Below are 56,898 nucleotides of genomic sequence, written 5' to 3'. Positions count from 1 at the left end.
GCGTCGAGCGCGTCGGGGGTGAACTCGACGTCCTCACGAGCGGCCGGGGCGATGAGCGCCAGATCGGCGGCGTCCCGGTCCAGCCGGTCGATGCGCGCGTACCGGAACAGCCGCTCGGAGTAGCTCTTGCTCGCCGACAGCACGCTCGGCAGGTGGGGCAGGCCGGCGCCGACGACGATCAGCGGGCCGCCGTTCTGCGACAGCTCGTGGCAGGCCGCGCACAGGGCCGAGACGTCCGGCGCCTGCACGTCCTGCATCTCGTCGATGAACAACGCGATGCCGACGCCGAGGTCCGTCGCCACGCCCGCGGCGTCGACGAACAGCTCGGTCAGGTCGATCTCCAGGTCGCCGGAGTCGGCCCGGCCGCGCGCGGCGGGCACGTCGATGCCGGGCGACCAGTGCGAGGTGCCCTTCGCCGCGGCGGGATCGCGCATCGCGAACGCCTTGAGCACGCCGAGGAACTCCTCGATGCGCTCGGGGGCGCGGTGCCGGGGGGCGAGCTCCCTGATGGCCATGTGCAGCGCGGCGGCCACCGGGCGGCGGATCGACTGGTCGGGCCTGGCCTCGATCTTGCCGGTGCCCCACAGCCGCTGCATGGCCATGGACTTGAACGTGTTGAGCAGGACGGTCTTGCCCACGCCACGCAGGCCGGTGAGGACCATGCTCCGCTCCGGGCGGCCCCGGGCCACCCGCTCCAGCACGATCTCGAACTGCTGCAGTTCGCGGTCGCGTCCGGCGAGTTCCGGGGGGCGCTGGCCGGCGCCGGGGGCGTAGGGATTGCGCACGGGGTCCACGCTCTCGGACTTTATGACGGGATATAGCGGCCGTCGTAGATTTCCGTAGAGAGCGCTACGGCGTGTCGCCCGGCGCGGCCGCGGCACGCACCGCCCGGCGGTGGGCGGAGCCTGAACCGGGACGACCGGGACGACAGCGGGCGGAGCCGGGGAGGGCACGACCGGATCGAAGGCCACGGGAACGGCGAGGACTGAGACGGGGGCGGCGGACACCGTGGGCACAGCCATCACACACCCCTTACCTGCCAGGACTCGACCGAACCCGTGTTCGATCCGATGGCCATGACTGTAGCGCGTCATCGAACACCTGCGCGAGCTTTCCACGAAAGCACCGTCAAACGCCGTCGTTCGCCGGCTCCCCCAGACCGCGCACCGACCCCGCGGGGCTAAGACTCAAGGGCGGCGAAGTCCTCCGGCGTCAGCCGGATCCGTCCCGCCCCCATGTTCTCCTCCAGATGGTCGAGGGACCCCGTACCGGGGATCGCGAGCACCGCGGGCGAGGTCGCCAGCAGCCACGCGAGCGCGATCTGTGCGGCGGCGGCCCCGTGGCGCCGCATCACCGCCGTCAGGCGTTTCTGGTCGATGGGTCGCAACCCGCCGCCGAGCGGGAAGAAGGGCACGAACGCGATGCCGTCCTTCTCGCACCGGGCCAGGAGCTCGGTGTCGCCCCGGTCCTGCACGTGGAAACTGTTCTGCACGGCGGCCACCGGGGCGATCGCCAGTGCCTCGTCCAACTGGGCGGCGTCGACGTTGCTGACGCCCAGATGCCGGATCAGCCCCTCCTCGCGAAGCTCGGCGAGGACCGCGAACCTCTCGGAGATCGATTCGCCGCCCGGGGGGTGCAGGCCGCCGACCCGCAGGTAGACGAGGTCGAGCCGCTCCACGCCGAGGGTGCGCAGGTTGTCCTCCACCAGCCCGCGCAGCTCGGCCGGGCCGGCCTCGCCGCCCGGCACGCCGGTCTCGTCGAGCAGGGGGCCGACCTTGGTCGCGATCACCAGGTCGTCCCCGTACGGTGCGAGCGCCCGGCGGATCAGGTCGTTGGCCGCCACGCCCCCTCTCCGGTAGAACCAGGCCGTGTCGATGTGGTCCACGCCGAGCTCGACGGCGCGGCGCAGCACGGCGACGCCCGTCTCCGGATCGCGGACGGCGCCCTGGAAGGTGCCGGTCGGCAGCCGCATGGCCCCGAAGCCCAGCCGGTGAACGGGAAGGTCGCCGCCGAGGAGGAACGTGCCGCCGAGCGCGGCGTTCGTGTTCGTCGTCATACCCGTCAGCCTCGTGCGGCCGAGGACGACGGCCAACGCGGTGGCAGCAAGCTGCCACGTCCGGCGGGGTCATAATGAGTGGGTGACAGCCGATAAGGTCATCACGGTCCGCGGCGATGCGGAGCTCGTGGCCCGCGCCGGTCATCTGTTCACCGGTGCCCGGCACGAGTTCGTGTGCGCGGCCCGCGATCTCGACACGTGGTCGCGGCCCGAGGCACGGCAGTCCGTGGCCCGGCGGATGCCCGGCCCCGGCGCCTCCGGCTTGGCCGTCAAGAAGCTGTTCACCCCCGTCGCCCTCGCCGACGAGGCCGCGCGGGCGCACCTGCGCGAGGTCATGACCACCGGCGTCGAGGTGCGCATCAGCTCCACACCGCTGCCGCACGAGACGATCGTCATCGACCGTCGCGTGATGATCCTCGCGGGACGCGACGCGCCCGGCCCCCGCGAGTACACCGTGACCACCTCACCCACCCTGGTCAACGGCGTGTACTCCCTGTTCGCGGCCGCCTGGGACGCCGCCACCGAGCTGACCGCCTACCTGCGCGGCGACGCGCCGAACCTCGACGACGACAGCCGGGCCGTCCTGCGCGCGCTCGGCGCGGGTTACACCGACGAGACCGCGGCGCGGCATCTCGGCCTGTCGTTGCGTACCTACCGCAGGCGTGTCGCGGAGCTCATGGACGCGCTGGAGGCCGGCTCACGCTTCCAGGCCGGACTGCGCGCGGGCGAACTCGGGCTCACGGGATAGCGTCGACCCCGACCCTCGACCCCGCCGACAGTGCGACGATCAGTGCCAGGGGGCCGATGTGGAGAGAGGGGCACCGATGGCATATCCGGAGCGGCGGCGCCTGGCACGTGTCGCCGCCTATGCCAAGGTGTCCACCGCGCTCGCCCTGATGAGCGACCACCGGCTCGCCGCGCTCTTACTGGAGGCCACCCCGCTGGGCACCGGCATCGGCGGAACGTCGGCCGTCCTGGACGTCGAGAGCGCACGGATCTTCGTCAAGCGGATCCCTCTGACCGACCTCGAACTTCACCCCGGCAACCGCATGTCCACCCGGAACGTGTTCGGGCTGCCGGGCTTCTACCAGTACGGCGTGGGGTCGGCGGGGTTCGGGGCCTGGCGTGAACTGGCCGTCCATCAGATGGCGACCAACTGGGTCCTGGCCGGCGAGTTCGCCGGCTTCCCGTTGGCGTACCACTGGCGGGTGCTGCCCGTCCCTGCCCCTCCTACCGGACTGTTCTCGGAGTTCGGCGGCCTGGAGGGCGCCGTGGCGCACTGGGACGGCGCACCAGCCGTCCGAAGGCGTTTGGAGGCGCTTGAACGCTCCACCATGAGCATCGCCGTCTTCCTGGAGCACATCCCGCACACCTTGGGCTCCTGGCTCGCCGGCAAGGAGGTCTCGGCGTTCCCCGACGTGGAGAGGGAACTGGCCGAGGGTGTCGCCTTCATGAGAAGCCGGCGCCTGATCCACTTCGACGCGCACTTCCGCAACGTCCTGACGGACGGAGACCACCTGTACTTCTCCGACTTCGGTCTCGCGCTCAGCTCCCGTTTCGAGCTCTCCGCCTCGGAGTCGGACTTCCACCGCACGCATCGGGACTACGACCACGACTACGTCATGGCCCACTTGGTGAACCAGCACCTCGCCGAGCGGGTTCGCGGTGGCGCGGACCGGCGGCGCTTCGTCCGGGGCTGGGCCGACGGCGACAGGCGTTCCGGCGTCGCCGCCTCCGCCGCCGTGATCCTCGACAGGCATGCGGGAACGGCAGCGGTGATGGACGATTTCCATCGACGCCTCTGTGAGAGCAAACAGGCGCGCTATCCGGCGGACGAGTTCGGCCACATTCGGTGCGGGGCCGGTCCCGACGCCTGATGACGCCCTTGCTCCGCATCCTGGTGTTACCAGCGCCCGTGGTCGGGACGCCTAACGCAGCGTGTGCGGGAGCACGAGGGCCGCGGCGGCGACCACAGTGATCAGTCCCAGGTAGGCGAGGACGAGCCGGGTGTCCCTGAGATAACACTTGCTCCGGGTGAGCCCCGCGCGACGGGCCCGCCAGTATCCGGCGAACCCGAGGGCCGCGAACCCGAGCACGGCCCACGCCCCGAACAGCCAGGCGAGCAGCGCCACCGTCGCGTAGACGCACAGCTTCAGCGGATCGTACGGCTTGGCCTGCCCGCCGTCGGACGCCTGGGCCGCGAGGGCCTGCTCGTACGCGACGCCGGTCGGCCGGTCGCCGGGCGCCGGTCCCTCTCCGGTGGTCACCGCCGCATCACTTTCATGTGATCTCCAACAGCGGGAGCCGTACGCCGGCGTCGGCCGCGGCGACGGCGGACAGCCGCTGACGCGCGAGCGCGGGCCAGGCCTGCACCGCGCAGAACGGCGCGCACTGGTCCTGGTCGGAGCGGGTGCCGACGTGGACGCAGCATTGCACCAGGCGCTCCTCCAGCATCGTGGACATGTCCATGAAGGGCTTGATCGTGATGCGTACGACCCTCTCGCCCAGCAGCCGCCGCAGCCGCCGCCTGCGCCCGGGCAGGGCGGAGGACGCGAGCGTCAGCAGGGTCGTCAGCCCGAGGTCGCAGTTCTCGCAGATGTCGCGCCAGACCTTGCCGATCTCGGGGTGGGACAGCGACGACTGCTCCGACAGCAGGCCGAGCAGCGACTCCTGCACGGCCATGCGGAGCTGGTGGGGGATCTCGGAGTCGGCGATGCGGTTGGAGACGAGTCCGAGGTTCTCCTTGAGGCGGTCGTGCCCGATCAACGCGGTCAGCGAGCGCCACTGGCCGGAGTCGTCCTTGATCATGTAGCCGACCGAGCAGCAGTGCGGATGCGAGCACGGCAGGGCGGTCAGGTCGCGCCAGGTGACCAGGCCGTCCGTCTGGGGGCCGAGGCGCTTGAGCACCCCGGTGTGGGTGAGCCGGTCCATCGGGTCGATCGCATCGGACCGCCCCGAGCCGAACTGCGGCTGGATCGAGACCCCTCCGACGTACGGCGTGTCGAGGGCCAGGCGCACCACGTCGCCGATCTCGCCGTCGTTCACTCCGAGGGAGGCCGTCATGACCAGCGTCGTGAAGATCTCCCGCTCGGAGAGCCGCCGCAGCGCCTCCGCCTTGAGCCGCCGCAGGTCGCCACCCCGGTGGTGCCGGGACGCCTCGGCCGACAGGCCGTCGTACTGCAGGTAGACCTCGACGCGCTCGCGGTGCTCGGTGAGCAGGTCGAGCAGGGCGTCGTCCCGGGCCACCAGGAGCCCGTTCGTGTTGATCAGGATGCGGGTGACGGGCCGGGCCGTCAGCTCGGCGAGCAACTCGGGCAGATCGGGGTGGAGGGTCGGCTCGCCGCCGCTGAGCATGAGCACGTCGAGACGGCCGTTCTCGCGGGCCAGGCGCTGGTCCACGTTGGCGAGCACCTCCCGGACCGGCACAATCCCCCGCAGATCGGGCGAGGAGTCGGTGAAGCAGGTCGGGCAGCGCAGGTTGCACGCCTCCGCCACGTCCTCAAGGAGGATGCACGTGTGCTGGGTCTGCATCTCCGGCAGCCCTCGCAGGTACGCCTCCGGGACCGGATCGAAGTTCCCCGCGACGTCGGGCAGATGCGCCTTGGTGGGGGCGGTCCACTCCTCCAGGTAGGCGAGGATCTCCGGGTCCTCGTCGTAGAGGGTCCTGACCATGCCGTGGGTGCGGCAACCGCGCTCCAGGTAGACCCGGCCGTCGCGGACCGCGAGCCAGCCGGACAGGCGCGGCACCTCCGCCAGCGGACGGTCCGGCCGCTCGTCGTGACAGCGTGGGCAGAACGCGTTGACGTAGCGGAGGATGCGATCTCCACGCAGGGGCATTCCCGTGGTCACAGGGCACCGTCCGTGTAGAGCGAGGGGTTGACGCCGGTGCAGAAGCCGGCGGTGAAAATCGTCATGAGCGCCCAGCCGATCATCAGACCCATCCCCAGCCCCCGCGACCAGGGCTTGCGGAGAAGGAGCAGCAGCGTTCCGCCGCCGAACGCGATCAGAGCCAGGATCACGGATCCACCGATGAGCGCGACGTTCTTGTGATCGCTCGCGACTCCGTCCGCCGCCGCGAGGGTCGCGAGGAAGAGCACGAAGTTGACGACCACGTAGGCCACGATCCCCACGATCGTCATCGCGATGACCACGCCGGTCGTGTTCGGGGGCGGGGGCGGCGGCCACGCGCGCGGGCCACCCGGGCCGTACGGCCCGCCGGGACCGGGCCCATACGGCCCGCCCGGGCTCTGAGTGGGTGGCCCACCCGGGCCCTGAGACGGCGGCGGGCCGGCCGGGCCGTACGGCGCGCCGGGAGGCGGCGGCACGGGCGGATGGCCGGGAGGATCGCCCGGCCGCGGGTCGTTCGGCCGCTCGGGCGGCTCGGGGGGTGTGCTCATCTCTCCTCCTCGCCGGCAGGCGACAGCCGGGCGGCCGGTAACAGCGGTCGCCGCTCGCCCCGCCGGGGGAGCAGCCGATCGTAGAAACCCTTGCGATATCCGAGCCCGAGGCGGACGGCGAGGAGCGTGAGCCCCGGGACGAGGAACCACTGCGGGCGGGTCAGGTCGAGCCAGACCGTCTCGTTCGCCCTGGTGAACTCGACGAGGAACCGGAAGACGGCGTACGCGCCCAGATACAGGGTGAACAGCTCGCCCGGCCTGTCGACCCGGCTCCGCGCCCACAGCAACGCGCCGAAGGCGGCGAGCTGGAAGACGGTCTCGTACAGGTACGACGGGTGCATGGCCTGCCCGGACACGCAGCCGGGGCACTCCGGAACGGTGGCGGGCGCGTGGACGCCCCAGGGAAGGCTCGTGGGACGGCCGGGGGCCTCCGTGAGGAAGCAGCCGATGCGGCCGACGGCCATGCCGAGCGCGACGGCGGGCGCGAACAGGTCGCCGGTCCGCTCCCGGTAGCCGATCAGCCGTTTCGCCACCAGCACCCCGACGTATGCGCCGGTCAGGCCACCGAGGATGCTCCGGGCGCCGAACATCCACGCCTCGAGAAGGCCGGGGTTGAGCGCGGGGTCGAGATGCTCGGCCCAGCCGGACAGCCGCATGCCTATCGCCCCGCCGACCAGCGCGCCGGTGACGGCGACGAGCGACTCCTCCCGCAAAGCCCCCCGGCGCCGCGCCTCAAGGACGAACACCACGCTCGCGAGGATCACGCCGAGACCCACGAAGAACGCGTGGGTCGGCACGGTCACCCCGCCGAAACGCAGTTGCTCAAGCACGACGCCACCCTAGCGGCGGACCACGACGATTCCGATCGTCAATTTGTACGGCTTGTGCCCCTTTCCTACGGCGATTCCGGCCAACCGTCCGGGGCTTTGTCCACAGGAGTCCCGTTGTCCACAGGAGCGTGCGCGGACCGCCTGCACATGCCTCGGCCGCGGGTAATCTGCGCCTATGACCACCTTGTGGAATCGCAGGTCAGCGGTAGTGATGGCGGCGCTCGTCGGGGTGACCGGCTGCGCCGGGGTCGGCGACGCCGGCGCGTCCGCCACCGCCCGGACCCGGGTGTCCGTGCCCGCACCGGCGTCACCGGCACCGGGCTCGTCCACGCCTGCCGCTCCCTCCGCCGGGCCGGCCTCCTCCGCGTCCGCCACCCCGTCGTCCGTCACGCCCTCGTCCGTGCCGGTCTCGCCCGGGAACGGGCCCACGCCGAGCCCGAGCGGGCCGCCTCCTTTCTCCGCGAAGATCGACAAGGTGTCCCGTGACGACGTCCGGCACTCCTGGCGTCCGGGCTGCCCGGTTCCGCTGAGCGGGCTGCGTAAGATCACCATGACCTACTGGGGCTTCGACGACCAGGCGCACACCGGCACACTCGTGGTCAACAAGAAGGTGGCCGAGGACGTGGCCTCCGTCTTCGGGAAGCTCTACGACATGCGCTACCCCATCCACCGGATGGAGCCCGTCGACGTCTACAAGGGCAGCGACTACGACTCCATCGACGCCGACAACACCTCGGCCTTCAACTGCCGCAACGCCACCGGCTCGGGCAGCTGGTCCAACCACGCGTACGGCCTGGCGGTGGACCTCAATCCCCGGGAGAACCCCTACGTCTACGCGAACGGCTCCAACGCCCACCGCAACGCGGACGCGTTCGTGGACCGGCCGCTCAAGAAGCCCGGCGTGATCAACAGCGGAGACCGCGTGGTGCGGGCCTTCGAGCAGATCGGCTGGGGCTGGGGCGGCTCCTGGTCGGGCGCCAAGGACTACCAGCACTTCTCCGTCAACGGCCGCTGAGACCGGAGCCGATCACTCGGTCGGCTGTCTGTGAGGCGCCCGTGGAGAGGCTGCGGAGGTTCGCATCCACCTACGGCGCGGTCGGTGGACGGCCCTCAGCGCCCGGCAGGCACCCGCCCACCGTGTACGGCACGGTGGGCGGGTCGCCCCGGCGCTGACCCTGGGAGAGGTCAGTCCGCCGGGGAGGCATGCCGGGTGACGAGACGACCGGTTACGGCGTGACCGGCTTGCCGCCGAAGGTCACGACGAGGCGGCCGTCCGAGGCGTAGGACCAGCCCAGGGCGCCGGTGTAGGAGGAGCACCGGGACCCGTTGGAGCCCGACCAGAACTGGTTGGAGCTGTCGGCGTTACCGACGATCTTGTCGTTGCTCCCGCTGCCGCTGCGGCAGGAGGTGTTGTTGCGGAACACCGAGGTGCCGGCGTCGAAGGAGAAGTTGCGCTCGGTGTTGTCGATGCCGACGTTGTTCGATATCGACATCGTGCCGGGGTTGCTGTTGTAGGTGAACCCGTGGTGGCCGTTGTGGTAGGCGATGTTGCGCCGGACGACGTGGTTGACGGCGATCTTGTCGCCGCCGAGCTTGTAGCCGTTACGGTCGCCGGCGCCGGCCTGGCTGCCGTCGGTGAGGGTGCCGTTGTTGTACGACAGGGAGTCCTCGATGGTGACCGGCCCGATGGCTCCCGTGTCCGTCTTGGTGTAGAGGTCCCAGCCGTCGTCGATGTTGTTGTGGGACACGTCGTAGCGGAAGACGTTGCCTGTGCCGGTGGTGAGCTTCGCGGCGAAGCCGTCGGCGTCCTCACCGTCGGAGTCGGCGTTGTCGTGCGACTCCGCGCTGAGGATGAGGTTGTTGGACGGCCACTGGTCGCGGGGGGTGTCGGAGGCGATCCGCCCGAGCTGCAGCCCGGTGTCGCGGTTGAACCGGGTTACCGTGCGTTCGATGATGTTGTTGCTGCCGCCGACGTAGATTCCGTTGTCGCCGGCACGCTCGACGACGACGCCGTACACGTGCCAGTACGAGCCGTTCACGGTGAGCCCGCGGTTCGACGAGGACTCGCTCTGGGCCGAGAAGTTCAGCACCGGAGTCTCACCGGGGTAGGCGGACAGCGTCTTGCGGGCGCTCGATGTGCCGTTGTTGCCCGGCGCGATGGTGACCGTCTGCGCGAAGTCGTACCGCCCGCCGCGCAGGTAGATCGTCCCGCCGGGGGCGACGCGGGTGAGCGCCGAAGTGAGGGTCGTCGGGTCCGACTGCGTCCCCGACGCGCCGTCTCTGCCACTCGGCGAGACGTACAACGCGCCACTCGACGGTGTCGTCGAAGGCGAAGGCGAAGGCGAGGGTGAGCGCGTGGGCGAGGGCGAAGCCGAGGGCGAGCGCGTTGGTGAGGGCGAGGCCGAGGGCGAGAGTGTGGGGGTGGGTGACGGTGTGGGTGAGGAGGTGGTGGTGGAGCCGGTGCAGGTGACGCCGTTCAGGGTGAACGAGGCGGGCGTGGGGTTGGACCCCGACCAGCTGCCGTTGAAGCCGATGGACAGCGACGCGCCGGTGGCGATGGCGGCGTTGTAGTCCACGTTGGTGGCCGTGACGTTCTGCCCGCTCTGGTTGAAGGTGGCCGACCATCCGGTGTCCACCTTCTGGCCGCTGTCGGGGAAGGTGAACCCGAGGGTCCAGCCGTTGATCGCGTTGCCGAGGTTCTGGATCGTGATGGCGGCGGTGAAGCCGCCCGGCCAGTCGTTGGTGGTGTAGGTCACGGCGCATCCGGTCGCGGCCTGTGCCGTTGCGGTGGTGGTGACGCCGGCCAGGGCGGCGGCTCCGGCGAGGACGCCGATCAGCCCGGCGCCTGTTCTGGTTCTGCTGTTCAAACCCGAGCTCCTTGCAGGTCGTGCAGGGCCCCTGACCGAGGATTGATTCCTGGCCCCACAAGGGTTTCATGCACCTGAACTACGTTCATCTACAGGAACATCGGGCATCAAGCTACGAGCCCATCGATCGCCGGTCAACGACGCGCCTCGTCGGCTTTCCGCGTACGACGGCTCTCACTTGCACAGGGACCGCCAGAAACGACGGACGGGATGCGGGATCGAGTGAAACGTTCAGGCGAGCACTCGAGAACAGGGCGGCAGCCGCAGTCGGACCCGGCGTTCATCGAGCCACTGCTGTCGAAGACCCCGCCCGGCCGGACCGCCGGCGCCGCCCCTCATGCCCATGACGGCGGCGACCCCCTGCCGGTACCGATGTACCGGCAGGGGGAGAGAGCCGAGCCGCGGAAGACGGCGATCGGCGACAGCCACCACCCGCACCGGCGACGGCGCGAGAAGGTGGAGAGAAAGGGGAGGACAACGCCCGCTCCTCCGGCCGCAGGAAGCGGGCGTCTCTCCAGATATGACATCTCCTGATTCTCCGGACAAAGGGGGAATCACGAGTGAGGGCTCAAACGCTAACGGGCTCCGGACTCCGGGTCGGAAAGGATCGCTTACCGGTTAATAACGATCGGCCTACGACCCCATCACGCACTGGCGATCAACCAGGTCTCACCGGTCAACTGCTGTGAAGACGGCATGACGGGAGAGACATGTCCGGTTGGCAGCACTCCGCTCCCCTTCCCCCCGCATGGCCGCCGGACCGGTTCGAGGTTCGCTCGACCCGGCCCATCCCGGACGGCGCCGCGGCCGATCGCTACCACTTTCCGCAAACCGCCCACGAAGCCGCCACGCGCCTTCGGGACGTACGCTTCGCGACACAGATCCAGGTCGTCCGCATCGAGGACCGAGCGACCCTCTTCGACCTGGTCGCCGGGGTGGAGGTCCCCCTCGAACACTGGTGACCATCAGAGCGCGCCGGCGGGCTGCGGCAAGATGGGTGCATGACGGCGAAGGACGGCGACGGCTGGGCCCTGTGCGCGCTGGGGCACCAGCACTGGGGACTGTACGGCGCCGCCGGTCTGCTCACCGTGCACCACACGCTCGACGGCATGCCGTACGTGCTGATGCAGAAGCGTGCCTGGTGGAGCCATCACGGCGGGACGTGGGGGCTGCCGGGCGGCGCGCGCGACAGCCACGAGGACGCCATCACCGGCGCGCTGCGCGAGGCCCGGGAGGAGGCGGCGCTGGACGCCGATCTCGTCCGGGTGCGCGGGCTCTACGTCGACGACCACGGCGGCTGGTCGTTCCAGACGGTGATCGCGGAGGCCGAAGGGCTGCTCGACGCCGCGCCCGCCAACGGCGAGAGCGCGGACATGCGCTGGGTGGAGGCCGACGAGGTGGTGTCGAAGGAACTGCATCCCGGCTTCGCCGACTCGTGGCCGAGGATCCGGCCCGCGCTGAGCCCCGTGGTCGTCGTCCTCGACATGGCCAACATCATCGGCGCGCGGGCGGAGCACGGCTGGTGGAAGGACCGTGCGGGCGCCGCGAACCGCCTGCTCAACGAGCTGATCCCGCTCTGCGGGCAGGGCCTCGGCGAGATGCCGGAAGGGGTGCCCGCCCTGACCCGATGGTTCCCGCGCATGGTCGCGGTTCTCGAAGGTGCGGCGGCCGGCGCCGCCGACCCGGGGCCGGTGACCGGGGACCTGACGGTCGTGGTGGCCGGAGGCAGCGGAGACGACGCGATCGTGGAGGCCGTGCGCGACGTGCGGCCCTGGGAGACCACCCTCGTCGTCACCGCCGACCGAGGGCTGCGCGAGCGGGTGACGGCCCTCGGCGCCCTGGTCGCCGGCCCTCGCTGGCTGCTCCGGCAGCTCTGAATCGAGACTTTTATACCGTTCGTCCTATTTGGGCAGGATGAAGCATGTGATCCTGCTCTTCCGCCGACTGGCCACCACCTGGTCCGTGCCCGTTCCGATCCTCGCCGTGGCAGTGCTCGCGCTGGCGTGGGGGCGGTCCCTTCCTCCCGTCGTCGTGGTCGTCGCGGCGGTCTTCCTCGCGGCTTCCGTGCTCGCGGCCGTGCACCACGCCGAGGTCATCGCCCATCGCGTGGGCGAGCCGTTCGGGTCGCTCGTGCTCGCCGTGGCGGTCACGGTGATCGAAGTGGCGCTGATCATCAGCCTCACCGCGTCCGGAGGGCCGGCCGCGTCGTCACTCGCCCGCGACACGGTGTTCGCCGCCGTGATGATCACCTGCAACGGGATCGTCGGCCTGTCGCTGCTGGTCGCGGCGCTGCGGAGGCGGGTGGCGGTGTTCAACGCGGAGGGGACCGGAGGCGCGCTGGCCACCGTCGCCACGCTGTCGACGCTGAGTCTCGTTCTGCCGACGTTCACCACGAGCAGGCCGGGGCCCGCCTTCACCCCGGCCCAGCTCGCGTTCGCCGCGCTCGCCTCGATCGCGTTGTACGGCCTGTTCGTGCTCACCCAGACGTTGCGGCACCGCGACTACTTCCTGCCGGTGGAGCCCGGCGGCCAGGGCGAGGACGCCGCCGAGCACGCCGAGCCGCCGACCACACGCGCCGCCGCGGCCAGCCTTGCGCTGCTGCTGAGCGCACTGGTCGCGGTGGTCGGCCTGGCGAAGATCGAATCTCCCGCCATCGAGTCGGCCGTACGCGCGGCGAGCCTCCCGCAGTCCGCGGTGGGCGTCGTGATCGCGCTGCTGGTGCTGCTGCCGGAGACCCTCGCCGCCGTACGCGCGGCCCGGCGGGCCCGGGTGCAGGTCAGCCTGAACCTCGCCTTCGGCTCGGCCATGGCCAGCATCGGGCTCACCATTCCGACGATCGCCGCGGCGTCGCTGTGGCTGAAGGGGCCGCTGCTGCTCGGGCTCGGCCCGACGCACATCGTGCTGCTCGGCCTGACGGTCGTCGTGGCGACGCTGACCGTGGTGCCCGGACGGGCCACCCTCCTGCAGGCGGGCGTCCATCTCACGCTGTTCGCCGCCTTCCTGCTCCTGGCGGCGAGCCCATGAGCGAGGGCGATGCGGCACGCGGTCAGCCGCGGGTCCACTTCTGGTTGGCTCCGCCGGTGCAGTCCCACAGCTGGAGGGGCGCGCCGTTGGCGGGGTTCACGTCCACGATGTCCACACATCGGTTGGCGACGGTGTTGACGAGGTCGCCGGCCGGGGTGAGCGTGAAGCGCTGGGCTCCCGTGCCGTTGCACGTGTAGAGCTGGATCGGCGTGCCGTTGGCGGTGCCGGCCGCCGCCGCGTCCATGCACTTGCCCATCGCGCGGACCGTGCCGTCGCCGTTGATCGTCCACTGCTGAGCGGCGGTGCCGTTGCAGTCGTACATCTGCAGCCGGGCGCCGTCGACGGGGTTCGCACCCGGGATGTCGATGCAGCGGCCGTTCAGGTTGGACTTCAGCGCGCTGCCGCCTCCCCCGTCACTGGTCCAGGCGGAGACGCGGACCCAGTCGATCAGCATCGTCTGCGGGAACGACGTGGTGGAGTCGGGGTCGCCCGGCCAGTAGCCGCCGACCGCCACGTTGAGGATCAGGAAGAACGGGTGGTCGAAGACCCACTGGTTGCCGCGGATGTCGGCCGGCGTGACGCGGAAGTACTCCGAGCCGTCCAGGTACCAGACGATGAGGTTGGGCGACCAGTCGACGCGGTAGGTGTGGAAGGCGTCGCCGAGCGGCGCGCCGATCGTCCTGTTGCCGCCGACGCCGCTGCCGCCGGAGTAGCCGGGGCCGTGCACGGTGCCGTAGACGGTGTTGGGCGTCTTGCCGACGTTCTCCATGATGTCGATCTCGCCGGTGTTCGGCCAGTTGCCGCCGCCGAGCATCCAGAACGCCGGCCAGATGCCCTGGCCCTTGGGAATCTTGATGCTCGCCTCGAAGCGGCCGTACGCCTGACTGAACTTGTCGGCGGTCAGGATGCGGCCGGAGGTGTACTGGCAGGTGCCGTAGTGGCACTGGTAGTTGGACGGGTTCTCCCGCCGGGCGGTGATGGCGAGGTGTCCCTGCCCGTCGTGGTACACGTTGCGGGTCGAGTCGGTGTAGTACTCCAGCTCGTTGTTGCCCCAGCCGCCGCCGCCGATGTCGAACTTCCACTTGGCGCCGTCGACGGGCGTTCCCGCCGCGGCGTTGAACTCGTCCGACCAGGTGACGGGGCCGATGGCGGCTTCGGCCCGGTCGGCGCCCGTGCCGGCGACCAGGCCGCCGCCGAGGGTGACGACCATGGCCGCGGCCATGATGAGGAGCCGGGGTTTGCGCATGGAGATCTCCGGTTGGTGGGGGGATGCCAGCAGGATCTCCGGCCCGCGCCGCCGCGCTCTGCGGGGGCGCGCGCCGGCGTGTCCAGCGCTTCAAGCAAGGAGCTTTAGAGCTTGAATTAAGATGCAACACCTTACCGCGCGGGCTGTCAATAGGTCTTGACTTGGACCTGTCAGCCGGGCCCGATGACCGGGCGGTGCGGGCGTACGCCGGCCTGCCGTACGGGAAGGCGGTAGGTCTCGCCGCGCATGAGGTAGTGGACCAGGTGCGACAGCCCCGAGCGCCGGACGTGCTGCTGGAAGTCCTTGAGTGGGGAGGCGAACGCCTCGTAGTCGTCGTAGTGGACGGGCAGGGCCGACTCCGGCTGCATCAGCCCGAGCCACTCCACCCCCTGGGCGCCGTCCATGGTCACCGTGACGCCGAGGATCCGCGTGCCACCGAGGTGCACGATGCCGACGTCGATGTCGGGGAAGCGGCGCGGGATCTCCGACAGGCACTCGTCCATGATCGTGTCGCCGCTGATGTGCAGGCGCAGGTCCACCTCGCCGGCGTGGGCGAAGTCGAGCACGCTCCCCATCACCGGCGGCATCAGCGCGTTCGCCGGGCCCGGCGCGTGCCGGGCGGGCGTGGCGGTCACCGTCAGCGTGCCGTCGCCGTGGCGCTCGTGGTGGTACTCCCAGGGTTCCAGGCCGATGGCGTGGCCGAACCCCTGCCGTCGCAGCCGGGCCGCCGCGTGGCGGGTGGTGACGATCGGCACGTCCTTGTCGAGGCCCTTCCTGGCGATCCTGTCCCAGTGGTCGCCGTGCAGGTGCGACAGCACGACCAGATCCAGGGGCGGGAGCTCCGAGATCTCCATCGCCGGCTCGGTGCGGCGGCGGGTGCTCAGCCCCCAGCCGAGATGGGCCCGCTGCCCCTTGTGCAGGAAGTTCGGATCCGTCAGCACAGTGAACCCGTGAGAACGGATGATCATGGTGGCGTTTCCCACGAAGAACACGGTCGCGTCCGCTGGATCGGGCATGACGCCTCCCCTCTCCCAGGCTTTCAGGCTACGTAAACCACCACAAATAACCCGAAAGCGGGGTGCGGTTAGCTAGCCGGGGACGAGTGAGAACCCGAGCTGGGAATACAGCTCCAGCAGGTCGAAATAGTCCCGGTGGGCGACCACGAGGCCGTTCTTCGCGTGACACGCCCCGCAGCCGCGTACGGTGATCCGCCGACCGCTCGCGCCCGCGACACCGCCGTCCGGCAGCGCGAAGGACCCGGTGTGCGTGCCCGTCATCGTCCACTCGCTGAAGCCGGGATCGGCGCACTCCACCCTGTTCCAGACCGTCATGGCCATGTCGGAGAAGCCCTTGAACATGCTCTCCCAGTATCGGACGATCTGCTCGCGCCCCTCGCACACACCCAAGGGTGTGGCCAGGACGGCGTGCCGGTCGTAGCACGTCGACAGCCGGTCCAGGTCATGAGCGTTCACCGCGTCCAGCACGCGGTCCGCGAGCTGTCGGCCGTCAGGCATGGCGGATCACTCCCCAGGGCGTACACCCACGGTAACGCCGCCATGGCAAAGGCCGTCCGCAGGAGACGCAACACCGCCGGATGCAACGTGTGAAGGGCCTGCGGCGTCCCTGGAGTCGTGGACGACACGCCATGTGTACCCCGGTGAGCCCGGGGTCCACATGGCCTGGCGCGTCAGGGGTCACACCGGCCGGGGCCGCGCGGCGCGGGCCAGGGCGACCGCGCTCGCCGTGCCGGCCGCCGCGGCCAGCGCCAGCCACCAGGCGGTCGTGCCCATCGCCTCCGGCCGCGGCGGGTCGGCCAGGGCGAGGAACACCGCGCCGAAGACCGCCACACCGCTGAGCTGGCCGAACTGCATGGTCGTCGTGAGCAGGCCGCTCGCGTCGGCGGCGCGGGCGGGCGGCACGTGGACCAGGGCGTGCGTGAGCAGGCTGGTCGAGACGCCCAGCCCCGCGCCGTACACCACCAGCGCGGCCCACATCACCGGGCCGCCGGTCGCCGAGACGGCCAGGCCCGCCGTGCCGAGGACGCTGAGCGCCAGCCCGGCCGGTGGCAGCAGGTGGTGGATCCGCCCGGGGAGCCCGCGCCAGTAGAAGCTGCCCAGCCCGAACGCCCCCGCCATGGGCAGGAACGTGAGCCCGGCACGCAGCGGGCTCTCCCCGAGGACGCCCTGCAGGTGCACGGCGAACGTGAACAGAAACCCGCCGTAGGCCACCATCAGCGCCATCAGCGTCGTCAGGCCCGACGGCATGCCGGTCGCGCGCAGCACGTCCAGGTTCAGCAGCGGGTCGCCGCCGCGTGCCGCCGTACGGCGCTGCGCCACGACGAACACGGCGGCGAGCGCGACCCCCGCGGCGATCGAGGCGTACGTCCAGACGGGCCAGCCGGCCTCCCGGCCCAGCACGAGCGGGAGCACGACCAGCAGCGTGGCGGGCAGCGCGAGCGCGAGGCCCCGCAGGTCGAGCCGGCGAGAGCCGCGCGGCCGGTCCGACGGCGCGTCCGACGGCACCAGCCGGGGCACCGCGAGCGTCAGCAGGACGCCCACGGGGACGTTCACGAGGAACACCGGCCGCCAGCCGGTGCCGGCCACGTCGGCGCCGACCAGCACCCCGCCCAGCGCCAGCCCGACGACCGAGCCGGCCGAGAGCACCGCGGTGTACGCACTCAGTGCGGTGGCCCTCGCCCTGCCGGTGAACCTGGTCTGGATCACGCTCATGATCTGCGGGACCATGACCGCCGCCGCGGCCCCCTGGACGAACCTGAAGGCGATCAGCGTCCCGGCGTCGGGCGCGAGCCCGCACAGCAGTGAGCCCGCGGTGAAGCCGGAGACCCCGATCACGTACATGCGGCGTCTGCCGTACAGCTCGCCGAGCCGGGCGCCGGTGATCAGCAGGGTCGCGTACGCGATGATGTAGCCGCCGACGACCAGTTGCAGGGCGGCCCCGGACGCCCCCAGGTCGGCGCCGATCCTGGGAATCGCCACGTTGACGATGTAGAGGTCCAGCAGCCCCATGAACTGGCCGGCGAGCAGCACCGCCAGCATCGGCCAGGGCCGTACGGCACGGGCCGGGGCGGGGCGGACGGTATGGCTGATTGTCACTCTTTGTCCTTCCGCAGTGGGTCCGCCGGTACATACCGGCGCTGGGCGGAGAACTCATCGATGAGTTCCGCCGGGCGCGGCGGTAGATACGGGTGACGGCGACGCGACGCGGGAGAGCACATGTGGAGTGACGAGGAGTTCGAGCGGATCACCGAGCCCTACCGGCGTGAGCTGATGACGCACTGCTACCGGATGCTCGGCTCGGTGCACGACGCGGAGGACCTGCTGCAGGAGGTCATGCTGCGCGCGTGGCGGGCGTCCGGCGACTACGACGAGCGGCGGGCCTCCCCACGCACCTGGCTCTACCGCATCGCGACGAACGCCTGCCTCACGGCACTCGAACAGCGCGGGCGCAGGGCCCTGCCGTCCGACCTCACCGGCCCCGGCGACGACCCGGACGCGGGACCGCGACGGCGGCTGCCGGAGGTGACCTGGCTGGAGCCCGTCCCCGACGCGCTGGTGGACCCCGCCGCGGTCGTCGCGTCGCGGGGCGGGATCCGGCTGGCGTTCGTCGCGGCCCTGCAGCACCTGCCGCCGCGGCAGCGGGCGGTGCTCATCCTGCGCGAGGTGCTGGCCTGGCGGGCGAGCGAGGTCGCCGGCCTGCTGGAGACCTCGGTCGCCGCGGTCAACAGCGCCCTGCAGCGCGCCCGTGCCCAGCTCGCCCGGGTGGCTCCCGCCGAGGACGACCTGGCCGAGCCGGACGACCCGGCCTGCCGCGACCTGCTCGACCGGTACGTCGCGGCGTTCGAGAAGGCCGACGTCGAGGCCCTGGAGCGGCTGCTGCGTGAGGACGCCGTCCTGGAGATGCCGCCGTACCTGTCGTGGTTCTCGGGGCGGGAGGCGTTCGGCCGCTTCATCCGCTGGGTCTGCGCCACCCGGGGCCCCTGGCGGATGGTCCCCACGCGCGCCAACGGACAGCCGGCGCTCGCGGCCTACCTGGACGGCGGCGACGGCGTCCTCCGGGCGCACTCGCTCCAGGTGCTCACGATCGCCGAGGACGGCATCGCGCGGAACGTCGTGTTCGGCGACCCCGCCCTGTTCGCCGTCTTCGCCCTGCCGCCCGAGCTCTAGCGGAGGAAGGCCGCGACCTCGCGGACGAAGGCGTCGGGGGCGTTCTCGTGCACCAGGTGCCCGGCCGGGATCGTGACGTGCGCGGCGCCGGGGATGCGGCGGGCCATCTCGGCGACCCGGTCCTGGGGGATGTGGCTGTCCGGCCCGCCGCCGATCACGAGCGTGCGCGCGGTGATCCGGCCCAGCCGCCCCAGCCAGGCCGGGTCGGGGTGGTCGATCTGCGGCCTGACCGCCTCCACCATGGCCCAGTCGAACGACAGCGGTCCCTCCGGCCGTACGAGCGGGGGCGGGTCGCGCGGCACCGGGAGCGGCACGTCCTCCAGGACCAGCGTCCGCACCCGGCCCGGCCGCTCGGCGGCGAGCAGGTAGGCCACGACGCCGCCCATCGAATGCCCGATCACGTCCACCGCGTCGAGCGACAGCGCGTCGAGGAAGGCGAGGACGTCGTCGCGCATGAGTTCCAGGCCGTAGTCCCCCGGCCAGTCGCTGGCACCGTGGCCGCGCAGGTCCAGGGCGTACGCGTGCCGGTCGGCGGCCAGCGCCGCGGCCACGCCGTCCCAGCCGGCCATGCCCTCGCCCAGGCCGTGCAGCAGGATCAGCGGCGCGGCGTCGTCCGGGCCGTACGTCCGGTACGCGATCCCGACGCCGTTGGCCTGAACCACCACATGAGCCGTCACATTGCGACGATATAACCCCGATAAACCCCTATGGGAGCAACAGGCACACCAAGTACCATGACGCCGGAAAACGGGATCACCGTTGATCACGGATACGGCCGATCCCGCATGCCGGGTGGCCGGAGGCTGCTCGTACCGCGGGAGGTCAGGTGTCCGCACTGCGGCGTGGACTGTGGGCGCCGGTCGCCCTCTCCTACGTCACCTTCATCCTCGTCGGCCTGAGCGCCGGCGTGGGCGGGGTGCTGCTGCCCGCGCAGATCGACGACTACGGCCTCGACAAGGCCACGATCGGCACGCAGTTCTTCACCTTCTCCGCCGGATTCATGCTGGCCGGATCGACCGCCGGCCTGCTGATCCACCGCTTCGGGATCCGGGCCTCGCTCATCGTCGGCGGCGGCACGTTCGTGCTGGCCGGCCTCTACTCGTCCATGCGCCCGCCGTTCCTGGCCTTCGTGGCGGTCCAGATCCTGGCCGGGTATGGCACGGGCATCCTCGAATCGGTGCTGAACGCCTACCTCACCGACCTGCCCGGGGCGACGACGCTGCTCAACCGCCTGCACGCGTTCTTCGGCGTCGGCGCACTGCTCGGGCCGCTGCTGGCCACCTGGATCCTGACCGCTCTGCCGTGGACGGCCGTGTGGCTGGTCCTGGCCCTGGTGTGCCTGCCGCTGCTGGTCGGCTTCCACCTGACCCTGCCCGCCCGCGAGGCCCCGCCGCCCGCCTCGGCCGAGGAGCAGGCGGAGCGTCCGGGCCTGCTGGCCACCGCGTCGCGGCAGCCCGCCGTCCTGCTGGGCGCGGTGTTCCTGGCCGTGTACGTCGGCCTGGAGATCAGCGTGGGCAACTGGGGGTTCACCTTCCTGGTGGACGAGCACGGGCAGGGGAGCCTGCTGGCCGGATACACCGTCTCCGGCTACTGGCTCGGGCTCGCCCTCGGGCGCTTCCTGATCAGCCCGGCGGCCACCAGGCTCGGCATGACCGCGACCGGGATGACCTTCGTCTGCCTGGCCGGCATCACCGTCAGCTCGGTTCTGACGTGGATCGCGCCGGGTGCCGTGATGGCCAGCGTGAGCTTCGTGCTGCTCGGCTTCTGGCTCGGGCCGATCTTCCCCACGACGATGGCCGTCGCGCCGCGGCTCACCGTGACCCGGCTGGTGCCCACGGCGATCGGGCTGCTGAACGGGGTGTCGGTGGTCGGCGGGGCGGTGTTCCCGTGGCTGGCCGGGGCGATCGCGCAGGGCGTCGGGGTCTGGACGCTGCCGCCCTTCGCCGTGGCGCTCGCCCTGCTGCAACTGCTCTTCTGGTGGCTCGTGGTGGGCCGCATGAACCCGGCCCCCCGCACCGCTACCTAGCGGCGGCGGGACCTGGTCAGCTCGAACGCGGCGACCGTGGCGAGGCCGTACCCGAGGTGTGGGACCAGGTCGGACATCCAGCCGCCGACGCCCCACTCACGCGGGTCGGTCAGCCCGAGCGCGGTCATCGGCGCGTTGCCCGCGACCGCCGCGGCCACCCCGACCCCGGTCGCCGCGGCCGGGAGGCTGACCCTCCGCCGTACGGCATGGCGGAACAGGCCGTAGGCCAGGCCCACACCGATGCCGGTGAGGATGCCGAGCATCGGCCCGAGCCCCTGCTCCCGGTTGCTGCGGGCGTCCTCCTCCTCCCCGAGACCGACGTGGAGCCGCTCGCTGACCGCGCCGGCCGCCTGCTCCGGCAGCGAGCTCGCCGGTCGGCCGCGCACCGCCATGTCCAGATAGGTGATCGTGTTGAGCACGGTCGTCCCGGCCGCTCCCGCGACCGCCCCCGCCGCCATGTCGCGATAAATCCCCATAGCGGTCGCTTAACCGGGCGGGGCCGGCTCAAACGACGCGCGCCCGCACGAGAATCAAGGGGAGATATAGGGTCGTCCAGGTGACGGTAAACGACACTCCGGGGGACGGAATGGACCGAGAGCTCACCCTGATGGCCGTGCACGCGCACCCCGACGACGAGGTGATCGGCACCGGCGGGATCCTGGCGAAGTACACGGCCGAAGGGATCCGTACGGTCCTGGTGACGTGCACCAACGGCGAGCAGGGGGACGGCCCCGGCGGGGTGAAGCCGGGCGAGCCCGGCCACGACGACGCCGCGGTCGCCGAGCGGCGGCTGGCCGAGTTGCGCGAGTCGGTCGCCCACCTCGGCATCGATCACCTGGAACTGCTGGGCTACCGCGACTCCGGCATGGACGGCTGGGACGGCAACGGCCACGCCGACGCGTTCGCGAACGTGCCGGTCGAGACGGCCGCCGCCAGGCTCGCCGAGCTGATGGAGCGCTACCGCCCGCAGGTGATCGTCACCTACGACGAGAACGGCAACTACGGGCACCCCGACCACATCCAGGCCCACCGCATCGCGGTCGCGGCGGCCGAGAAGACCGGCATTCCGGACAAGTTCTACTACACCGCCGTGCCGCGTGAGGGCATCCGGCAGATGTTCGAGTTCATGCGGGCGAACGGCATGGCCCCCGACTTCGAGCTGCCCGACGACTTCGGCACGCCCGACGAGCTCATCAGCAGCGTCGTGGACGTCTCGCCGTACGTGGAGAACAAGCTGAAGGCCCTGCAGGCCCACGCGAGCCAGGGCGAGAACATCCCCTTCCTGAGGATGCCGCCGGAGGCCCAGCACCAGGCCTTCTCGCGCGAGTACTTCATCCGGACGACGTCCCGGGTGGCCGCCCCCGACCAGGAAGACGACCTGTTCGCCGGCCTGCGCTGACGCCCGCCCCGGGCGACAACCGGTGAAACGCCGCGCCCCGGCCGTCAGGTGCCGGGGCGCGGCCTGGCGTTGGCCTCGGCGATGGACGCGCGGAGCTCGGTCGGCAGGCGGGCAAGCGCACGCGCGGACGGCCGCCGGCCCACGTCACAGGTTCGTCGGGTGCACCGGATTCGCCGGGGCCGACAGCGTGCGCGCGAGCCAGCCGGTGACGAGTTCCTCGACCCGCGCGTCGATCGGCTCGCGCGCCTCACGCCGGTAGGCGCGCAGCGACGGCGGCCCGGGCTGCCTGCGCAGGATGTGGCTGAGATCGGGGATCACGTGGGTCTCGATCGGTCCCGGCACCAGCTCCGCCATGCGGGCCAGATCCTCCGGGTTCACCTGGAGATCCTTGTCTCCCGTGACGGCCAGCACCGGCGCGTGGATCCGGGCGAGATCGGCCGCGGGATCGTAGTCGAGGAACTCGCGGGTCCACCGGGCGTTCACCCGGACCCCGCCGATGCGGGCGACGTCCGTCGTCGTACGGCGGATGCGCTCGTGGTTCTTCGTCACCTTGGCGACCAGGTCGGTGCGGGTGAGGCGCAGCACGGCGCGGACGAACGCCGGCAGGGTCGGCGCGAGACGCGCGGCCTGCCAGCGCAGCGTCTCCGCCCCGCTCCCGGCGGTGCCGGCCAGCAGCACGACCGCCGCCACCGCGGGGTCGTGGGCGGCGAGGTTCGCCGCGATCAGCGCGCCCTCGCTGTGCCCGGCCAGCGCCACGTGGCCGGGGTCGAGTTCCGGACGTTCGCGCAGCGCGGCCAGCGCGGCTCCGGCGTCGTCCATGTTGTCGCGGAACCCGGCCGCCAGGAAGCGACCGGTGCTGGCCCCCACTCCCCGCTTGTCGTATCGGAGGGACGCGATCCCGGCGGCCGCGAACGCCGCGGCCAGCTGACGGGTCACCCCGAGGGGGAGGCGCCGGTGGTCGGAGTCACGGTCGACCGGTCCCGAGCCGGGGACCAGCAGCACCGCCGGGAAGGGCCCGTCGCCGTCGGGCAGGGTCAGCGTGCCGGCGAGCCGCTCGCCGCCCGAGGCGAAGGCGAGGTCGATGTCGCGCATCGTGCCGGTCCTTCTCAGGCGCCGGAGAGGGTGGCGACCACGGCGCGCGGGTCGTCCACGCCCAGCAGCAGGGAGGAGTAGCCGTGTCCGTCGAGGTGGATCCGCACCGCCGGCTGGCCGTGGCGCACGTCGACGAACTCCCTGCCCGACCGGCTGTGCCACGTGCCGAGCTTGCGAAGCCCGGGCACGCCGAGGCCGGTGCGCACGCCCCGGGCCGCGCCGAGCGCGTCGTCCACGATCTCGGCCGAACGGACCGCCGAGCGCGGGACGCGCAGGTCGGCACGCAGGGCGGCGGCCTTCTCCGCGGCGGTGAGGCGGACTTCGACGGCGTCGGCGGTGACGGTCACGGTGCTCATGGCATCCCTCGCAGGTTGTCGCTTCGGTGAGGCTGATTGTTCTCGATTATGAGAATGATGTCAAATGTGAGAACGTAGTGGCCATGACGACGGCCGAGTTGCTGCTGCACCCGATCCGGCTGCGCATCGTCCAGGCGCTCCTGGGCGAGCGGATGCTGACGACGGCCGACCTTCGCGCGGAGCTTCCCGACGTGCCGCCCGCGACCCTCTACAGGCAGGTCGCGGCGCTGGTCGAAGGCGAGGTTCTCGAGGTCGCGGCGGAGCGCAAGGTGCGGGGCACCTTCGAACGGACCTACCGGCTGCGTACGGCCAACGCGCACGTCAGCGCCGAGGAGGCGGCCGGGCTGAGCGCGGAGGAGCACCGTCAGGCGTTCATGACGTTCATCGCGTCGCTGCTGGCCGACTTCGACCGCTACCTCACCCGCGACGACATCGATCTCGGGCGCGACGGAGTGGGATTCCGGCAGGCGGCCATGTACCTCAGCGACGAGGAGTTCCAGGACTTCCTGCGGGACCTGCGAGAAGTGCTCGGCCCGAGGCTCGCCAACCAGCCCGCGCCGGGCCGCACCCGGCGCCTCCTGTCCACCATCGTCATGCCCGCCTGAAGCGGTCAGGCACCGGCCTGGAGGAGGCGCCGTCCGAGGGCTTCGGCGGCCTCCCGCAGTTCGCGTGACCCGACGATGCGGAAGGGCGCCCGGATCGCCGTGAGCTGCCGGACGTACCAGTCCGGTTCGTCGGTGCTGCCCACCAGGCGCGTGGTGGTCGCGTCGATCGCCTCGCGGCGGCCCAGGCTGCGCGGGATCCACTCGGCCACGGCCTCGGCGGGCGCGTCGACGACGACCTCCACCTCGTGCCGCCACCCTGCCGACAGATGGTCCTCCAGCATCTCCGCCGGATCGAGATCGGCCGGAGGGACGGCCGGCATGTCGAGCACCTCGACGCCCGCCACCTTGTCCACCCGCAGCACCCGGCGGGCGTTCTTCGTGTGCGACCAGCACAGCAGGTACCAGCGACCGCGGCGTACGACGACGGCCCACGGGTCGACCTCCATGACCCGCTCTTCCCCGGGGCGGATGCGATATCCGAGCCGCAGCCGGCGGTGCGCGGCGCAGGCCTGGACGAGGACGGCGGTGGTCTCGGGGCTGGGAGTCCTGGCCCCGGGCTCGGGGTGTCTCGTGCTCAGGCTCCGCACCGCCGCGGCCGGCTCGGCGACCGCCTCGGGAAGCACCCGCAAGATCTTGCCGAGCGCGCCGCCCACGGGATCGGCCGGGTCCGCCGAGTCGTGGTGGCCGTCCAGCACGGCCATCACCAGCCCGAGCGCCTCGGCCTGCGTGAACATCAGGGGAGGCAGCCGGAGCCCCCGGCCGACGCGGTAACCCCCGTAGGGGCCGCGAACGGACTCGATCGGGATGCCGGCCTCGCGCAGGATGCCGACGTAACGCCGGGCGGCCCGCTCGGAGACGCCGAGCCGGCCGGCCAGCCGTTCCGCCGTGATGCCGGGGCTGCTCTGGATCAGTTCGAGGAGCAGGAGCGCCCGCGCGGTCGGGCTCTCGTCGTGCGTCATTCGGCAAACCGTCACATTCCGGAAGTGGATCGTCCGGAATGCACCGTAGCCTGTCCCCCATGACCGAAAACGTCCTTTATGAGCCGCCGGTCGCGGGCGACGAGATCGACACCTTGCTGGGCTCGCTGGACCGCCAGCGCCGGATCTTCGCGTGGAAGTGCGGCGGGCTCGACGCGGCCGGCCTGCGGGCGACCACCGCCGCGTCGTCCATGACCCTGGGAGGGCTGCTCAAGCACCTGGCCCTGGTGGAGGACGACATGTTCTCCCAGAAGCTGTTCGGGCGACCGCCGGCGCCGCCGTGGGACACGGTGGACTTCGACGCCGACCCCGACTGGGAGTGGCGCACGGCCGCCGACGACACTCCCGAGCAGTTGACGACGTTGTGGCAGGACGCGGTGGCCCGCTCCCGGGCCGGCGTACGGCAGGCGCTGGCCGAGGGCGGCCTCGGACGGCTCGCGGTGTACACCGGCTCCCGCGGCGAGTCGCCCAGCCTCCGCCGCCTGCTGATCGACATGATCGAGGAGTACGCCCGCCACGTCGGGCACGCCGACCTCATCCGCGAGTCCGTCGACGGCCTGGTTGGAGAGGACCAGCCGGCGGAATGAGGCAGGACATCACCGAGCCGATTCCCCCCGATCGGCTTGTCATCGTCCCCGCCAACCGGGCGTCGTGGGACGACCTGCAGGCGATCTTCGGCACGACCGACTGCCATTGCCAGCGCTACAAGATCTTCACGTACCAGTGGGGCTCGGTCTCCGACGCCGAGCGTGCCGCGCGCCTGCGCGAACAGACGGGCTGCGGAACCCCCGGAGCCCGGTCGACCAGCGGTCTCGTGGCCTATCTGGACGGTGAGCCGGTCGGGTGGTGCGCGGTCGAGCCCCGGACGGCCTACCCCCAGCTGACCCGCACCCGCGTCCCCTGGAGGGGGCGGCAGGAGGACGAGACCGACGACAGCGTCTGGGCCGTGACCTGCTTCGTCACTCGGAAGGGCTTCCGCCGGCGTGGGGTGACGTACGCGCTCGCACGTGCCACGATCGACTTCGCGCGAGAACGGGGAGCCCGGGCCCTGGAGGCATACCCGATGATCACCAGACCGGGCGCCGAGATCACCTGGGGCGAGCTCCACGTCGGCAGCCGCGACGTCTTCCTCGACGCGGGGTTCACCGAGGTGAGCAGGCCGACCCTCAGGCGAGCCGTCGTACGGATCGACTTCTGACCGTCCCGCCGGGGTTCGGCGCGGTCAGTCCGAGATCGCGATGCGGAGGCGGCGGAAGCCGCGGCCCTTGCTCTCGATCTTGGCGACCTTGATCCTGCCGATCTGCTTGGTCGAGGCGACGTGCGTGCCCCCGTCGGCCTGGGTGTCCAGGCCCACGATGTCGACGATCCGCACCTCGGGGATGCCCTCCGGCACGAGGTTCGTCGCGGTGCGGATGATGTCGGGGATCGCGAAGGCCTCCGCACGAGGCAGCACCCGTACGTCGATCCTGCGGTCGGCGGTGATCTCGGCGTTGCACGCGTCCTCGATCGCCTCCTTGAAGCCGGGAGGCACCTCGGGGAGGTTGAAGTCCATCCGCGCGGTCATCGGCTCCATGTTCCCGCCGGTGACCAGGGCCCCGTAGTCGCGGAACACGACGCCGCACAGCACGTGCAGGCCCGAGTGGGTGCGCATGAGCGCGGAGCGGCGCTCGTCGGCGACCGCCGCCCGCACGACCGTGCCGGCGGGCGGGATCGGATCGTCCGCCGCCGGGACGAGATAGAGGTCGTCTCCCTTGCGCACGCCCTCGATGCGGGTCTCGACGCCCTGCCACAGCAGCACGCCGTGATCCGGCGGCTGGCCTCCGCCGCCCGGGTAGAAGGCCGATCGGTCCAGGACGATCCCGTCCGGTGTGGCCTCCAGCACGACGGCCTCGAAAGACCGCAGGCCCTGGTCGGTCAGCTCCAGCCGCCTCGTCCGCCCGTGAAGATCGAACGTCACCTCACCGAGTCTAGTCACGGCCGCCGGGCCGAGGCCCATCCCGGGCGCGGGCCGTACGGTCCGCGCCCGGGTGGTGTCATCGGTCAGGACCGGAATCGCCAGCCGGGCAGGCCGGGGACGGGTCCGGACGGCACGGGCCACGGGGCCCGGCGCAGCGTGGCCTCAGCGGGCGGCACCGCCGGGCAGCGGGTGCCCCGGGCCGGGAGCGCGCGCGAGACCAGGTAGCGGTCGAACGCTCCCGTCGTGCAGTCCCCGCGACCGTACATGCGGTGTCCCCAGCCCTCGTAGGTGAGCAACACGCCGGCGCGGCCGATCTGCCTGGCGGTGCTCGCCGCCCAGACGTAGGGGGTGGCCGGATCGTGGATCGCGTTGCCCAGCAGCACCTGCGCGTTCGGGGCGACCCGGAGCTGATGCTGCGGGTCGGGAATCGGCGTGGGCTGACCGAGGCAGGCGGCGACCATCGCGATCGCCAGCGGGCTGATCCGCATGTCCGGCGCGATCCTCGCCGCCCGGTTCACGTGCGCGGCGTACTCACGGAAGTCGCGCACGGGCAGGAAGTAGTCCTCGCAGAACACCTGCGCCGGATTCTCGACGACCTCGTCCTCCTGCCGGCGCGGCTCGGCCGGCGGCGCGGGGGGCTGGACGCCGGTGTCCAGCGCGACGAGCACGTCCGCGAGTTGCGACCAGGCCGGTCCGTAGAAGGCACCGAAGACCAGGGAAAGCAGGGAGGTCCGGTTCAGGGAGACCGACGGGTCCCCGGGGAACGGCAGTTCGCCCCGGTCGGCGCGGGCGATCAGGCCGGCCCACAGTGCCCGCACGTCCTTCCCGTGCAGCGCGCAGGTCTCGGTGCGGTCGCACCAGGAGACGAACTCGTCGAACGAGTCCTGCACCGTCGCGGTCTCGGTGTCGAGGAACGCCTGGGTGCCCAGGCTGTGGTCCATGTTGCTGTCGAGCGCCAGGGCCCGTACGCGGCCGGGGAAGCGCTCCGCGTAGAGCTGCCCGATCAGCGTGCCGTACGAGACCCCGTAGTAGGTCAGCTTCTCGTCGCCGAGGGCGGCGCGGATGGCGTCGAGGTCGCGCACCACGCTGAGCGTGTCGACGTGGTCGAACAACGGCCCGGTGCGCGCCCGGCAGTCCTCGCGCAACCGCTGGTTGTAGGCGACGAGGGCGGTGAAGTCGGCCTGGCTTCGCAGCGCGAGCGGGTCGGGCGCCTGGTAGGCGAGGGCGGCCGAGCAGACGACGGGGTGACTGCGCGCGACGCCGCGCGGGTCGAAGCCGACGACGTCGAAACGGCGGGTGATTTCCCCGCTGAAAGCAAGCCTTTGTTCGAGGACGGCGTCCACGCCCGATCCGCCGGGACCGCCCGGATTGATGACGAGCGAACCCACCCTGGCCGCCGGGTCGGTCGCCTTGCGCCGGACGAGCGCGAGGTCGATGGTCGCGCCGCGGGGCCGGGCCCAGTCGATCGGCACGGCCAGCGTGCCGCAGTCGGCGGTGGGGTCGTCGGCACAGGGCGTCCAGGTGACGGATGCGGTGGGCCCGCCTCCGCCCTGCTCGGCGGTGCCCGCGGCGACCGGCGAGAGGGGAAGCAGGGCGGCGATGAGGGATGAGACGACGACGGCTAATCGCGCTCGCACACGGCCTCCATTGTCGAGTGACAACATGGAGCACCAATTGTGGGCAATTCATGTCAATACGGGAATCCGACTGAAGACGGAAAAGCGCCTCATCCGTTGGGCGTATTCATGTCTGATTCGCCCGTTGTGTTGCGACCGGAATTCCCGGTCGGGCGACAGGACGGAAACCCACGCGTCCCGCCGGTTGTCCCACAGGCCGGCGAGCGCGGCGACGTCGGGCTCGGCCTCCATCGGGCATCTACTGCGCTTCTAGTCACCGTTGCCAGCGTCGCACCTGTCCGCCTGGTTCGACACGAAGGAGCGCTATGTCGGGAACCGATCGCGGGGTCAGCCGGGAACGGCTGCTGGCGATGATGACGGCGTTCAAGTCCACCTACCTGCTGCGTGCCGCCATTGAGCTGCGGATTTTCGACGCGCTCGCCGACGGGCCCGCCGATCCTGACGATGTCGCGGCCATCTTGCGCACCAACCCCCGAGCCACCCGGGTTCTGCTGCGCGCTCTGGCCGCCGCCGGATTGCTCGACATGGACGGCGAGCAGTTCCAGCTCGTCAGCGGGGCGCGAGAGCTGCTGGTGACCTCGAGCCCGCAGTACGGCGGCGGGGTGGTGCGGGTGGCGGCCAGCGACTGGGAATGGGACGCGATGAAGAACCTCGCGGACGTCGTACGGCATGGCGGCACCCTGCTCGACGTCAACGCCGAGACGCCGGGATTCCCCTACTGGGTGGACTTCGCCACACACTTGACCTTCGCCACGAAACCGGGCGCCGAGTTCGTCGCCGACCTGCTCGTGCCGTGGGCCGGGGATCGGCCGTCGCTGGACGTGCTCGACGTCGGGTGCGGACACGGTCTCTTCGGTTTCTCCGTGGCCGCCCGGGACACCCGCGCCACGGTGACGTGCCTGGACTGGCCGGAGGTGCTGGACGTCGCCAGGACGTACGCCGAACGGCTTCACGTCGGCGACCGGGTGAGTTACCTTCCGGGAGACGCGTTCGAGGTGCCGCTGGACGGGCGGTATGACGCGATCACCCTGGGCAACTTCCTCTTCCAGTTCCCGCCCAGCCGCGGCATCGACCTGCTGCGCCGCCTGGCATCCGCGCTCAAGCCGGGGGGCCAGGTGCTCATCGTCGGGTTCACCACCGGCGACCGGCCACCCGCCCAGGACTACCACGCGCACATGCTGAGTCTGCTGATGCTGGCGTGGACCAGCCAGGGCGAGCTCCACTCGCCGCTGATGTACCAGAAGATGCTCGCCTCCGCCGGGCTGGTCGACCTCGACACGCACGAGAAGCCCGGCCTGCCGCTCCGCGTGGTCAGCGGCCGGCGTGCCTGACCTCGCTCGACCTCTTCCGGCCGGCCGGCGGCGGACTCAGGTCCGGGTGCCCCCGGCCGGGCGGCCACCCACTCAGGAGTCTGCCGGACGGCCTGCTCCCAGAACCGACAAGGAACCAGTGTGAACGTGGCAATTGCCGGCGGCGGCCCGGTGGGGCTCATGCTCGCCTGCGAACTCGGCCTGGCCGGTGTGCCGGCGACCGTGTTCGAGCGCACCGCACAGCGATCACCGCATGCCAGGGCGTGGGGACTGCACGCGCGAACCGTGGAGACACTCGATCGCCGCGGACTGGTCGAGGCGTTGTGGCACGAGAAGGCGGCCTGGCCGAAGATGCCGTTCGCCGGCATGTGGCCGCTGCTCGACCTCAGCGCGTTGACCTCCGACCATCCGTACATCCTCAACGTGCCGCAGACGCGGGTCGAGGAGGTCCTCGAGGCGCGGGCGCGGGAACTGGGCGTCACGATTGCGCGCGAGCACGACGTCACCGGGTTCGACCAGGACGCTGACGGCGTCGTGGTCGAGGTCAGGGACTCCCTCGGAGGGACCCGGCGGTTCGAAGCCTCCTACCTCGTGGGGTGCGACGGCGGTCGCAGTGTCGTACGCAAGCTCGCGGGCATCGAGTTCGCCGGAACGAATCCGACCGTCGGCGGGATGCTCTGCGACTGCACGCTGCCGACCATGGCACAGGAACGCCGCGGCATCACCAGGACTCCCCACGGAACGGTGAACATCAACCCGCGTCCGAACGGCGTGGTCCGGATCGTCACCACCGAGTTCGGCCGGCCGCATTCCGACCGGGACGCGCCCGTGACGATCGAGGAGTTCCGCGGGGCCGTCCGCCGGATCCTCGGCCGCGACCTGGACATCGTGGAGCCGACCTTCATGACCCGGTTCGGCGACTCCACCCGGCTCGCCGACGCCTATCGGGCGGGCCGGGTCCTGCTGGCCGGCGACGCGGCCCACGTGCACTTCCCCTATGGCGGCCTGGGGTTGAACCTCGGCCTCCAGGACGCGGTGAACCTCGGCTGGAAACTCGTCGCGCAGATCCAGGGGCGAGCCCCCGAAGGGCTGCTGGACTCCTACGAGGCCGAGCGGCGGCCCGCCGCCGCCGCGGTGCTGGACTACAGCAGGACACAGCTGGCACTGCTGGATCCGCACCGCAACGTCACCGCGTTACGCACACTGTTCGGCTCGCTGCTGGAGATCCCGGAGGTCAACCGTCTCCTGGCCGAACAGGCGACGGGCACCGGCCTGCGCTACGAGCCGGGCGAAGGCGCGCACCCCCTGGTCGGTTCCTTCGCCGGGGACATACGGCTGAAGACCGGCAACGGCGAACAGAGCCTGGTGGCGTTGCTCCGCTCGGGCCGTGGCGTGCTGCTCGACCTGGCCGGGGACGGCGACGTCGCCGACGCGGGCAAGGCGTGGTCGTCCCGGGTGGACACCGTGACCGCCACCTGCGACGAGCCGCCCGCCGCCGCGATTCTGCTGCGGCCGGACGGCTACGTCGCGTGGGCCGGCGACGGCGACACGGCAACCCTGCCGGACGCCTTGCGCACCTGGTTCGGCATGCCGTGACAGCACGCGGAAAACCCGGGGTGACCGGGCGAGCTCCGGCTCGCCCGGTCACTCTGACGTCAGCCGTCCTTGTCGACCCCGGCGGCACGGCGATGCGCGGGGTGCCGGGATCCGGCCACCCGGCCGGGCTGGAAGATCTCCTCGAGCAGGCGGATGTGCCGTTCGGTCAGCCGGATCTCGGCGGCCGCGACGTTGCTGTGCAGGTGTCCGAGACTCCGGCTGCCCGGGATCGGCACGACGTCGTCACCGCGCGAGAGCAACCACGCCAGCGCGAGCCGGCTGAGAGGCACGCCCAGCTCCTGAGCGATCGGCCGGGCCTGCGTGACCATCCGCTGGTTGCGCCGGAAGTTGTCGCCCTGCAGGCGCGGATGGTTGCGCCGCTGGTCCCCGTCGCCGAAGTGCTCAGGCGACGGCAGGGTCCCGGTCAGGAAGCCCTTGCCGAGCGGGCTGTGCGCGACCAGGCCGACACCGAGGTCGCGGGCGGCGGGCAGGATCTCCGCCTCGATGTGCCGCTCCCACAACGAGTACTCGCTCTCCAGCACGCTGATCGGCTGCACGGCGTGCGCCCGGCGAAGCACCTCGGCGGACACTTCCGAAAGTCCGATGTGCCGGATCTTGCCCGCCGTCCGCAGCTGCGCGAGGGCGCCGACGCTGTCCTCGATCGGCACCCGCGGATCGGCCCGGCCCAGGTAGTAGACGTCGACGTGGTCGACTCCCAGCCGGGCCAGTGAGGCGTCACACGCCTGCCGGAGATAGGTGGGACTGCCGTCCACGATGCGCGGCGGCCCACCGGGGACCTCCGACCGCACTCCTCCCCTGGTCGCGATCACCACATCGGCACGGCGACCGCGTACGGCCTCGCCGACCAGCCGTTCGTTCTCCCCGCCCCCATAGAAGTCCGCCGTGTCGAGCAGGGTCACACCGAGATCCACGGCACGCCGGATGGTGGTGACGCAGTCGGCGCGATCGACCGCGCCATAGCCACCGGACATGCCCATGCATCCGAGCCCGACGGCTGACACGGTCAGCCCGTCCGCTCCCAGCTTTCTGCGCTCCACGTGATCTCTCCGTCCGACGGCACCGGCTCTCCGCCACCATCGCCGCGGCGGCTAGACCGGGATTAGAACCGCGATCCAGCTGACGCGATCGATCGGGCATGTAGCGGGGTTCGAGCGCCCCTGGGGAGATTCGAATCGTCATTCTTCCAGCGCGAACGGTAACTCCAAGGAAGGAGCGGAGCCGTGCCGACCAGCACCAGGGACTCCGTCCAGGCCATCAGTGTGAACGCGCCCGCGGCCGTCGTCTTCGACCTGATCGCCGACGTGGACCAGCTCAAGCGCATCTTCACCCCAGTGATCCACACCGCCTATCTGGAGCGCGGCGAGTCGGCCGACCGGGTGGAACGGTGGTCGTGGGAGCGGCAGCTCGACGCGGTCCGGAGCTGGCGGGCCCGCCGGGAGCTCGACCGGGAGGCCGGTCGGATCCGGTTCCGGCACGAGAACCCCAACCCGCCGATGCTTGAGGTCGCCGGCGAATGGTCGTTCACGCCGTCCGGCGACACGACCCAGATCGAGCTGCGGCACGAGTTCACCGTGGACCCGGCGCACCCGGACGCCGAACAGGCCGCCGCGATGCTCGACCGCGGCGCCGGCATGCAGCTGGGACGGCTCAAGCACGTCGCCGAGAGCCTGTCGTCCATCGCCGGGCTTGAGGTCTCCTACGAGGTGCAGCTGGTGATCGACGAACCGATCGAGGACGTCTACAACTACTTCTACGAGGCCGACAGGTGGCCGGAACGCATACCGCACTGCCTGAGCGCCAGCCGCAAGGAGGACGTTCCGCTACAGCAGGTCGTCGTGATGGACGTGCAGGTGCCGAGCGGCGCCATCCACACCACCAAGCAAGCCCGGGTGTGCTTCCCCAACGAGAAGATCATGTGGCGCCAGCTGGAGGGCCTGCCCCCGCTGGACGACATGCTGTACGGCTACATGAAGTTCACGCAGACTCCCGAGGGCGTGCTCGTCAGGACCGGCCAGACGGAGCTGCTGAAGCCCACGGGGGTGGCCAAGCGGGGCTGGACGATGGACGAGGCCAAGGGGCACGTGGCCGAGGTGCGCGGCGGTCGCAATCTCGACGCGCTCAAGAGCGCCGCCGACTTCCTGCGGCGCCGGCGCGGATGAGCGGCGCCGCGATGAGCGCGACAAGGGTAGGGCTGTTCGGGCACGGCTGGTGGGCGCGCCGCTACCTCGCGCCCGCCCTGTCCGGCGCGGGTGCCGAGCTGGTGGCCCTCTGCGGCCGCGACGGCGCCCGCGCAGCCAAGGCGGCCGTCGAGTTCGGTGTGCCGCGGTCGTTCGACCGGATCGAGGCCATGCTCGAGTCGGTCGAGCTGGACGCCCTGGTGATCACTTCCCCGCCGTCATCGCACGCGGAGGCGGTACGAGCCGCGGCCGCCGCCCGCCTGCCGATCTTCTGTGAGAAGCCCCTGGGCCGCACCGCTCAGGAGACGGCGGGCATGGTGACGGCCTGCGCGGGTCTGCCCACGGTCGCCGGGTTCACGCAACGGTGGAACCCGGCGATCAGGACGGCCCGCAGGTTGCTCGCCGAGGGCGCGGTCGGGCGCCTCAGGCACGTGCGCTACAGCACGGCCAGCGCGTTGTCCTCGGACGCCACCGCCCCCTGGGACTGGCGCTACGACGCCGACGAGTACGCCTACGGCGTGCTCAGCGACCTCGGACCGCACGCGGTCGACGTGGTGCGGTGGCTGGGCGGCGAGATCACGGAGGTGACCGCCGCCGCGCACACGGTCTTCGCGGAGAGGTCCACGCCGGACGGGCAGGCCAAGAAGGTGGAGAACTGGGACGAGTGCTCGTTGACCGTCCGGCTCGCCGACGGAGTCCGGGCCTCGATGTTCGTGAGCAGGATGCTTCCGGTCAGCCCGTACCGCCGTTTCCACCACCAGCTGGAGATCGTGGGCAGTGCCGGAACGCTGGCCTACGACTCGGATCGGCCGGTCGAGGTCACCCTGTCGAACCCCGGCGGCCGGCCTTCGGTGGTCCGCGCGGACGGCCTCGACACCGGCGACGCCGAACCCGGGTCGTTCGAGGAGCTGATGGCGGTCATGGACGCGGGCGCCGCCGCGCAGGCACGCGACATGCTCGCGGTGTTCGGCGGGCAGGCATCCGGCGACGTACCGACCTTGGCCGACGGGCACACCGGTCAGCTCGTTCTCGACGCGGCCGCGCGTTCGGCGACCGCCCAGACCGGGATCCGCTGTTAGAAACACGTGGGTGTTCCCGCGAGCCCTCTCGCGGGAACACCCACACAACCCACTCAGCCGACCGCCCAGTCGACGGCTCAATCCACAGCTCAGTCCACCGCTCAATCCACCAGGGCGACCGCACGGGCCCAGCCGGCGCCCGCGTCGGCCAGCTTCACCGGGAAGCACATGACCTGGAAACCGAACGGCCGCGGCAGCGCGTCGAGGTTGCCCAGGCGCTCGATCTGGCAGTACTCCCGCTCCCGTCCCACCATGTGCGCGGGCCACAGGACACCCGCGTCGCCGGTGGCGTTGTACCGTTCGATGATGTTGCCGAACGGCGCGTCCAGACTGAACGCGTCGGTCCCGATCACGCGGACGCCGAGGTCCAGCAGCAGGTGGACGGCGGAGGCGTCGAGGCCGACGAAGTCGGAGAAGTACTTCGGGGTTCCGAGGTGCCGCGCGGCGCCGGTGTTCAGCAGCACGATGTCCAGCGGCTCGGGCCTGTGGTCGATCTCGGCCAGCGCTCGCTCGATCACGTCCGCGCCCACGGCGCCGGTCTCCGCGTCCCGCAGGTCGAGCAGCACGCCCGGACGGTAGAACCAGTCGAGCGGCATCTGGTCGATGGTCCGAGGCGTGCCGTACGCCGCCTTGGACCCGTAGTGCGACGGCGCGTCGACGTGTGTGCCGGTGTGCGTCGTCAAGGTGAAGGTGTCGTTGTTCAGGAACTCGCCGTCGGGCAGCACCGCGGGGTCGAACTCCAGCCCCAGGTGCTCGCGCATCTCGGCGCTCATGTGTCGTGCGCCCTCCGCGGGCGTCATGGCCTGATGCACGACCGGGTCGGGCTCCCAGAAGGTCGCGTCGACGGGTGACGACAAGTCGATCAGCGGCATGTGTGCTCCAGATGCTGAGGGGCCAGCGCTGAGGGGCCAGTGCTGAGGGGTCGGTGCTGAGGGGTCGGTGCTGAGGGGTCAGTCGGTCACGAACAGGTCCGCCGCGATCCGGATGTCCTTGTTGCCGTAGGCGAGCCGGTGCAGCACTTTGCGGAACACCGGGGTGCGGGACAGCGCCTTCGCCGCCCTCGGCCGGAGTGCGGCGGCCACCGGGCTCTGCGAGAGCATCGCCTTGCTCTGCATCACCTGCAGCCTCATGATCGCGGCGACGTCGCGCCGGCGCACTGCGACGTACCGCCCGAGCAGGTCCGCGCCCGGGTCCCCGGCGCGCAACGAGGCCATGAGCGGGGGATGCAGGGCCACCGCGTCCTGCACCGCGAGATTGATGCCCTGGGCGCCGATGGGACTGTGCGTGTGGGCGGCGTCGCCGATCAGGACCAGGCCGTCCGCCGCCCACCGGCGCGCGGTGCCGGAGAAGACGTCCAGCAACGTGAGGTCGCTCAGGCTGGTCAACGTGCTGTCGATCAGGCCGGCGTACGGCGGGAGCGCGTCGGCGATCCGTGCCTTCACGTGGTCGATGCCCTGCTCGGCCATGGCCCGGTAACCCTTGTGCGGCAACGTCCAGCCGACCTGCAGGCTGTCGGGAAACGAGCGGTAGACCAGCACCGGGTTGCCCGCCGCCCGGAAGATCCGGACGTCCGGCGGATCACCGGCCGGGCACGGGATCTTGAACCACAGCACGTCGTGGTCGAAGACGTCGCGCCGATCGAATTCGATCCCGGCGAGTTGGCGGGTCTTGGAGTATCGGCCGTCCGCGGCCACCACGCAGTGGGCCCGCACCACCTGCCGCCTGTCCGGCCCTCCGGCGACGACGCCGCCGATCCTGCTGTCCTCGGTGATGAGCTCGCTCACCCTGTGGCCGGCCAGATAGGTCACGCCGAGCCGCTGGATCGCGGCGAGCAGTTCCTCGATCAGATGCCGTTGCGGAATGCTCAGAAGGTAGTTGAACGGCCCGGGCAGCCGGCGGTAGTCGATGTCCACCAGTGCCCTGGCCCGGTCGACGAAACGGAACCGGGAGTGCTCGTGGCACCCGCGCTCGCGGGCGCCGTCGAGCACTCCCAGCTCGGCGAGGAGTCGCAGACCACCCGGCTGGAGGATCTCGCCGCGGTATTCCCGCTCCATCGAGTTGCTGCGCTCGACCACGACGACGGCGGCGCCCGACCGGGCGAGCAACAACGCGAGGGTCAGTCCGGCGGGACCGCCGCCCACGACACAGAAGTCGGCCTTGAGGTCCACTGTCACTCCGTTCACGCGCGGATGCTCAGGCCGCCGTCTGCGGTGATCACCTGCCCGTGGATCCAGGCCGCCTCGTCGGTGCACAGCAGCGCCACCACGTCGGCCACGTCCGCCGGCCTGGTCAACCGGCCGGCCGGGGTTCTGGCGGCCAGGGCCCTGACGGCGGGCGCATCAGGCCCGCCGGCGCCTTTGTCCAGCTTCCCGGTGGACACCGCGTTGACCGCGATCCCCTTCGGCGCCAGCTCCACGGCGAGATAGCGGACCAGGCTCTCCAGAGCGGCCTTGCCGACGCCCTGGCTGACGTAATCCGGCACCACGGACCTGGCGCCCATGCTGGAGATCGCGATGATCCGTCCGGTGCCGGGCGTCATCGTCTCGCCGAGCCTGGCCGCGGCCTGCACGAGCGGGCTCACCGCCAGCCGTACGTCGTCCCAGAAGTCGCCCACCTGTGGTTCGACCGCGGACATGGGGTGGAACGACGCCGCGTTGTGCACGAAGACATCCAGCTGCGGGTGCCGCTCGCGCACCGCCTCCAGCAGCTTCGGCGCGACATCCGGCTCCGCGGCGTCGAATTTCAGCGCGGTCGCCGTCCCCTTCGATCCGGACAGCAGCTCGACCGCGCGCTCGGCGTCCTCATCGGAATGGGCGTAGTTCAGGTAGACGTGGCACCCGGAGGCGCAGAGCTTCCTGGCGATCGCCAGGCCGAGGCCTCTGGTCGCGCCGGTGACCAGGGCGACCCGTCCGTCCAGTCCCGGTGTCGCTGCGACGTCCACCTCGCATCAACCCCGCTTGCCCGCGGCCGCGGGCTCCTCGTCGGCGCCCAGCGCGCGGTTCCAGGCGACGTGGTCGACCTTCTCCACCGTCACGTCCGCGAGCTCACGCAGCCTGCGGAAGGTCTCGTGCTCCACCGTCCGGTCGTACGCGGCCGGATCCCACCAGTAACCGATTCCCGTGTAGCTGCCCCGGTCGGCCATGGACCGGTTGAGGTCGGCGTAGCCGAAGCCGTACGTCGACCGGATGTGCTTGGCGTAGTCGGTGAAGGCGGCTTCGAACTCTTCGGCTGAGCCGGTCAGCCGGTAGCGGGTGACGGTCATCAGCGGCGTGTCGAACTCGCCACGCGAGCCCGCTTCCTTCTCGGCGTTGACCCTGAAGATGTTCTTGCACAGGTCCAGCTCGGCGTCGGCGAGCATGGACCGCATCGTGGCCTGATGAGAGCGGAACTCGTCGCTCTGCACCACGCGCTGGAACGCCTCCTGGCTCAGCCACCAGCCGAAGTTCACGTACACGGAGGGGTCGTCGGCCAAGGTCACGGCCTGGTGCGAGCCGAACCCCTCCTGCGCCCGCATGTACTCCACGTGTTCGAGGAAGAATCGCTCGAATGCCTTGGGGTCTCCCTGGGTGGTGAACCTGGCGATCACGGCGATCAGGTTGCTGAGGTCCTTGCTCTCGCCCACGATGTCGAAAATCCTCTCTCGTTGCGTGCCATCGGGCCGTACGGTGAGCTCTCGCCGGGTGATGAGCTCCGCCCGCAGATCGCGGCGCTGCACCTTGCCGTTGGGCGAGCGCGGCACCGCGCCGACCACTTCGATGTGCTCCAAGCGCTGGTAGTAGGGCACCCGATCGGCCACGAACCGGGCGATCTCGTCTGCCACGGCGACGTGGTCCGGCACGGGCTCGCGCAGGGCGACGAAGGCGTTGGCCACCGCTCCGCTGATCTCGTCGGGGTAGCCGACCACGGCCGACTCGGCGACCAGCGGGTGTGCCTCCAGCACGCCCTCGATCTCCGACGGCGAGACCATGTAGTTGTCCCGTTTGAAGAAGTCCTTGATCCGGTCCACGATGGTCAGCGCGCCGTCGGGGTCGAGATATCCGACGTCCCCGGTGTGCAGCCAGCCCTCGGCGTCGATGCCGGAGGGCCGGCCGGGATCGAGATATCCCTTCATCACCTGCGGTCCGCGAACCTGCACCTCGCCGCGCTCGCCGGCGGCCAGCACGGCCCCGGACTCCAGGTCCACGATGCGGCACTCGGTGTCCGCGACCACGCGGCCCACCGTGCCCGGCCGGGGATCGCCGGGGCCCGCGGAGTGGGTCAGCGGCGAGGTCTCGGCCAGGCCGTACCCCTGGAACACCGGCACACCGAAATGCTCGGACAGCTTCCTCGCCACCCGCGGCGCCAGCGCCGTCCCACCGGAAGCGATCATGCGGACGGTCTCCAGCCGCATGTCCGGCAGGCCGGGGTCGGCGGCGAGCCGGTTGAGCTTCATCGGAATCGTGTAGAAGTGGGTCGCGCCGACCCGGTTGGCCAGCTCGATCGCGGCCGCGTTCTCCGGAGCGACGCAGGGAACCTGCCGTGCACCGGCGAACAGTCCCGAGTTCATGTGCATCAGGTGGTATTTCGGCAGGTGGTTGAGGACGATCGAGCCGGCGTCGAGCCGGTGTGCCTCGGCGACCTGCGCGGCGTTGACCGTCAGATTGCGGTGGGTCAGCAGCACCCCGCGCGGCAGGCCGGTGGTGCCGCTGGTGAACTGGATGCAGGCGACGTCGTCGGGCGCCATCTCGGGCGGCGCCGCCATCGCGTTTCCCCGCACCTCGTAGGCGGCGCTCAGGTCGTCGATCGTACGGATGTCGTTGGCGTCCTGGATGGGCCCCGGCCCGACCAGAACCGCTTCGCGCAGGCGCGGCAACCTGTGCCTGATCTTGCGGAGCCGGGCGAACAGCTCGGTGGTGACGAACACCAGCTTCGCCTCCGACGTGGACAGGAAGTGCTCCAGCGCGTGCTCGGGCAGCAACGGGTTGATCGGTGCCGCGATGTTGCCGCTGCGCACGATGCCGTGAAAGCCCACGACGAAATCGGGATGCGGCGGAGAGGCGATGGCGACCACGCAGCGTTCCTCGCCGAGCAGGCCGCGCAGGGCCGCCGCGCACATGGTCGCGGCGCGATCCACCTCGCCGAAGCTGATGTCCCCGTACTCCGCACGGATCGCGATGCCGTCCGGGTCACGGGCCGCCGCGGCGCCGAGCAGGCCGTCGACCGTCCTGAGCTTGTCTGTCGCGGCGCTCACCGCGTTCTCGGCGATCATCCTCGCCCACGGCTCTCCGCGAACGCCTTCGCGTGTTCGAGGGTGGTCATGCTGTTCTTGCCCAGGGCCTGGCGCACGAAGTCGCGTGCTTTGCGGACCGTGGCGCCTTCACCGAGCACAGCGGTCACGGCATCGCGCCTGATCATGACCGTGTGCCGCGATGTCGCGGTGACCGCGCCGCCCACCGCGCGCAGCGACCACTCGCCGACGTGGGCGGACATCAGCGCGGGCACCTCGGTCTGCTTGTACACGATCCGGCTGTTCGGGAAGCACACCCGGACCGACTTGGTGGTGTGCACCGAGCCGTTCGCCGCCGTGGTGTCCATCTCCATGACCTGGATGCCGGGCGTGTCCTCGGCGAGGTCGAGCCGTGCGACGTGCGGCAGGCGCCGTGGCCATTCCCTCGCCTCGTAGAGGAACTCGTACACGTCGTCGATGCCGCCGTCGATCCGGATCGAGTCGTCGAAGCTCACGGTCAGCTCGGCGAGCTCGCCGGCGGCCTCGGCCGCGTGCTTCAGCCTGTCCAGTTCGGACAGGCTGTTGCGGTCGACCGCCTTCTTGATCCAGTCCACGCCCGCCGGATCGTCGTCGAGGGCCTGGAAATCGTGCTTGAGCAGCACCCGCGTCTCGTCCTCCGAGACCGGTTCGAGCACCCACTCTCCGCCCATCGCCGCGACCGGCGGCTGCGAGACCTCCTGGCGGAACCGCACGCGGCGGCCGGCCCGGTCGAGGACGCGCCTGGACGTCCACGTCTTGACCTCGTCGTTGGCCAGCGCCCACAGTCTGATCAGTTCCTCGTCACCGGTCTGCTCGAGCCGTTCGGCGTGGACGGTCGGCGTGAAGGTGAACGGCCAGCGGGTGACGTCGGCGATCACCTCGTAGACGACCTCGGCCGGGGCCGGCACGGTGATCGCATGCTCGTCATGATGCGTCGCGAGCTGGGACACGGGTCAGTCCTTCCGGGACGGGGATCAGTAGTTGCCGAGGCCACCGCAGACGTTGAGCGCCTGAGCGGTGATCGGTGCGGCGTCGTCCGACACCAGGTAGGCGACCAGGCCGGCGACCTCCTCCGGAGTGGAGTAGCGGCCGAGCGGGATCTTGGCCTGGAACCGGTGCAGCACCTCGTCCTGCGTGATCCCCCAGTGCTCGGCGTATCCCTGCCGCACCTTCTCCGCCAGCGGCGTCTCCACGTAGCCGGGGCAGACCGCGTTGACGGTGATCCCTGTCTTGGCCAGCTCCAGCCCGAGTGCCTTGGTCAGCCCGATCACGCCGTGCTTGGAGGCGGAGTAGGGCGCGCCGAACACCACACCCTGCTTACCGCCGGTGGACGCGATGTTGACGATCCGGCCCCGCTGCCGGTCGAGCATGCCACCGGCGGTGAGCACCTTCCTGGTCATCAGGAAGACGCTGTTGAGATTGGTGTCGATGACGTCGTACCACAGCTCGTCCGTGATTTCGGCGGTCACCCCGCCGCCGCTGCGGCCGGCGTTGTTGACCAGCACGTCGACCGGGCCGTAGCGATCCACCGCCGCCCGGACGAACGCGTCGACGTCCGTGGCCGAGCGGACGTCACACGTCGTTCCTTCCACGTCGAGCTCGCGGTCGCGCAGCTGTTTCACGGTGATCTCCAGGTCGTCCGCACTGCGGGAACAGACGAACACCCGCATCCCGAGACGGGCGAGCCGCTCCGTCACCGCGAGGCCGATGCCTCGCGTCGCGCCGGTCACGACGGCGACCCTCTGCTCTCCCACGACTCCTCCTCCGCCGGTCGGCTTGCCGGCACCGAGCGTCATCCGCGCCACTCGAACCGGGCTCGACGGCCGGTGGACGCCGCCGCCTTCCATCGCGCGTCAAGCACCGCTTGAGAAGCGGTCGTCAGCCTCGGGGTTCGAATCCGTTCTGGCCGAAAGGGCATTCTCATGGCGCTGCCACCGCAGGCCCCGCAGTCCGCGGAGCTCTACCTCGCCGTCCAGCACTTCTACGCCCGCCAGATGCAGCTGCTCGACGACGGCAAGGCCGACGAGTGGGCCGCGACCTTCACCGAGGACGCGGTGTTCGCGGCGAACGCACGTCCCGAGCCGGTGCGCGGCCGCGCGGACATCGCCGCCGGCGCGCGGCAGGCGACCGAGCAGCTGGCGCTTGACGGTCTGGTCCGCCGGCACTGGCTGGGCATGCTCAGCGTCGACACGCGATCCGACGGGACGGTGCTGGCACGCAGCTACGCGTTGGTGATCTCCACGCCCAAGGGCGGGCAGGCGGCGATCCACGTGAGCACGGTGTGCGCGGACGTGCTCGTGTGGGACGGCGACGACCTGCTGGTCCGCAGCCGTCACGTCACCCGCGACGACCTGGTCTGAGGAGCTGCCGTGATCGGCGATGTGGATGTCCCGGTGATCCCGCTGGCGCAGAGCCCGGTGTGCGCGGCCGATCCCTATCCCGGCCTGGCCCGGTTGCGCGAGCTGGCGCCGATGGTCCGGGTGCAGACCACGTTCATGGGCGAGGTCTGGCTGGTCACCCGGTACTACCTGGCCAGGGAGCTGCTCGCCGACCTGAGGTTCAGCAGGCGGCGCCCGGACGACAGCCCGGTGGCCGCGGTGGACTCCGACCCTCCCGACCACACCCGTATCCGCCGGCTGGTCGGCAAGGCCTTCACCCGCAACCGGGTCGAGCATCTGCGCACCTGGGTGCAGGGCCTGGTGGACGGCATGCTCGACGAGATCGCCGGGGCCGGCCCGGTCGACCTGCTCGACCGGTTCGCCTACCCGCTGCCGATCGCGGTGATCTGCGAGATGCTCGGCGCCGCCGAGACCGACCGGGCCGACGTACGCCGCAGGACCGAGAAGATCCTCGCCGGAGAGGTCGCGGAGAACCGCGAGGAGGTCTACGACCGGACCAAGGAGTACATCGTCGACCTGATCGCCGCCAAACGGCGGCAGCCGGGCGACGACCTGATGAGCGCCTTGATCGCGGCCCGCGACGGCGACAGCAGGCTGACCGAGCCGGAACTGATCGAGCTGGGGATAGCGCTCATCGCAGCCGGGTACGCGACCACGACCAATCTGATCGGCAACGGCATCCACGCGTTGCTGACCAACCCCGGCCAACTGGCGCTGCTGCGCGCGCAACCCGATCTGATCGACTCGGCGGTCGAGGAGTTCCTCAGGTACGAGAGCTCGTTCAGTGCCGCCGGGCAGATCGCGAAGGAGGACGTCGACGTCGAGGGAATCGTGGTGCGAGCGGGCGAGGTCGTGCTGATCTCGTTCTGCGGCGCCAACCGGGACCCGGCCAGATTCGAGCACCCCGACCGACTCGACATCACGCGCAGCCCCAACCCGCACCTGGCCTTCTCACACGGCATCCATCACTGCCTCGGGGCGCCGCTCGCCCGGATGGAGGCGCAGGTCGCGATCGGCACGCTGGTGCGCCGCTTCCCGCACGCCACGCTGGCCGGGCCGACCCGCTGGCGGGAGAACATCATGCGCGGGCTGCTCGAGCTACCGGTGGATCTGAAGGGCCGAGGTTTGGAGTGAAGCCATGAAAATCACCGAGATGGCGATTCCGGACGCCTACCGCATCCGGCCAGAACGGATACCGGACGTGCGGGGCAACTTCTACGAGGCGTGGCGGATGAGCGAGCTCGCCGAGGCGATCGGCCGCCCGTTTCCGGTCATGCAGGTGAACTACTCGGTCTCCAGGCGCAACACCCTGCGCGGCATCCACAGCACGGCCGTGCCTCCGGGGCAGGCCAAGCTCATCACGTGCGTACGCGGCCGGGTGCTGGACGTCGTGGTCGACCTGCGGGTCGGGTCGCCCACGTTCGGGATGTACGACACCACGATCCAGGACGAGGAGTCCGGCATCGCGGTCTACCTGGCCGACGGACTCGGGCACGCGTTCCTCGCCCTCACCGAGGGCGCGTGCATGAACTACGTGTGCGCGGAGGAGTACGTGCACGGCACCATGATCGACGTGCAGGCTCTCGACCCCGAGCTGGGAATCCCGTGGAAGCTGACCGAGCCGCCGATCATGTCGGAGAAGGACAGGGTGGCACCGACTCTGGACGAGGCGGTCGCGATGGGCTTGCTGCCCACCTACCAGCAGTGCCGTGACGTCCGCCCGTCGCTGGACGGCGGCAGGGTCCCATCGGAGTCGAAGTGAGCATCACAGGTCCTGTGCGGTTCGGCGTGCTCGGCTGCGCGGACATCGCGTGGCGGCGGATGCTTCCCGCGATGGCGGCCGAGCCCGATGTCCGGCTGGTGGCCGTCGCCAGCCGCGACGAGGCCAAGGCGCGGAAGTTCGCCGCGCGGTTCGGCTGCGACGCGGTCACCGGATATCGGAACCTGCTGCTCCGATCCGACGTGGATGCCGTGTATGTGCCGCTGCCCGCGATGCTGCACGCCGAATGGATCGAGCAGGCTCTGCTGGCGGGCAAGCACGTCCTGGCGGAGAAGCCGCTGACGTCCAGTCACCGGCAGGCGAGCAGACTGGTCGAGCTGGCGGCGTCGCGGGGCCTGCTGCTGTTCGAGAACTTCATGTTCCTCCACCATTCGCAGCACGCCACCGTGCGGCGACTCCTGGCGGACGGCGCGATCGGCGAGCTGCGGGCGTTCGCCGCGGCTTTCACGATCCCTCCGAAGCCCGCGGGCGACATCCGCTATCAGGCCGATGTGGGGGGCGGCGCGCTGCTCGACGTCGGCGTCTACCCGATCCGCGCCGCGCTGCACTTCCTCGGCCCGGAACTCGGCTTCGCCGGCGGAGTGCTGCGGTGGGACACGCGCAGGAACGTGGTGAGCTCCGGCGGCATCCTGCTGACCACGCCGCGGGGAGTCGCCGCGCAGCTGACCTTCGGCATGGAGCATTCCTACCGTTCGACCTATGAACTGTCCGGGAGCACCGGCAGGATCCTGTTGGACCGGGTGTTCACACCGCCGGAGAGCTACCAGCCGGTGGTCCACATCGAACGCCAGGACCACAGGGAGGAACGCGTCCTGCCGGCCGACCATCAGTTCGCCAACGTCGTGCGCCACTTCACGCAGGCCCTGCGGGACGGCCGCGACCTGGCCCTCGACGCGGAGAACACCCTGCGCCAGGCCCGCCTCGTCGACGAGGTGCTGGCCGGGTCCCGGATGATCCGGGTAGGCGAGGACGCCTTGACGGAGTGAGCACTCACTTCGTACAGTTGGGGCATGACGAAACCCAAGCCGAATGACACTGACGTAGCCCCCTCCGCACAGCCGACCAGGCGCCGGGCCCCGAGCATGAGCCCCGAGGAACGCCGCGCCATGATCGTGCACGTGACCCTGCCGCTGGTGGCCGAGTACGGCGCCGCGGTGAAGACCAGCCAGATCGCCGCGGCGGCCGGGATCGGCGAAGCCACGATCTTCCGGGCGTTCAAGGACAAGGACGAGCTTCTCGAAGCGTGCATCGCCGAGGCGCTGCGGCCGGACAACGTGGTCGAGGCCATCCGCGCCATCCCGTTGGAGATCTCGCTGCACGAAAGGCTGCACGAGGCCGCCTCCGCGATGGAGGCGCACATGGACAGAATGGGCCGCGTGCTCGGCGCGGTGGCCGCCTCCGGCTTCCGCAGCGGCCCCCGCAATCGAGGCGACGCGTCCGCGCAACCACGCGAGCGGGGTGAGGCGTCCGGGCAACCACGCGAGCGGGGCAGCCGCGTCGCCGGCATCGCCGCGACCAGAGCGGCGCTCGCCGAACTGTTCGCGCCCGAGCAGCCCGCGTTGCGCCTGCCCGCCGACCAGCTCGCGGGCGTCCTGCTGGATCTGCTGTTCGCCCGGTCTCACCGGCCCGACGCCGACAGCGAACCGATCTGCCTGGCATCGCTGATCAGGCTGTTCCTACACGGCGCGTTCGACCACACCAAACTGCCGGCCGAGTTTCGGGGCGGTGCTTAGTGGATCAAGGTGGAGGCGGTATCGAATCGGCGATGCGCCGCCTTCCACTCGGGTTGGACGACCCGACCAGCGTCGCCGATAGCGGGCTGACCGGCCCCATCGACATTCCGGACCCCAAACCGCGAAAACAGCCCAGGGACCTGAGGTCACGGTGGCGACGGATTCGGCAGACCTCCGTCGGCACCGTGCGCGGCCTGCCGCGCGTGATCGGGCTGACGTGGCAGGCCAGTCCGGTGCTGACCGTGGTGATCGGCGTGGTCACCGTCGTGAGCGGCCTGCTGCCCACCGCCTCGGCGTTCATGACGAAGCTGCTGATGGACTCGGTGGTCGAGGGCATTCAGGTGCATACCCAGCACCGTCCGGACGTCGTCATGCTGACGGTGCCGCTGTTCCCCGGCATCGCCATGACGTCGATCACCAAGATCATCACAGTGGCCGCGCTGCAGTTCCTCCTCTTCACGCTGACCACGGTCATCACGTCGCTGACGAACATCGCCCAGCAACTGCTGCAAGAGAAGATGGTGCTCACCATCCGGCACAAGGTGATGGACCACGCCAGCAACCTGCATCTCGCCTTCTTCGAAGGCTCCCAGTCCTACGATCTGCTGCGGCAGGCCGACCAGGAGGCGCCCAGCCGCCCGCTGTCGATGATGAACTCGGCGTTCGGCCTGGTGAAGACCGTGATCACGTTCTGCACGATGATCGCCCTGCTGATCGCGATCAGCCCGCTGCTCGCGGTCGTGGCGCTCGTCACCCCGATCCCCGCGTTCGTCTCGCAAACCCGGTACTCCGCCCGGAGCTTCGCGTTCAACTTCCTCGGTTCCCCGATCCGCCGCCGGATGGAATACCTGGCAGGACTCGTCACCACCGACACGTACGCCAAGGAGATCAAGCACTTCGGGCTCGGCGGCTATCTCGTCGACCGGTTCCGCCGGCTCGGCCAGGTCTACTACGAACGGCAGCGCAAGCTGATCGGCACCCGCAACATGGCCGCCGCCGCCTGGAGCATGCTGACGACCCTCACCAGCTCCGCGATCTACCTCTACATCGCGCTGCAGGCCGTCTCCGGCAGGCTCACCCTGGGTGATCTCGCACTGTACACCGGTGCCGCGGCCGCCGTGCAGAGCTCCGTCCAGGGCCTGTTCCTGGGCTTCAGCGGCATGTACGAGAACAACCTGTTCCTGGACCTGCTGTACCGCTTTCTCGGCACCCGCCCGGCGATCCGCAGGCCGGAGCAGCCCCGCCCGATGCCGGCGGACGTGCGCGGTCACGTGCGGTTCGAGGAGGTCTCGTTCAGCTACTCAGGATCCGATGTCAAGGCACTCGACCGGGTCAGCTTCGAGATCCGTCCGGGCGAGACCGTCGCGGTGGTCGGCCGCAACGGCGCGGGCAAGTCCACCCTGATCAAGCTGCTGTGCCGGTTGTACGACCCGACAGAAGGCCGGATCCTCCTGGACGGCACCGACATCAGGGAGTACGACCCGGAGGAGTACCGCGCCAGGATCAGCGCGATGTTCCAGGACTTCGTCACCTATCAGGCCACCGCGAGCGAGAACATCGGCCTCGGCAACCTGCCGCAGCTCGACGACAGGGAGGCGATCGTGAACTCGGCCGAGCGGGCCGGGATAGCCGAGCGCATCGAGCGGCTGCCCCGGGGCTTCGACAGCCCGCTCGGCCGGTGGTTCGACCAGGGCGTCAGTCTGTCCGGCGGTGAATGGCAGAAGATCGCGCTGGCCAGAGCGTTCATGCGCAAGTCCGCGATCCTCGTGCTCGACGAGCCGACCTCCGCGCTCGACGCGCAGGCCGAGCATGATCTGTTCACCCGGCTGCGCGCCCTGGCCGCAGGGCAGACCACGCTCTACATCTCGCACCGTTTCTCCACCGTCCGCCAATCCGACCGGATCATGTTCCTGGAGGACGGCAAGCTCGTGGAGGACGGCACCCACACCGAACTGATGCGGCTCGAGGGCAGATACGCCGAACTGTTCACCCTGCAGGCGTCGGCGTACCTCGATGACGAGAAAGCCGTCGGGTCATGAACAAAGGCGCCCCTGGCCGGTGGTCGTTCGCTCACCACCGTCCAGGGGCGCCGCGCCGGCTGTCCAGCCGTGCCGCCAGCCCAGCCGTGCCATCAGCTCAGCCGTGCCATCAATCCGGGGGCGCCGTGCTATCCGCCCAGCACCTGACGCATGACCGCGTCGAGCGAGGCGGCGTCGTCACCGGACGGCGCGCGCCAGGCCACGTATCCGTCGGGCCGGACGAGCAGGGCGCCGTCAGGTTTGATGCCGGCGACGGCAGGCCAGCGCCGCTCCTCGTCGACCAGGTCACCGTCCTCGGCCAGCCGGTGGACCGCCAGCGGCAGGTCGGCCCAGGGCTCGGCCGCCTCCTGCCATATCTGGTTTGCCGGTCCGCACAGCAGGGCGAAACCGGACTCGACCAGGTCCAGCGTGGACATCCGCGCGCCGGAAGGCCCGCCGAGCCACAGATGCGGCACCCGGCTGCCCGCGTGCCCGTCCAGGTTGAGCCCAGGATCGCTGATCGAGGGCAGGCCTGGCCGAGGCGAGACGATCACCGGGGAGTCGTACTGCGGACACAGCGACACGACCACCGGGTGCGCCATGCCCAACCGCTCCCGCTCGGCGAGAGAGGACTTCAGATCCCAGTGCAGCCGCGGGTTGCGCTGCACGAGCATGGCCTGCTCGACGGTGAACCGGCCGACCGGCAGGCGCTCCCGCTCGTAACTGTCCACAAGCCCGGCCCCCGCCTTCCCCCGTAGGGCGAAGGCGAGCTTCCACGCCAGGTTGTGCGCGTCCGCGATGCCGGTGTTCAGCCCGTACGCACCGCTGGGCGGCATCACGTGCGCGGAATCGCCGACGAGGAACACCCGGCCCTGCTGGAAGCGGTCCGCCACGAACGCCGCGGCCTGCCATGGCATCACCGCGAGCAGTTCGATGTCCAGGTCCGGCAGGCCGATGGCCTGGCGGACGACCTGAAGGCAGCGCTCCGGCGGGAAGTCCTCGGGAGTCAGTCCGCTGTCCGGGGGACAGGAGATGTAGAACACCCAGCGGTCGGTGTTGTTGATCGCCAGCAGCAGCCCCTCGGCACCCGGGCAGCGAATCTCACACACCACGAACTCGTGGCCGCGCACGAGGTCGGTGAGATCGGCCCGGAACAGCACAGTGATCATCGGCGCGCCCAGCGGACCCGGCCCGGTCGTGCCGATGCCCAGCCGCTCCCGGATCGAGCTGTTCGCACCGTCCGCCGCGATCACGTAGTCGGCGGTGATCACCGATGTCCGTCCGGCCGCCCGGTCGGCCACGGTGACCGTGACCGAGTCCTTGCCCTGCCGCAGATCCACCACTTCGCTGTCGAAGCGCACCTCGGCGCCGTGCTCCCTGGCCGAGGCGAGCAGGATCGGTTCGAGCTCGTCCTGCGGGCAGATGCCGTTGGTGCTGGTGATCGGGCTGACCGAGCCGACCACGTCGACGGCGTCGGCGTCGTCGGCGACGGGGGAGATGCGCGTGGCCGTGCCGAGGTCACTGCCGGCCAGCCGCTCCACCACCACCTTCCCGCCGTTGCGTGCCATCACGCTGCCGGCGGCGAGCACGACCTCGTCCAGCCCGGCCGTACGCAGCAGCTCCCTGGTTCGCGGCGCGAGCCCGGTCGCCCTCGGGTAGATCGACGTGCGCGCGTGCCGCTCCACGAGTAGCGGCCGGACACCCTGGCGGGCGAGAAACAGCGCCGCGGCCAGGCCTGCCCCGCCACCACCGACGATCAGTACGGAAACGTGCTCGTCCGCCACCGGACCCTCCCCTTCGCCCGTCACGCCTGTGCCGGTTGCTGCTGGCGCTCGACGACGAGGGCGACCAGCTCGGCGGGCGTCCTGGCCTCGGACACGGACTCCTCGGGCAGCGACACCCGGTATTCCTGGGAGATCCGGCTCACGGTCTCCATGACCGCCAGCGAGTCGTAGCCGAGGTCCTCGAATTCCATGTCCGCGACGTCGCCGTCCAGGTCCACCGCGTCGTCCTCGCCCGCGCACTCGCGCATGATCCGCACCAGGTTCTCGAGGGTGAACGTCGTCATTGAGATCCTCCTGATCTGTTAACCGGCTGAGCGAACGACCATTGCCGCGTTGAAACCGCCGTATCCCCGGGCCAGCACGAGTGCCGCCGTCCCCCTGGCCGGGCGCGGCTCCCCGATCACCAGGTCGATGTCGTAGCCGGGCGCGGGGCACCGGACGTTCACGGTCGGTGGCACGACGCCGTCTCGCAGCGCCATCAACGCGTCGACGAGGTCGAGTGCGGCGGCACCCGAGGACAATCGCCCGATCATGCTCTTCGGGGCGGTGACGGGAACACCGTGCGGACCGAACAGCTTGACGATCGCGTCCGACTCGACCCGGTCGAGCTCGGGAACCGCCGCGGCGTCGGCGAAGACCATCGCGATGTCCTCGGTCCGCACGCCGGCGTCGGCGAGGGCGATCTCGGCGGCACGCCGCAGCGTCGGCTCACGGCCGGACCCGGGCGCGGGGTCGAAGGTCGCGCCGTAGCCGGCGATCTCGCCATAGATCTCGGCCCCACGACGCCGCGCCGCGTCCCCGTCCTCCAGGACGAGGATGGCTCCGCCCTCGCCGGGCACGCTTCCGGTCGCCTCCTGCGCGAACGGCAGGTAGGCCGCGTCCGGGTCGTCCCCGAGGCTGACCCGGCCGCTCGCCAGGTAGGCCGCCAGCCCGTACGGGCACAGGGAAGCGTCGATCCCGCCGGTGAGCATGAGCCGGTGACCGCCGCGGATCTTGCGGCGAGCCTGCGCCACCGCGTCCAGACCACCTGCCTGCTCGGTGACGAACACCCCGGTCGGACCGCGCATGCCGTGCCGGATCGACAGCTGCCCGGTGTTGACGGCGTAGAACCATGCGAACGACATGTAGGCGCTGACGTGGTTCGGCCCCTTGCTGTACAGCTTTTCCAGTTCGTGCTGGCCGAACTCGAACCCGCCGGCGGAGCTGGACGTGATGACCCCGGCGTCCAGAGAAGGCATGCCGGCCAGGTCGGCCCCGGCGTCGGCCAGCGCCCAGTCCGAGGCGACCAGCGCCAGTTGGGTCATCCGGTCGGTCTGCGGGATCAGCCGGCTCGGCAGCCGGCCGCCGACCTCGAAGTCGATCTCGCCGGCCAGCCGGATCGGATACGGGCTCGGGTCGAAGCGGGTGATCCGCCGGATCGCGTTCTCACCGCGCAGAGTCGACGACCAGTGCGTGTCGAGGCCGACTCCGTTGGGTGCGGCGACCCCGATTCCCGTGACGACCGTCCTGGTCATGCCGCCGCCTCCGCAGGACGCGCCAGCACCATCGCACTCTGGAACCCACCGAATCCACTGCCGACCGTGAGTGCCACGTCCACCTGCCGCTCGCGGGCGACCAGCGGCACGTAGTCCAAGCCCAGTTCCGGGTCAGGCGAGTGCAGATTCGCGGTGGGCGGCACCACGCCGTGCTCAATGGCCAGCGCGCACGCGGCGACCTCGATCGAGCCGATCGCCCCCAGAGAGTGGCCGATCATCGACTTGATCGAGCTGATCGGCACCTGGTAGGCGTGCTCACCGAGACTGCGCTTGAACGCGGCTGTCTCGTGGCGGTCGTTCTGCTTGGTCGCCGTGCCGTGTGCGTTGACGTAGTCGACCGACTCCGGGTTCAGCCGCGCCTCGTCCAGTGCCGCGGTGATCGCCGCTGCCAGTTCCTCGCCGTCCGGCCGGAGACCGGTCATGTGATAGGCGTTGCTGCGGCCGGCGAATCCGCCGATCTCCGCGTAGATGTGCGCGCCCCGGGCCACGGCCGCGGTCAGTTCCTCCAGCACCAGCACGGCGCTTCCCTCGCCGAGGACGAAGCCGTTGCGGGTGACGTCGAACGGCCTGGACGCCCCGGCCGGGTCGTCGTTGTGCCGCGAGGTCGCTCTGATCGCATCGAAGCAGGCGACGGTGATGGGCGCGATGGGCGCGTCCGCACCCCCCGCGATCATGATGTCCGCGGTGCCTTCACGGATCAGCTCACACGCGTATCCGATGGCGTCGATCCCCGACGTGCAGCCCGCGGAGACGACGGTCGACGGCCCTTCGGCCCCGGCGAGCCACGACAGCTCCGCGGCCATTGAGCTGGGCACGAAGTAGTCGTAAAGATGCGGCACGCCATAGGTGTGATTCACCAGCCAATGACGGCCGCCGTCACTCATGGTGACGTACTCCTCCTCGAGTCTCTGCGTGCAGCCGACCGCGCACCCGATGCTCACCCCGGCCCTGTGTGCCTGACCGGAGGTGATGTCCAAACCGCTGTCGGCGATCGCCTCCTTGGCGGCGACGACCGCGAACTGCGTGACCCGGTCCATTCGCCGGATCTCCTGTGGGCGAAGGCCTTCCTGCCTCGGGTCGAAATCACACTCGGCGGCCATCCGGGATCGGTAAGGCGAGGGATCGAAAGAAGTGATGGGGCGGGTCGCACTGATTCCCGATGTGATCCGCTCCCAGAACGCCTTCTTACCGATTCCGCCCGGCGCCACAACGCCGATCCCTGTTATCACGACGCGACATTGGCTCACCACGGCCTCCTAGCGGGGGAAAGTAGGGATACCAACTGTGGTCGGTGTAAGGCTGAAGGAAGCGCCTAGAGCGGGACTCGAAGCCCACCGAATTCGCCCCGCAGGACGACAAGCGGCACGTCGCCCGATGAGTGGGTGACGTGCCGCTTGTGGCCGTGCCGTTCGTCAGACGTCAGCGGGCTCCCGGAGCGGGCTGGTGCTCGGCCCGACGGGTCTGGCCTGCGGCACATCCCAGGGTTCCACGAGCTGCCGGACCGCGGCCTGGAACAGCGCGGGAACCCGGTAGCCGGACTCGTGGCCCTCCCGCGTGGACGTCTGTTCCTCGATGAGACTGGCGTCCACCAACTGCTCCAGCAGGGTCTCCGCCGCGGCCACCCGGACGTCGAGCAGGTCGGCCACGACGGCCGGGGTCACGGTTTCCCCGCACAGTCCGGCTACCAGGTCGAGCGCGTCGCGGGTGATCCCGCTCAGCTGGCGGCGGCTGGCCTCGACGCTGGCCAGCAGTTCGTCCCCGTGCTCCCCAGCTCCACCAGGAGGTTGTCGGACCGGCTCAACCGGCCGATCATCCGGTCGAGGCTCCAGTGCGGCCGTGCGGCGATTCGGCCGGCCACCGCACGCAGGGCCAGCGGCAACCGGTCGCAGGTCCGGATGAGCGTCCGCGCGGCCTCGGGTTCGGTCGCGACCCGCTCGGGACCGATCAGCCGGCCCAGCAGTTCCAGCGCCGAGTCCTCGGGCAGCGGCCCCAGGCTGATGTTGACCATGCCGGGCATCGCGGTCGGCCGGGTCCGGCTCACGACGAGCATCGCGCATGACGAACCCCCGGGGGTGAGCTCCCGGATGTGCCGGGCGGCGAGGACCTCGTCGAGTACGACCAGAACCTTGCGGTCCGCGGTCCAGGTGCGGAACATGTTGCTGAGTTCCCGCAGCCCGGGGGGCAACCGGTCCGGTGGGATCCCGCAACTGCGGAGGAAGCCCGCCAGGATGTCCGCCAGCCCACGGCCACAGTCGCCCAGGTCGCCCACGCTCGCGTAGAACTGCCCGTCGGGGAACAACGACCGGAGCTCGTGTGCCGCCTGGAGCGCGAACGCCGTCTTGCCGACGCCGGGCGGACCGAGGACCTGCACGATGCTCAGCCCACGGTCACCGGCCACGGCCGACCGGAGCGTCCTCGTCTCCCCCGTACGGCCGACGAAGTCGGTGATCGCGGGCGGCAGTTGTGCGGGCGAGGCGGGCGCCATGGCCGACACCTGGTGGCCGACTTCCCCGTCGCCCTTGAGGATCGAGTGGTGCAGCCGCTGGATCTCGGTGGACGGCTCGAGGCCGAGCCCGGCGACCAGCTCGGCCCTGGTCCGCTGGTAGACGTCCAGCGCCTCGGCCCGGCGTCCGCAGCGCACCAACGCGAGCATCAGCTTGGCCACGAAGCCCTCGTGTGCCGGATTCGCGCTGACCAGCGAGAGCAGCTCGCTGACGACCTCGTGATGCCGTCCGAGCTGCAGGTCGAGCTCCAACCGCAGCTCCAGGACCTCCTTGCGGATCTCCTCCAGCCGAGTCGCCTCGGCGTCGAGCAGGGGCCCTCTCTCCACATCCGTCAGCGCCGCCCCCGACCAGAGACCGAGCGCCTCGTTCAACGCGTCGACCGCGTCCTCGATGAGCCCTTCGTGGCGGCAGGCCTTCGCGCGATTGACCAGCGCCTCGAACTCGTACACGTCGACCTGGTCGTCCTCGCCCAACTGCAGCTCGTAGCCGGGCGGCTTGGTCAGCAGGACCAGTGAGCCGCAGGCGTCCTGGCCTGCCTCGAAGCTGCCGAACAGCTTGCGCAACTGGTATATGTACGTCTGCAGCGTCGTTCTGGCGCTCCTCGGAGGCCGGTCGCCCCACAGCTCTTCGACCAACGCGCCACTGCGTACGACCGTGTCGGCGCGTAAGAGCAACAGGGCGAGGACGCGCCGGAGCATAGGCGCCGAGGGAGTCAGCGAGCCCTCCGATGTCACGATCTCCAGCGGACCGAGCAATGTGAACCGCATAAGTTGACCTCGCAGCGATGATCGACAAAGTGGCTCGGGCACGCGGCACCCCACCACGTGGACACGGGCAAGCCGCCGGAGGGCGCGCGGCTGTACACCCACGCCGATGCCGGCTTGCCGGAGACAAGGGAGTTGGATGACCGCTCGTCGCAGCGGTCCCCAGTCAAGAGCCGAAGATCACCTGATGATGTGACTCACATTGATCCCCCGTTTCTCGCATCGCCGGAAAATGAGATCACCGAGCCGGCAGAACACACCACCGCACATGCGATCTCAACTTCGCCGGGAAGCCTTCTCCCGGCGTGCGCAAGTCAGTAGAGAAAGTCTTTGATCCGGACAGGCGCTACAGGCGTGTTCCGAGCGAGCCGTCGCCATCGGCAGGAATCCCGTTCCAGGCTTTCGACATATCCCTCACGCCTTTCATGCCTCCGATCTCATTGATCAGGTCATGGTCGCGCCGATACCTCGCCCAGGAGGAAGCAACGGGGTGAACGGCCGGTGTCACCTGCTCCGCGCGACATGAAGGCCCACGGAAAAAGCGCCCAAGATCCCGCCTGCAGCCATCGAACACTGCTTTGCGAAATTGCTTCACAAGCAAACCGCACAAACATCGCCCCGTGCGGTACTTATTCTGGCAAATTTTCCACAGGGGATCAAGAGGTCACCTGTGGTCAAAACCACCGCTGCACGCAATCCCGGCCGGACCGAAAGGTGAGCACAGGCGCTACCTGCGGAAACAGCCCGGCATCGAGCGATCGCTCTTCCCCTGTCAGCAGTCGGTCGAGGCACATCTTGACCACCTGTAGTTATCCACAGTCACACATAGTGTCGATCACAGTGACTGTTCGCGTCCGTGATCGCGAATGCGCGTTCATCCGCAATGGACTAACAATTCACCGGGATGGCCTTGATATATCGATTCCGTCGGAGGTTCGTTTACAGCGGAATGTTTCCGTGCCGTCCTGCCGAATTCCCGCCGCGTGTGGCGATCGCGGCCGCCAGCGCGGCGGCGAGCCGGCGCTGGGTCGACGCCGGGTCGATCACCTCGTCCACCACGCCGATCGCCACCGCCCGGTCCACGCCCCCGACGGCACGCGCGTGTTCCGCCGCCAGCCGATCGTGCAAGGCTTCCCGCTCGTCCTCGGCGGCGGCGGCGAGCTGCCGACGATGCAGGATCCCGACCGCGGCCTGAGCGGACATGACGGCGACCTCTGCCTGCGGCCAGGCGAACACGGCGGTGGCGCCGAGAGCCCGCGAGTTCATCGCGACATACGCGCCGCCGTACGCCTTGCGTAGCACCAGGGTGACCCGTGGCACGGTGGCTTCGGCGAACGCGTGCAGCAGCTTCGCGCCCCGCCGCACCACACCGCCGCGTTCCTGTCCGAGCCCGGGCAGATAGCCGGGTACGTCGACGAGGACCACGAGTGGAATGCCGAAGGAATCACACATCCGGATGAAGCGTGCCGCCTTCTCGGCACTGACCGAGTCGAGACAACCGGCGAGCCGGAGTGGATTGTTGGCCACCACCCCCACCGTGCCGCCGGCCAACCGGCCGAGCCCGACCACCATGCTCGGTCCCCATCTCGGCTGAAGTTCCTCGAAGCTGCTGCGCAGCTCGGCGTCGGGGGAGATCGTCCGGTCGAGCATCTCGTGCACGACCGACCGTATGTCGTAGGCGCGTCTGGCCTCGTCAGGAAGCAGTGCGCGCAGATCAGGACTGTGCTCGGGGAGCAGAGCGAGATCGAGGCCGCCGGGGTCGGCCAGCAGCCCGGTCAGCCGGCGTGTCCTGAGATAGGCGTCCGCCTCGTCGTCGGCGGCGACGTGCATCACGCCCGAGTCCTTGCCGTGCAGCTCGGGGCCGCCGAGCGTGACCATGTCCACCGCCTGCCCGGTCACGCTGCGTACGACGTCAGGACCGGTCACGAAGACCCGCGCCTCGGGCGCCATGACGACGATGTCGGTCAGTGCGGGGCCGTAGGCTGCGCCGCCTGCGGCGGGGCCCAGCACCACCGAGATCTGCGGCACCTTGCCCGACGCCCGGACCATGGCCGCGAAGACCCTGCCGACTCCGTCGAGCGCCTGCACCCCCTCGCCGAGCCTTGCGCCGCCGGAGTGCCACAGGCCGATCACCGGGCACCGTTCCCGCACGGCGGTGTCGATCGCCGCGACGATGTGGTCGCAGCCCGCCGTGCCCATCGCGCCACCCATCGTCGTGGCGTCGCTGCAGTAAACGACCACCGGCAGGCCCGTGATCTGCCCGCGGACAGCATAGGCTCCGCTGTCGTCGGCCGGCCGTA

Annotated in this window: 54 protein-coding genes (2 of these 54 running past the window's edge); 22 read left to right on the top strand and 32 right to left on the bottom strand. The window is 70.5% G+C overall.

From position 1 onward, the window contains the following. On the bottom strand, nt 1–794 hold the 5' portion of the coding sequence (locus QSK36_RS11610) for an ATP-binding protein (protein WP_142567879.1). The gene continues 388 nt to the left of window position 1, outside the view; the window shows 794 of its 1,182 coding nt (coding positions 1–794); its start codon is at nt 792–794; the stop codon falls past the left edge of the window. Between the two features lie 386 nt (nt 795–1,180). Continuing rightward, nucleotides 1,181–2,056: an oxidoreductase gene (locus QSK36_RS11605; protein WP_285782386.1), complete on the bottom strand. Its 876-nt coding sequence runs from the start codon at nt 2,054–2,056 to the stop codon at nt 1,181–1,183. 82 nt (nt 2,057–2,138) lie between these two features. On the opposite strand from QSK36_RS11605, the gene QSK36_RS11600 reads away from it, so the two are divergent. Both QSK36_RS11600 and QSK36_RS11595 read left to right on the top strand, forming a co-directional pair. Next, entirely contained in the window at nt 2,139–2,804 is a 666-nt protein-coding gene (locus tag QSK36_RS11600) for a helix-turn-helix transcriptional regulator (protein WP_183537873.1), read from the top strand. A 76-nt stretch (nt 2,805–2,880) separates the two neighbouring features. Next, nucleotides 2,881–3,933 (top strand): protein kinase family protein, encoded by a 1,053-nt coding sequence (locus QSK36_RS11595; RefSeq protein WP_285782385.1) that lies wholly within the window; start codon nt 2,881–2,883, stop codon nt 3,931–3,933. Between the two features lie 51 nt (nt 3,934–3,984). Here QSK36_RS11595 and QSK36_RS11590 read toward each other — a convergent pair whose 3' ends face one another. The 4 genes from QSK36_RS11590 to QSK36_RS11575 are packed head-to-tail and all read right to left on the bottom strand — an operon-like array spanning nt 3,985 to nt 7,283. After that, nucleotides 3,985–4,323, bottom strand: coding sequence for a hypothetical protein (locus tag QSK36_RS11590; protein WP_225898217.1), 339 nt, complete (start codon nt 4,321–4,323; stop codon nt 3,985–3,987). Between the two features lie 13 nt (nt 4,324–4,336). Further along, a complete protein-coding gene (locus QSK36_RS11585) occupies nt 4,337–5,905 on the bottom strand; it encodes a radical SAM protein (RefSeq protein WP_285782384.1) in 1,569 nt (522 codons plus the stop codon). Further along, nucleotides 5,902–6,453: a hypothetical protein gene (locus QSK36_RS11580; protein ID WP_285782383.1), complete on the bottom strand. Its 552-nt coding sequence runs from the start codon at nt 6,451–6,453 to the stop codon at nt 5,902–5,904. The genes QSK36_RS11585 and QSK36_RS11580 overlap by 4 nt, the downstream gene beginning before the upstream one ends. Further along, nucleotides 6,450–7,283 (bottom strand): prolipoprotein diacylglyceryl transferase, encoded by an 834-nt coding sequence (locus QSK36_RS11575; RefSeq protein ID WP_139573728.1) that lies wholly within the window; start codon nt 7,281–7,283, stop codon nt 6,450–6,452. Before QSK36_RS11575 ends, QSK36_RS11580 begins: the two co-directional genes overlap by 4 nt. Nucleotides 7,284–7,458: 175 nt before the next feature. On the opposite strand from QSK36_RS11575, the gene QSK36_RS11570 reads away from it, so the two are divergent. Beyond that, complete coding sequence (locus QSK36_RS11570) at nt 7,459–8,298, top strand: M15 family metallopeptidase (protein WP_285782382.1); 840 nt, start codon at nt 7,459–7,461, stop codon at nt 8,296–8,298. A 211-nt stretch (nt 8,299–8,509) separates the two neighbouring features. On the opposite strand, the gene QSK36_RS11565 is transcribed toward QSK36_RS11570, so the two are convergent. After that, the gene (locus tag QSK36_RS11565) at nt 8,510–10,150 is read right to left on the bottom strand and encodes a cellulose-binding domain-containing protein (protein ID WP_285782381.1); all 1,641 of its coding nucleotides are present in this window, start codon (nt 10,148–10,150) and stop codon (nt 8,510–8,512) included. A 710-nt stretch (nt 10,151–10,860) separates the two neighbouring features. Here QSK36_RS11565 and QSK36_RS11560 point away from each other — a divergent pair. The 3 genes from QSK36_RS11560 to QSK36_RS11550 are packed head-to-tail and all read left to right on the top strand — an operon-like array spanning nt 10,861 to nt 13,174. After that, the gene (locus QSK36_RS11560) at nt 10,861–11,112 is read left to right on the top strand and encodes a hypothetical protein (RefSeq protein WP_183537876.1); all 252 of its coding nucleotides are present in this window, start codon (nt 10,861–10,863) and stop codon (nt 11,110–11,112) included. A 39-nt stretch (nt 11,113–11,151) separates the two neighbouring features. Beyond that, nucleotides 11,152–12,027 (top strand): NUDIX hydrolase, encoded by an 876-nt coding sequence (locus QSK36_RS11555; protein ID WP_285782380.1) that lies wholly within the window; start codon nt 11,152–11,154, stop codon nt 12,025–12,027. Between the two features lie 37 nt (nt 12,028–12,064). Continuing rightward, the gene (locus QSK36_RS11550) at nt 12,065–13,174 is read left to right on the top strand and encodes a calcium:cation antiporter (protein ID WP_183537878.1); all 1,110 of its coding nucleotides are present in this window, start codon (nt 12,065–12,067) and stop codon (nt 13,172–13,174) included. Between the two features lie 22 nt (nt 13,175–13,196). Here the strand turns inward: QSK36_RS11550 and QSK36_RS11545 are convergent, their stop codons facing one another. The 4 genes from QSK36_RS11545 to QSK36_RS11530 form a co-directional block, all read right to left on the bottom strand. Next, nucleotides 13,197–14,420 carry a family 16 glycosylhydrolase gene (locus QSK36_RS11545; protein WP_285782379.1) on the bottom strand — a complete coding sequence of 408 codons (1,224 nt, stop codon included), beginning with the start codon at nt 14,418–14,420 and terminating at the stop codon, nt 13,197–13,199. 170 nt (nt 14,421–14,590) lie between these two features. Then, entirely contained in the window at nt 14,591–15,436 is an 846-nt protein-coding gene (locus QSK36_RS11540; protein ID WP_285782378.1) for an MBL fold metallo-hydrolase, read from the bottom strand. A 72-nt stretch (nt 15,437–15,508) separates the two neighbouring features. After that, a complete protein-coding gene (locus tag QSK36_RS11535; RefSeq protein ID WP_285782377.1) occupies nt 15,509–15,934 on the bottom strand; it encodes an ester cyclase in 426 nt (141 codons plus the stop codon). Between the two features lie 180 nt (nt 15,935–16,114). Continuing rightward, entirely contained in the window at nt 16,115–17,533 is a 1,419-nt protein-coding gene (locus QSK36_RS11530; RefSeq protein WP_285782376.1) for an MFS transporter, read from the bottom strand. Nucleotides 17,534–17,653: 120 nt separating this feature from the next. Between QSK36_RS11530 and QSK36_RS11525 the strand changes: the two genes are divergently transcribed. Continuing rightward, nucleotides 17,654–18,604, top strand: a complete 951-nt coding sequence (locus QSK36_RS11525; protein ID WP_285782375.1) for a sigma-70 family RNA polymerase sigma factor — start codon at nt 17,654–17,656, stop codon at nt 18,602–18,604. Here the strand turns inward: QSK36_RS11525 and QSK36_RS11520 are convergent. Continuing rightward, a complete protein-coding gene (locus tag QSK36_RS11520) occupies nt 18,601–19,281 on the bottom strand; it encodes an alpha/beta fold hydrolase (RefSeq protein WP_285782374.1) in 681 nt (226 codons plus the stop codon). The genes QSK36_RS11525 and QSK36_RS11520 overlap by 4 nt on opposite strands. 149 nt (nt 19,282–19,430) lie before the next feature. Here QSK36_RS11520 and QSK36_RS11515 point away from each other — a divergent pair, with 149 nt between their 5' ends. Further along, on the top strand, nt 19,431–20,630 hold the full coding sequence (locus QSK36_RS11515) for an MFS transporter (protein ID WP_221263849.1): 1,200 nt from the start codon (nt 19,431–19,433) through the stop codon (nt 20,628–20,630). Here the strand turns inward: QSK36_RS11515 and QSK36_RS11510 are convergent. Continuing rightward, the gene (locus tag QSK36_RS11510; RefSeq protein WP_285782373.1) at nt 20,627–21,106 is read right to left on the bottom strand and encodes a hypothetical protein; all 480 of its coding nucleotides are present in this window, start codon (nt 21,104–21,106) and stop codon (nt 20,627–20,629) included. The two genes, QSK36_RS11515 and QSK36_RS11510, sit on opposite strands and share 4 nt — an antisense overlap. Before the next feature lie 80 nt (nt 21,107–21,186). On the opposite strand from QSK36_RS11510, the gene QSK36_RS11505 reads away from it, so the two are divergent. Further along, nucleotides 21,187–22,029: a PIG-L family deacetylase gene (locus QSK36_RS11505; RefSeq protein WP_285782372.1), complete on the top strand. Its 843-nt coding sequence runs from the start codon at nt 21,187–21,189 to the stop codon at nt 22,027–22,029. 144 nt (nt 22,030–22,173) lie between these two features. Here QSK36_RS11505 and QSK36_RS11500 read toward each other — a convergent pair whose 3' ends face one another. After that, entirely contained in the window at nt 22,174–23,121 is a 948-nt protein-coding gene (locus tag QSK36_RS11500) for an alpha/beta hydrolase family protein (RefSeq protein WP_285782371.1), read from the bottom strand. Between the two features lie 14 nt (nt 23,122–23,135). After that, complete coding sequence (locus QSK36_RS11495) at nt 23,136–23,477, bottom strand: hypothetical protein (RefSeq protein WP_183537885.1); 342 nt, start codon at nt 23,475–23,477, stop codon at nt 23,136–23,138. 83 nt (nt 23,478–23,560) lie between these two features. Between QSK36_RS11495 and QSK36_RS11490 the strand changes: the two genes are divergently transcribed. Then, nucleotides 23,561–24,082 carry a helix-turn-helix domain-containing protein gene (locus tag QSK36_RS11490; protein WP_285782370.1) on the top strand — a complete coding sequence of 174 codons (522 nt, stop codon included), beginning with the start codon at nt 23,561–23,563 and terminating at the stop codon, nt 24,080–24,082. A 5-nt stretch (nt 24,083–24,087) separates the two neighbouring features. Here the strand turns inward: QSK36_RS11490 and QSK36_RS11485 are convergent, their stop codons facing one another. Beyond that, nucleotides 24,088–25,041: a helix-turn-helix transcriptional regulator gene (locus tag QSK36_RS11485; RefSeq protein WP_285782369.1), complete on the bottom strand. Its 954-nt coding sequence runs from the start codon at nt 25,039–25,041 to the stop codon at nt 24,088–24,090. A 59-nt stretch (nt 25,042–25,100) separates the two neighbouring features. Here QSK36_RS11485 and QSK36_RS11480 point away from each other — a divergent pair, with 59 nt between their 5' ends. Both QSK36_RS11480 and QSK36_RS11475 read left to right on the top strand, forming a co-directional pair. After that, nucleotides 25,101–25,646 (top strand): DinB family protein, encoded by a 546-nt coding sequence (locus tag QSK36_RS11480; protein ID WP_183537888.1) that lies wholly within the window; start codon nt 25,101–25,103, stop codon nt 25,644–25,646. Further along, entirely contained in the window at nt 25,643–26,257 is a 615-nt protein-coding gene (locus QSK36_RS11475) for a GNAT family N-acetyltransferase (RefSeq protein ID WP_285782368.1), read from the top strand. Before QSK36_RS11480 ends, QSK36_RS11475 begins: the two co-directional genes overlap by 4 nt. A gap of 24 nt (nt 26,258–26,281) precedes the next feature. On the opposite strand, the gene QSK36_RS11470 is transcribed toward QSK36_RS11475, so the two are convergent. Further along, nucleotides 26,282–27,016 (bottom strand): alanyl-tRNA editing protein, encoded by a 735-nt coding sequence (locus QSK36_RS11470; protein ID WP_285782367.1) that lies wholly within the window; start codon nt 27,014–27,016, stop codon nt 26,282–26,284. Between the two features lie 83 nt (nt 27,017–27,099). After that, complete coding sequence (locus tag QSK36_RS11465; RefSeq protein ID WP_285782366.1) at nt 27,100–28,653, bottom strand: alpha/beta hydrolase; 1,554 nt, start codon at nt 28,651–28,653, stop codon at nt 27,100–27,102. 305 nt (nt 28,654–28,958) lie between these two features. Here QSK36_RS11465 and QSK36_RS11460 point away from each other — a divergent pair, with 305 nt between their 5' ends. Beyond that, nucleotides 28,959–29,984: a class I SAM-dependent methyltransferase gene (locus QSK36_RS11460; RefSeq protein ID WP_285782365.1), complete on the top strand. Its 1,026-nt coding sequence runs from the start codon at nt 28,959–28,961 to the stop codon at nt 29,982–29,984. Nucleotides 29,985–30,104: 120 nt separating this feature from the next. Beyond that, the gene (locus tag QSK36_RS11455; protein WP_285782364.1) at nt 30,105–31,559 is read left to right on the top strand and encodes an FAD-dependent monooxygenase; all 1,455 of its coding nucleotides are present in this window, start codon (nt 30,105–30,107) and stop codon (nt 31,557–31,559) included. A 59-nt stretch (nt 31,560–31,618) separates the two neighbouring features. Here the strand turns inward: QSK36_RS11455 and QSK36_RS11450 are convergent, their stop codons facing one another. Next, on the bottom strand, nt 31,619–32,617 hold the full coding sequence (locus QSK36_RS11450; protein WP_183537892.1) for an aldo/keto reductase: 999 nt from the start codon (nt 32,615–32,617) through the stop codon (nt 31,619–31,621). 183 nt (nt 32,618–32,800) lie between these two features. Between QSK36_RS11450 and QSK36_RS11445 the strand changes: the two genes are divergently transcribed. Both QSK36_RS11445 and QSK36_RS11440 read left to right on the top strand, forming a co-directional pair. After that, the gene (locus QSK36_RS11445) at nt 32,801–33,739 is read left to right on the top strand and encodes an aromatase/cyclase (protein WP_285782363.1); all 939 of its coding nucleotides are present in this window, start codon (nt 32,801–32,803) and stop codon (nt 33,737–33,739) included. Nucleotides 33,740–33,750: 11 nt separating this feature from the next. Next, complete coding sequence (locus tag QSK36_RS11440) at nt 33,751–34,836, top strand: Gfo/Idh/MocA family protein (protein WP_285782362.1); 1,086 nt, start codon at nt 33,751–33,753, stop codon at nt 34,834–34,836. Nucleotides 34,837–34,937: 101 nt separating this feature from the next. Here the strand turns inward: QSK36_RS11440 and QSK36_RS11435 are convergent, their stop codons facing one another. The 6 genes from QSK36_RS11435 to fabG form a co-directional block, all read right to left on the bottom strand. After that, nucleotides 34,938–35,708 carry a cyclase family protein gene (locus QSK36_RS11435; RefSeq protein WP_183537895.1) on the bottom strand — a complete coding sequence of 257 codons (771 nt, stop codon included), beginning with the start codon at nt 35,706–35,708 and terminating at the stop codon, nt 34,938–34,940. 78 nt (nt 35,709–35,786) lie between these two features. After that, nucleotides 35,787–37,019 carry an FAD-dependent monooxygenase gene (locus QSK36_RS11430; protein WP_285782361.1) on the bottom strand — a complete coding sequence of 411 codons (1,233 nt, stop codon included), beginning with the start codon at nt 37,017–37,019 and terminating at the stop codon, nt 35,787–35,789. After that, the gene (locus tag QSK36_RS11425) at nt 37,016–37,777 is read right to left on the bottom strand and encodes an SDR family oxidoreductase (protein ID WP_285782360.1); all 762 of its coding nucleotides are present in this window, start codon (nt 37,775–37,777) and stop codon (nt 37,016–37,018) included. The genes QSK36_RS11430 and QSK36_RS11425 overlap by 4 nt, the downstream gene beginning before the upstream one ends. 6 nt (nt 37,778–37,783) lie before the next feature. Further along, nucleotides 37,784–40,084, bottom strand: coding sequence for an AMP-binding protein (locus QSK36_RS11420; RefSeq protein ID WP_285782359.1), 2,301 nt, complete (start codon nt 40,082–40,084; stop codon nt 37,784–37,786). Beyond that, nucleotides 40,081–41,031 carry an aromatase/cyclase gene (locus QSK36_RS11415; RefSeq protein ID WP_285782358.1) on the bottom strand — a complete coding sequence of 317 codons (951 nt, stop codon included), beginning with the start codon at nt 41,029–41,031 and terminating at the stop codon, nt 40,081–40,083. Before QSK36_RS11415 ends, QSK36_RS11420 begins: the two co-directional genes overlap by 4 nt. Nucleotides 41,032–41,055: 24 nt before the next feature. Beyond that, entirely contained in the window at nt 41,056–41,877 is an 822-nt protein-coding gene (gene fabG / locus QSK36_RS11410) for a 3-oxoacyl-ACP reductase FabG (protein ID WP_285782357.1), read from the bottom strand. A 126-nt stretch (nt 41,878–42,003) separates the two neighbouring features. On the opposite strand from fabG, the gene QSK36_RS11405 reads away from it, so the two are divergent. From QSK36_RS11405 to QSK36_RS11380, 6 genes are read left to right on the top strand one after another with little or no spacing between them, the layout of a single operon-like run. Next, on the top strand, nt 42,004–42,441 hold the full coding sequence (locus QSK36_RS11405) for a nuclear transport factor 2 family protein (protein ID WP_285782356.1): 438 nt from the start codon (nt 42,004–42,006) through the stop codon (nt 42,439–42,441). 9 nt (nt 42,442–42,450) lie between these two features. After that, on the top strand, nt 42,451–43,614 hold the full coding sequence (locus tag QSK36_RS11400) for a cytochrome P450 family protein (RefSeq protein ID WP_285782355.1): 1,164 nt from the start codon (nt 42,451–42,453) through the stop codon (nt 43,612–43,614). 4 nt (nt 43,615–43,618) lie between these two features. Further along, nucleotides 43,619–44,242 carry a dTDP-4-dehydrorhamnose 3,5-epimerase family protein gene (locus QSK36_RS11395; RefSeq protein WP_041952834.1) on the top strand — a complete coding sequence of 208 codons (624 nt, stop codon included), beginning with the start codon at nt 43,619–43,621 and terminating at the stop codon, nt 44,240–44,242. Next, the gene (locus QSK36_RS11390; protein ID WP_285782354.1) at nt 44,239–45,246 is read left to right on the top strand and encodes a Gfo/Idh/MocA family protein; all 1,008 of its coding nucleotides are present in this window, start codon (nt 44,239–44,241) and stop codon (nt 45,244–45,246) included. The genes QSK36_RS11395 and QSK36_RS11390 overlap by 4 nt, the downstream gene beginning before the upstream one ends. Before the next feature lie 24 nt (nt 45,247–45,270). Beyond that, nucleotides 45,271–45,993 carry a TetR family transcriptional regulator gene (locus tag QSK36_RS11385; RefSeq protein WP_285782353.1) on the top strand — a complete coding sequence of 241 codons (723 nt, stop codon included), beginning with the start codon at nt 45,271–45,273 and terminating at the stop codon, nt 45,991–45,993. 32 nt (nt 45,994–46,025) lie between these two features. Beyond that, a complete protein-coding gene (locus tag QSK36_RS11380; protein ID WP_285782352.1) occupies nt 46,026–48,032 on the top strand; it encodes an ABC transporter ATP-binding protein in 2,007 nt (668 codons plus the stop codon). A 128-nt stretch (nt 48,033–48,160) separates the two neighbouring features. On the opposite strand, the gene QSK36_RS11375 is transcribed toward QSK36_RS11380, so the two are convergent. From QSK36_RS11375 to QSK36_RS11345, 7 genes are all read right to left on the bottom strand, one after another. Next, nucleotides 48,161–49,795 carry an FAD-dependent oxidoreductase gene (locus tag QSK36_RS11375; RefSeq protein WP_285782351.1) on the bottom strand — a complete coding sequence of 545 codons (1,635 nt, stop codon included), beginning with the start codon at nt 49,793–49,795 and terminating at the stop codon, nt 48,161–48,163. A 20-nt stretch (nt 49,796–49,815) separates the two neighbouring features. Continuing rightward, nucleotides 49,816–50,079: an acyl carrier protein gene (locus QSK36_RS11370; protein ID WP_183537903.1), complete on the bottom strand. Its 264-nt coding sequence runs from the start codon at nt 50,077–50,079 to the stop codon at nt 49,816–49,818. Nucleotides 50,080–50,097: 18 nt separating this feature from the next. Then, nucleotides 50,098–51,309, bottom strand: coding sequence for a ketosynthase chain-length factor (locus QSK36_RS11365; protein WP_285782350.1), 1,212 nt, complete (start codon nt 51,307–51,309; stop codon nt 50,098–50,100). Then, nucleotides 51,306–52,577: a beta-ketoacyl-[acyl-carrier-protein] synthase family protein gene (locus QSK36_RS11360; RefSeq protein ID WP_182897878.1), complete on the bottom strand. Its 1,272-nt coding sequence runs from the start codon at nt 52,575–52,577 to the stop codon at nt 51,306–51,308. Before QSK36_RS11360 ends, QSK36_RS11365 begins: the two co-directional genes overlap by 4 nt. Before the next feature lie 165 nt (nt 52,578–52,742). Then, nucleotides 52,743–52,991 (bottom strand): hypothetical protein, encoded by a 249-nt coding sequence (locus QSK36_RS11355; protein ID WP_285782349.1) that lies wholly within the window; start codon nt 52,989–52,991, stop codon nt 52,743–52,745. Nucleotides 52,992–53,044: 53 nt separating this feature from the next. Then, nucleotides 53,045–54,601: an AfsR/SARP family transcriptional regulator gene (locus tag QSK36_RS11350; protein ID WP_285782348.1), complete on the bottom strand. Its 1,557-nt coding sequence runs from the start codon at nt 54,599–54,601 to the stop codon at nt 53,045–53,047. A gap of 936 nt (nt 54,602–55,537) precedes the next feature. Then, nucleotides 55,538–56,898, bottom strand: partial view of an acyl-CoA carboxylase subunit beta gene (locus QSK36_RS11345; RefSeq protein WP_285782347.1) — the 3' portion only. Its footprint extends 100 nt past the window's final position; the window shows 1,361 of its 1,461 coding nt (coding positions 101–1,461); the start codon falls outside the window, past its right edge — the gene reads right to left on this strand; its stop codon occupies nt 55,538–55,540.

Source organism: Microbispora sp. NBRC 16548 (assembly GCF_030268985.1).
GTDB classification, from domain to species: Bacteria; Actinomycetota; Actinomycetes; order Streptosporangiales; family Streptosporangiaceae; genus Microbispora; species Microbispora catharanthi.
Note: the sequence above shows the minus strand (reverse complement) of the source record. Positions and strands in the feature narration are given on the sequence as shown.

Excerpts from the sequence above, each read along its gene's own strand:
- QSK36_RS11605 (WP_285782386.1), bottom strand. The coding sequence starts at position 2,056 with ATGACGACGAACACGAACGCCGCGCTCGGCGGCACGTTCCTCCTCGGC.
- QSK36_RS11595 (WP_285782385.1), top strand. The coding sequence starts at position 2,881 with ATGGCATATCCGGAGCGGCGGCGCCTGGCACGTGTCGCCGCCTATGCC.
- QSK36_RS11580 (WP_285782383.1), bottom strand. The coding sequence starts at position 6,453 with ATGAGCACACCCCCCGAGCCGCCCGAGCGGCCGAACGACCCGCGGCCG.
- QSK36_RS11570 (WP_285782382.1), top strand. The coding sequence starts at position 7,459 with ATGACCACCTTGTGGAATCGCAGGTCAGCGGTAGTGATGGCGGCGCTC.
- QSK36_RS11560 (WP_183537876.1), top strand. The coding sequence starts at position 10,861 with ATGTCCGGTTGGCAGCACTCCGCTCCCCTTCCCCCCGCATGGCCGCCG.
- QSK36_RS11555 (WP_285782380.1), top strand. The coding sequence starts at position 11,152 with ATGACGGCGAAGGACGGCGACGGCTGGGCCCTGTGCGCGCTGGGGCAC.
- QSK36_RS11550 (WP_183537878.1), top strand. The coding sequence starts at position 12,065 with ATGAAGCATGTGATCCTGCTCTTCCGCCGACTGGCCACCACCTGGTCC.
- QSK36_RS11545 (WP_285782379.1), bottom strand. The coding sequence starts at position 14,420 with ATGCGCAAACCCCGGCTCCTCATCATGGCCGCGGCCATGGTCGTCACC.
- QSK36_RS11540 (WP_285782378.1), bottom strand. The coding sequence starts at position 15,436 with ATGCCCGATCCAGCGGACGCGACCGTGTTCTTCGTGGGAAACGCCACC.
- QSK36_RS11535 (WP_285782377.1), bottom strand. The coding sequence starts at position 15,934 with ATGCCTGACGGCCGACAGCTCGCGGACCGCGTGCTGGACGCGGTGAAC.
- QSK36_RS11525 (WP_285782375.1), top strand. The coding sequence starts at position 17,654 with ATGTGGAGTGACGAGGAGTTCGAGCGGATCACCGAGCCCTACCGGCGT.
- QSK36_RS11510 (WP_285782373.1), bottom strand. The coding sequence starts at position 21,106 with ATGGGGATTTATCGCGACATGGCGGCGGGGGCGGTCGCGGGAGCGGCC.
- QSK36_RS11500 (WP_285782371.1), bottom strand. The coding sequence starts at position 23,121 with ATGCGCGACATCGACCTCGCCTTCGCCTCGGGCGGCGAGCGGCTCGCC.
- QSK36_RS11495 (WP_183537885.1), bottom strand. The coding sequence starts at position 23,477 with ATGAGCACCGTGACCGTCACCGCCGACGCCGTCGAAGTCCGCCTCACC.
- QSK36_RS11490 (WP_285782370.1), top strand. The coding sequence starts at position 23,561 with ATGACGACGGCCGAGTTGCTGCTGCACCCGATCCGGCTGCGCATCGTC.
- QSK36_RS11485 (WP_285782369.1), bottom strand. The coding sequence starts at position 25,041 with ATGACGCACGACGAGAGCCCGACCGCGCGGGCGCTCCTGCTCCTCGAA.
- QSK36_RS11480 (WP_183537888.1), top strand. The coding sequence starts at position 25,101 with ATGACCGAAAACGTCCTTTATGAGCCGCCGGTCGCGGGCGACGAGATC.
- QSK36_RS11475 (WP_285782368.1), top strand. The coding sequence starts at position 25,643 with ATGAGGCAGGACATCACCGAGCCGATTCCCCCCGATCGGCTTGTCATC.
- QSK36_RS11460 (WP_285782365.1), top strand. The coding sequence starts at position 28,959 with ATGTCGGGAACCGATCGCGGGGTCAGCCGGGAACGGCTGCTGGCGATG.
- QSK36_RS11440 (WP_285782362.1), top strand. The coding sequence starts at position 33,751 with ATGAGCGCGACAAGGGTAGGGCTGTTCGGGCACGGCTGGTGGGCGCGC.
- QSK36_RS11435 (WP_183537895.1), bottom strand. The coding sequence starts at position 35,708 with ATGCCGCTGATCGACTTGTCGTCACCCGTCGACGCGACCTTCTGGGAG.
- QSK36_RS11420 (WP_285782359.1), bottom strand. The coding sequence starts at position 40,084 with ATGATCGCCGAGAACGCGGTGAGCGCCGCGACAGACAAGCTCAGGACG.
- fabG (WP_285782357.1), bottom strand. The coding sequence starts at position 41,877 with ATGACGCTCGGTGCCGGCAAGCCGACCGGCGGAGGAGGAGTCGTGGGA.
- QSK36_RS11405 (WP_285782356.1), top strand. The coding sequence starts at position 42,004 with ATGGCGCTGCCACCGCAGGCCCCGCAGTCCGCGGAGCTCTACCTCGCC.
- QSK36_RS11395 (WP_041952834.1), top strand. The coding sequence starts at position 43,619 with ATGAAAATCACCGAGATGGCGATTCCGGACGCCTACCGCATCCGGCCA.
- QSK36_RS11385 (WP_285782353.1), top strand. The coding sequence starts at position 45,271 with ATGACGAAACCCAAGCCGAATGACACTGACGTAGCCCCCTCCGCACAG.
- QSK36_RS11380 (WP_285782352.1), top strand. The coding sequence starts at position 46,026 with ATGCGCCGCCTTCCACTCGGGTTGGACGACCCGACCAGCGTCGCCGAT.
- QSK36_RS11370 (WP_183537903.1), bottom strand. The coding sequence starts at position 50,079 with ATGACGACGTTCACCCTCGAGAACCTGGTGCGGATCATGCGCGAGTGC.
- QSK36_RS11365 (WP_285782350.1), bottom strand. The coding sequence starts at position 51,309 with ATGACCAGGACGGTCGTCACGGGAATCGGGGTCGCCGCACCCAACGGA.
- QSK36_RS11350 (WP_285782348.1), bottom strand. The coding sequence starts at position 54,601 with ATGCGGTTCACATTGCTCGGTCCGCTGGAGATCGTGACATCGGAGGGC.